Here is a 57671-nt window from a genome sequence, read left to right as displayed (position 1 = left end):
CAGCGGATGCATCAGCACGGCTGCATCGAACAGATCGCCGGCCTCGATCAGCACATTGGCGAGGATATTGGCGCCATTCGAAAAGCCGAGGCCGAGGACGGCGGAGGCTTCGTGCTCGGCGGCCAGGCCTTTGACATAGCTCGCCATCTTGGCTGTCGCCCGGGAAAGGTCGTCCATGTCGTAGACGCCTTCGCCGGTGCGCCGGAAGAATCGGGCGGCGCCATGCTCGGCGACATCGCCGCGCGGCGAAACGATGGTTGCCTCAGGCAGCAGCCGGCAGGCAAAGTCGAAGAACTGGTTTTCGTCGCCACCGGTCCCGTGAAAGACGAAGAAGATAGGCTTTCCCGGTGCACCGGCCCGCAGCCGGTGCACATATGTTGTATCCGTCATGACACTCTCCAGGATTAGGCTTCCAAGGGCTCGAGATGCTCTTCCAGCAGCGCGCGCAGATGGGCGTGCTGGTGCGGCAGTTTCAGCGCCTCGCCGAGATGGGCCGTGTCCTCGTCACGATCGAAGCCCGGTTCGTTCGTTGCAATCTCGAACAGGACGCCACCCGGCGTGCGGAAATAGATCGCCCAGAAATAGTCGCGGTCGATCACCGGCGTCACCTGATGGCCGGTGTCCATCAGCAACTTGCGGACCTCCAGCTGCTTCTCGCGGTTTTCGACCGAGAAAGCGACATGATGGACCGAGCCGGCACCCGGCAGCGATCGGCTGATGTTCGGCATGGTTTCGAGGTCGATGAAATCGGCGCCATTGCCACCCGGAATGACCAGCCGCTTGACGCCCTCATGGGTGTCGGCGACCTGATAGCCCATGTAGCGCAGCAACTCGTCCGTTGCGCCGTCGTCGCGAAGACGCATGGAGACCGAATGGAAACCCCTGATGGCATGATCGGCATCGACGCCGCCCTGGAGCCAAGGCTGACGGATATCGTCACGGACCTCGACCAGCGCCAGGCCATCTCCATCCGGACCGGCGAAGTGCAGACGCTTCTGGCCGAAGGACTCATCCGCCTTCAGGCCGCTGACGCCCTGAGTTGCCAGGCGGTCGCTCCAGTAGCCGATGGAGCCTTCCGGAACCGAGAACACCGTCGTCCCCACCTCACCCGTGCCGGGACGGCCACGGGCCATCTTCGGAAAGGGGAAATAGGTCATGACCGAACCGGGCGCGCCAACCTCGTCACCATAATAGAGATGGTAGACGTCTGGCGCGTCGAAATTGACGGTCTTCTTGACGCGGCGCAGGCCCAGCGTCTTGGTGAAGAACTGATTGTTCGTGCGGGCATCTTCAGCCATCGACGTAACGTGGTGAAGACCCTTGATCTGATTGAGCATCTCAAACCCCTTGTGTCGGCCCCAACAGCGGGGCGTTTCTCATGGAGTGAAGATGATCTCTGTCGGCGCGTTCGGGTAGCCCCATGGATCCAAACGGATTGTCTTCAAATAGTGAACGACAGCTTCGACGTGTTCAACAGAGCAAACCACCTGCAGAGGCGAGAATGGAACTTGCGACGACTTCTCCTCCTGATGGAGGTCAGGAAGTGACAAGCTCCAGTTCCCCCAGACTGCACGTCTGTTCGGCATCCTTGTCGCAACAGATGTCTGACAGCGCCTTTACCATTTGTGCAACGCGCGGGCAGGTCAGGGAATAGCGTACGCTCTTGCCGCAACGCCGGCTACGAATGATGTTATTGTCCCTGAGGATAATGAGATGCCGTGAAACGCCCACAGGCGTCTCTCGAAGCTCCTGCATCAATTCACCGACCGAACACTCCCCCTCGATCAGCAAAAACAGGATATGCATCCGCTGCCGGTTTGCCAAAACCGCCAGGAAATCGGACTTTATGACTGCTGCCCTCCCCTGATCGTCACTGGATGTCGCGGAATCGTCGCATGCGACCGCTGATGTCAAAGCCCCTCCTTAGACCCCGCCCCCGAGATCAATATCTTACTCCTGCCCCACCCCACCAAAGCGCGCAGTAATAACGATATAAATGCATTTCTAATATAAGAAGAATATTGTTCTTGTAAATTAAAAGATTGAATTGTGAATATTAGACCGCAAATCAATACTAAAAATTCTGAGAGATAGTATCAAGCGCATTCAGGATGACAACAACATTGATCGATTTTGCGGCGTAGTAGATATTCTGTGCCTTGCGGTTGGTTGTGACCACCCGACCACGCCTCAGTTTTGCCAGATGCATCGAAGTCGCATTTTCGCTGAGTCCGACATGCGTCGCCAACTGGCCCACGGATCGTTCCTCCTCCATGAGGAGCTTCAAAATCGACAATCTCGCAGGATTTGCCATCATAGCCAGTAACGAAGCCTGATCGCGCAGTAGTTTCTCCTGTTGCTCCACACCCATCTCAGCCCCCTAAAGATAAGTCCCCGTTCCATGTGCCCCCGATGACGCAAAAAAGGTCCAGCTGGGATGCCGGACCTTTTCCGTTTGGATCGGAGGTCAACCGATCGCGTCAGATATCCAGTGGCAACGCGCCACCAGACACCCTAGTCTGGCCGAAGCCAGACATCTGTTAGAAGTTGCGCTGAAAGCGCAGGACGCCGGCCCAGACGCTTTTATCGACGTTGTCGTAGTTGACGTAGGTGATTTCAGGCTGGATCTTGAAGCCTTTGACCGGGAAGTAGGCAAGGTTGGTCGTTGCTTCGAAGGTCTTGTTGTCGGCATAAGCCAACTGCAGGTTCCAGCTCAGCTTGTCGTTGAACTTTGCAGAGCCACCGCCCCAGACAGCCCAGTCGCCCGTGCTTCCGAAAGCGTCGCCATTGGCATACTTGTTGGTCGTGTCGCCATCCGTGTTCCATGCCCCCATCACGAAGGCGCTGAACGTGCCGAAGTCTGCGTCGAGGCGTACCTTGACGGCACCCTCTTCAGCGATCGAGTCGTAACCGCCGGCAACCTTGACGGAGAATGCGCCGGCTTTGTAACCGAGAGCGACAACACCATCCGGAGCGTAGTGATCAAAGGCAGCGCTGGAGAAGGAGTCTTCCAGCGAGAGCACGCCGGTGAAGCCTGTTCCGCTGTCGAACGAGTAGGTGACCTGGTTCAACTCGTAAGGTCCGTCGCCGATCACGTCGTCGTTGATGACGTTGCCCGCGTAGCCCATGAATTCGTTGTACTGCGAATCCTGACGACCGATGAGGAAGCCACCGAGCGAGATGTAGGCGATCAGCGGGGAGGCATCGGAGTTGGCGCCTTCGGAGTGGTTGAAGCGCAGCGTGATTGCAGTCTTCAGAGGACCGTATTCGGTGTCCGTCGCCGTGTTGAAGTAGAGTTCTGCGCGGCTAAGGTTCTTCGTGCCGAAAGGCGTAAAAGGACCGTAGGCGTCGTGCCAGTAGGTGTCGTTACGAACCATGCCGCCGATCTTCAGGCAGGTCTCGCTGCCCGGGATGTAGAAATAGCCAGCGCCGTATGCGTCGCAGATGCGAACATATTCCAGCGGTTCCGGCTCAGCAGCAACAATGGCGTCGGCTGCATGTGCGCCCGAGACTACAGCAAGCGCTGCAGCAGATCCGAGAAGAAGAGTTTTGATAGTCATAAAAGCTCCCGATATGTTATCTCGGCACAATTCTTCGCTTGCGCAATTCTTGCACAATACCCAAAAGCACCAATGTGTTGAGACCCCGTAAGATCAAAATCGAAGTAGAGTCTCCTCGACTTCTGCTTAGAATATCCGTGAGAGACGATTATATGACAAACTTTATTTGTATTTATTGGACTGAAATACACATCGAATACGGGTATATGTTGCAGCCATGTAACTTGTAAGAAAAATAAATATATTTGTTATTCTAATATAGTAGCAATATTAATCAGCAATACTTCTTATAATTACAACAATAGTTTGCCTGACTCCATTGTTTACTGATATTCGTCAATTTTTATTATCTCGCTGGGCTCGCATTGTCCTTCCACGGGCCATCGTCGGCACCGGCCAGCCTAAGAATCAAGGTCCGCCAGCGAGAACTCACGGGCAGGCCAAGCGGCGTCAGCTGGGATCGAGCTGCTATTCCGTGACAGGATTTTCCGGAAGCGCCCAGTCGATGGGTGCGCGACCGTGTTGCTCGAGATAGGCATTGGCTTTGGAGAAAGGTCGCGAGCCGAGAAAGCCGTTATGAGCCGAGAGTGGCGATGGATGCACGGATTTCAGCACCAGATGACGGGATGCATCGATGAAGGCCCCCTTCTTCTGCGCATAGGCTCCCCACAGCATGAAGACAACATGCTCGCATTGGTCGTTGACGATACGGATCACCGCGTCGGAAAACCGCTCCCAACCCTGACCCTGGTGAGAAGCGGCCCGGGATTCTTCGACCGTCAGCACGCTGTTTAAAAGCAGCACTCCCTGCCGCGCCCAGCTCTCGAGAAAACCGTGGCGCGCCGGCGGGATGCCGAGATCGGCCTGCAGTTCCTTATAGATATTGACCAGAGAGGGCGGCGTCCGGACACCCGGCCGGACGCTGAAGCAGAGGCCATGGGCCTGCCCCTGTCCATGATAGGGATCCTGCCCCAGGATGACCACCTTGACGGCTGAAACCGGCGTCAAGTCGAGAGCACGGAAATACTCTGGCCCCTTTGGAAATATCACCTTGCCGCTTTGCTTTTCGGCAAGCAAAAATGCCTTGAGCTTTTCCATGTAGGGGCTGGAGAACTCCGCCGATAGCGCGTTCTTCCAGCTCTCCTCCAGTTTCACCCCGGTTACCGGCATCGATTGCTCCTCGTTTCGGGGCAACCGTGATCGAAAATCGGACGCCAAGTCAAGGAAAGCGTTTCCGTCATCCACCCGTCGCCACTTTATCAGGCTTTGACGCGCAGCATCCCCGGGTCGTAGAGCGGCTTCAGTGACACCGCACACGGCACGCGCTCCATCCCCACATCGAGCTCGTAGCGTCCGGAGAGAACGAAATCCTCGCTGACCCCAGAGGGATGGCGGACATAGCCGTAGCCGATGGGCTTGTCGATCGTGTAGCCAAAGCCACCGCTCGACAGCCAACCGACGCGCTCTCCGTTGCGGTAGATCGTCTCCCGGCCGAGCAGCACCGTCTCGCGGTCCTCCGGAACGAAGCAGGCCAGCAGTTTCTTGACGCCCGACTGCCGCTGCGCCTCGATTGCGGCGCGACCGCGAAAATCGCTGTTGCGTTTCACCGCCCAGCCGAGCCCCGCCTCGATCGGCGTATGATCCGGACCGATGTCGGCGCCCCAGGCGCGATACCCCTTCTCGAGCCGGCAGCTCTCGATGGCGCGATAGCCGGCGTTCGCCAGATGATGGGCGATGCCGGCCGCCATCAGTGCATCATAGACCGCGCCCGCGTTTTCGACCGGAACATGCAGCTCGAAGCCGAGCTCGCCGACATAGGTGATGCGCAACGCCCGCACCGGCGCACCGGCAATGCCGATGGTCCGCACTTTGCCGAAGGGGAAGGCCGCATTGGAGACATCGGCGCGGGTGACTTCCTCGAGCACCGCACGGGATTTCGGCCCCATCAGTGACAGCACGGAATAGGAAGACGTGACGTCCACCAGCTCGGCATGCATCCCGTCCGGTATGTTGCGGCTGATCCAGTCGAAGTCATGGGTGGCAAAGCCGGTACCGGTGGTGATGTAATACTCGTCCTCGGCAATGCGCGCAGCGGTCAGATCGCATTCGATGCCGCCCCTGTCGTTCAGCATCTGGGTGTAGATCAGCGACCCCACCGGCTTGGCGACGTCGTTCGAGGCGATCCACCCCAGCGCCGCCTCCGCATCTCGCCCCTTGAGCACGAACTTCGCGAAGGACGTCTGGTCGAAGATCACGGCCGCTTCGCGCACCGCCCTGTGCTCGCGGCCGACAGCGTCGAACCAGTTCTGCCGGCCATAGCTGTAGATGTCGCGCGGCTCCTCGCCGGCAAACAGGTCGGCAAACCAGTTCGGACGCTCCCATCCGAGCTTCTCCCCGAAGCAGGCGCCATGCGCCTTCAGCCGGTCGTAGAGCGGCGACTTGCGGCACGGCCGGCCGCTCGCATGTTCCTCGAGCGGCCAGGCCATGGTGTAGTGCTTGCTATAGGCCTCCAGGGTCCGGCTGCGCACCCAGTCCGTGTCGAAATGCGGCCTGCCGAAGCGGCGGATATCGACCGGCCAGAGATCGTAGGGCGGCTCTCCCTTCGAGACCCATTCGGCGAGCGCCATCCCGGCACCACCGGCCGACGCGATGCCGAAGGCATTGAACCCGGCACCCACGAAGAAATTCCTGAGCTCGGGCGCCTCGCCGAGGATGAAGTTCCCATCCGGCGTAAAGCTTTCGGGGCCGTTCAACAGCTGCTTGATACCGGCCGTCTCCAGTGCTGGTACCCGCGCCAGAGCCTGCTCCATCATCGGACCGAAATGATCGAAATCGGAATCGAGCAGCGAGAAATGAAAATCCTTCGGAATGCCATCGACCGCCCAGGCGATCGGGTTGGGCTCGTAGCCGCCCATGACCAGACCGCCGACCTCTTCCTTATAATAGGTCAACCGGTCCGGATCGCGGAGCGTCGGCAGGTTCGAGGGGACGCCGAAGGATTCGGTGATGATATATTGGTGTTGCACCGAAACGAGCGGCACGGTGACGCCGAAGCGGGCGGCGAAATCGCGGGTCCACTGGCCGGCGCAGACGACGACGCGCTCGCATTCGATCCGGCCACGATCGGTGATCACCGCGCGGATGCGTCCCTTGTCGATCTCGATGTCGACGACTTCAGTATCTTCGAAGATACTGGCCCCGGCCATGCGCGCGCCGCGCGCCAGCGCCTGGGTGATATCGGATGGGTTGGCCTGACCGTCGGTGGGAAGGTAGGCCGCGCCGATCAGGTCGTCGACCTGCATCAACGGCCACAGCGACTGGGCTTCCGCCGGCGTCAGCAGCTGCATGTCGAGGCCGAAGGACTGCGCGGTTGTCGCCTGCCGCTTGACTTCGGTCCAGCGCTCCTCGTTGCAGGCAAGGCGCAGGCCGCCGTTCATCTTCCAGCCGGTGGCAAGCCCCGTTTCCGCCTCCAGCCGCTTATAGAGATCGACGGAATAGCCGAGCAGCTGGGTGATGTTGGCATTGGAGCGCAGTTGCCCCACCAGACCGGCGGCGTGAAAAGTCGTGCCCGAGGTCAGCTTCTTGCGCTCGAGCAGCACCGTATCGGTCCAGCCGAGCTTAGCCAGATGATAGGCTGTCGAGCAGCCGATGATGCCGCCACCGATGACGACGGCTTTCGCTGTCCTGGGCATTTCCTTCATTGGTTATCCCCGGTCTGGAACAGATCATAGGCACGCTCGAAGCGGGCAAGGTTGTCGGCCGTGTAGGCTGCGTAGTCGAAGTCTATCGTGGAGTGGATTTCGGACACCATGCTCCAGAGTGTCTCGCGCAACAACGAGGCGCATTTCATCGCCTCATAGCGCCGCTTCAAACCGCGCTCGCCGGCGCCGGCATGATAGACATCCAGCATCGTGGCCTCCTGTTCGGCCGTAAATCCATTGTTGGAAGCAAGCCCGCCGAGGTCGAAGAGCGGCGTGTTGAAGCCTGCATAGTCCCAGTCGATCAGCCAGAGACGCTGCCCGTCGTCGAGAAAGTTGCTGGCCAAAAGGTCGTTATGGCAGAAAACGATGTCGAACGGTCCGGCCGCCTGCTCGAGCCTATGCACCTTGTCGAGCAACCCGCCCAGCAGGTGCGCATGGCGACTGCCGGAATCCCGCAGCGTCGCCACATAGTCGGCGGCGATGTGGAAGGACCAGAACATCCCGGCCGGGCCGCGCAGGTGGAGCCCGACAGTGCGATGCGCCTGCCGCACCAGTTGCACGACGCGTTCCAGCATTTCGCCCTGGCCGATAGCCTTTACCGACAGCGGTCGTGCATCGATGTAGTCGAGCACGAGCACACCCGGCCGGTGGTGGACCACAGCCGGCGACAGCCCGGCCGCATGGGCAGCGCAACTGGCGGCCAGCTCGTTCGACCGGCTGATGTGGTGGACAGGGATATCCGAGCCAAGCCGAACGACGTAGCGTCGCGCGCTGTCTTTCACCAAATAGTTGCGATTGGTAATGCCGCCGGTGAGAGCCGAGATCTCGATCGGCCCATCCCAGATACCCAATGCCTGAATACGATCGTCAGGAGCGTCAGTGATGCAATTTCTCCTGCATTGCCTAATTCGTAGAAGCGAAATTTCGCCACTATTTGCAACCTGTCAAGGAGAATAAGGCGGAGACGCCGCCGCCTCGGCCTCCGCCCGCTGCCGCCGCGCCTTCACTGGGCGTCGGCCGCGGCGTCCCGGCACATGCGCTCCAGCATGGTCGAGGCATTGCTGGCGTGCCGCTCCTTGTGTCGCAGCAATCGGAAGCTGCGCGCCGGCAGGTCGAAAGCGGCTTTCACCAGCACGCCCTGCTGCAGATAAAGCCCCGCTGCCGCGCTGGAAATTGCAGCCGCGCAGGTCCCTGCCCGAACAGCCGACAGCACTGCCTCGTTTGAAGGAAAGGTCAGGGCGATCCGCAGCGATTGCGGGGAAATGCCGAAGCCGAGCAGCGCTGTCTCGAAGGCGGAGCGCGTGCCCGAGCCCTGTTCACGCATGACCCAGAGGCTGTCGGTAGCGAGCTGTTCGGCGGTGAGCGCCCGGCCGTCCGCCCAGGGATGGTCGGGCGAGACAACCACCGACAGCGCATCCCGCGCGACGACAGCGGAAGACAAGGCCGGAGCATCGACTTCGCCTTCGACCAGACCGAGCTCCGCCTGCCCCTCCATCACAGCATCGGCGACGGTGCGGGTGTTGCCGATCGTGAGCGTCAGCTCGATACCCGGATAGGCCTCGTGAAAGCGCATCATCACAGGTGGCAGCCAGTAGCTGGAGATCGTCTGGCTTGCGTAGAGGCTGAGATGGCCGCGCTGGAGACCGCCCAGTTCCGACAGCATCAGTTCGGCGGCGCGAACGCGCGCCAGGGTGGTCCGCGCCTCGCCGAGAAACACCCGCCCCACGACTGTGAGCTCAATCCGCCGCCCGACGCGATGAAACAGCTCGACACCATAGAAAGCTTCGAGATTCTTGATCGCCGCACTGACCGCGGAGGGCGTAAGACCGATGGCCTGCGCGGCCCGCGTCAGATGCTCGCGCTCGGCGACCGCGACAAAGATGGCCAGTTGTTCGAAAGTCATCGGATCCGTTCATTCGATTTTACTGAACAGAACATGCCATATTATTCGATGGAAGTCGACGTAAGCGCGTGGGAAATTAGCGGCACCAAACAAGGATTTTCCCGATGCCTACCGCTTCCCACATTCGCCACATCCTGCCAGGCCTGGCTCTCTGCCTGACCGTTGCGCTTGGCGCCATGGCGACGGAGCGGCTTGAGGTATTCCTGTTGGGCGGTCGCTGGATCGAAGGTCTCATACTGGCGATCGGCTTCGGCATAGCGGTGCGGACCTTGTTTCCCACTGTGCGGTTCCTGCGCGAAGGGATCGATTTCAGCGCGCGCACGTTGCTTGAGATCGCCATCGTGCTTCTCGGCGCCTCGATTAGCCTGTCGAGTATTCGCGGTGCGGGCCTTGGGTTGATCGGCGGCATTGCCGGGATAGTGCTGCTGTCGATCGGCATCAGCTACGCAATCGGCCGGGTATTCGGGCTGCCCCGCAGACTGGCGACCCTGATCGCCTGTGGCAATTCCATCTGCGGCAACTCCGCTATCGTTGCCGTTGCACCCGTCATCGAGGCCGACGCCGAGGAGATCACCGCCGCGCTTGCTTTCACCGCCGTGCTCGGCGTGGTCGTGGTCTTTCTGATGCCGCTGCTGTTCGTAACGTCAGGCATGAGCGCCTCGCAATACGGTGTGTTCGCCGGCTTGACGGTTTATGCCGTACCCCAGGTGCTGGCTGCAACGGCACCGGCAGGCTTGCTCGCCGTCCAGACCGGTACGCTGGTCAAGCTGGTGCGCGTGCTGATGCTCGGCCCGGTCATTGTCCTCATCGGCTGGCTTCTCAAGGCCGAAAAGGATGATTTGCAGGCACACCATCACTCGATCGTGCCGTGGTTCATCATTGGCTTCATCCTGATGATGGGACTGCGCTCCTTCGGCCTTATCCCGGAAGCAGCCCTTGTGCCGATGACCATGACCTCCAACATGCTGACGCTGGTCGCCATGGCAGCCCTCGGCCTGTCGGTCGATGTGCGGGTTGTCGGCCACGCCGGTGGAAGGGTGATCGCAGTCGCCAGCCTGTCGCTGCTTTCCCTTAGCGCAATCAGCTATGCCTTGATCCTAGCGCTGCAGATCCCCTGAACGCAACGGTTCGGCACGGAGCTCCGCTTGAACGCCCGACAACAGGCCGAAAATCTCGGCGGCAGGGCTTGGATAGCCGAGCGCATAGCCCTGCAGGGCATCGCAGCCGATTTCCGTCAAGAGCTGGGCATGCTCCGCTGACTCGACGCCCTCGGCGATGACCTCGACGTTCAGCGTCTTGGCGATGTCGACGATCGAGGCCACCAGTCGCCGTTGCTCCTCGGAATGTGTGATGGCCGTGATCAGCTGACGGTCGATCTTGAGCCGTTTCGGCCGCAGTCGCACAAGTCCCAGCAAAGACGCATGTCCGGAGCCGAAGTCATCGATCTCGATCTCGATACCAAGCTTTGTAATCGCCTCGACATTTTGCTGGAAGCTGTCGTTGCAGTCGTCGAGGAAAATCGTTTCGACCAGTTCGAAGGCAAGGGCGTCGGGCGGAATGGTCAGCAGATTCAGCGCCTCCAGGAGGTTGGGATCGCCGAGCCGCCCGGCCGACACGTTGACGGCAATGCGTGGCGGCGAGATCCCGGCAGCCTGCCATTCCTTATGGTCTGCCAACGCGCGATCAAGAATGGCCGCATCCACCGCCGCCGTCAGTCCGGATTCATCGGCAATCTTCAGGAAGGCCGCCGGCGACAGCACTCCGCGCACAGGATGGTTCCAGCGTGCCAGAGCTTCCAAACCGAAGATCCGCCCGGTATGGGCATCGATCTGCACCTGGTAGTAGGGGATAATCTCGCCACGCGGCAGTGCCCGCTTCAGATCTTCGGCCAGCTGCCGTTGACCGAGCATCTCCGCCTGCAGCGCCACGGTAAAGAATTCGACCCTGTTGCGTCCAAGTTTCTTCGCTTGGTAGAGCGCCAGATCCGATTCAGCGAGAAGGTTGCCGGCTGTCCCGCTCGCGTTCCAGGCCGCCCCGATGGATGCCGTCGTCTGGATCATCTCCGACCCGAAAGGCACCGGTTCACGCAGCAGCCGCAAGGTATTTGCGCAGAGAGCCCGCAGCGTCTCGGGATCCGGGACGTCGGCCAGAAGGACGACGAACTCGTCGCCGCCGGTGCGGGCAACCATGCCGAATGGCGGAATGGCGCCGATCAGCCGAGAAGCCGTAGCCTTGAGCATGGCATCGCCGGCCGCATGGCCCATCTTGTCGTTGATCTCCTTGAACCGGTCGATATCGATATGCATGGCCGCGAGGCTTCGGACGGAGGCATCGCCGGAAAAGGCAGTAAGTTGAAGGTCGCAATAGCGCCTGTTCGGCAGGCCGGTGAGATAGTCATGGTTGGCTGCGTGCTCGACCAGCTTCTGGCTGCGCTCGAGAGCGACGGCCCGCGCCTCGGCCACGGATTTCTGGTAGGCAAGTTCGCGACTGAGGAGCACGTCGGTGGTCACGTCCCATTCCGCACCGATGACAGACGGAGCGCCATCCGGACCTTCGAAGAAATGCGCCCTGGAGCGGATATAGCGCGTCTCGCCGCTCGGCAGGATGACGCGAAATTCCGAGCTGTAGTGACCGCGGGCGGCGACCGCCGCTTCGAATTCCGACTGCGCCCTTTCGCGATCGTCAGGATGGAGCGCATGCAGCCACACGTCGCCCGTCACCCGTCGATCGACGCGACCCGTGGCATAGAGCCTGTGCATCGAGCGGTCCCAGACCAGATGGCCGTCGCGAAGATCGTGCTCCCATACGCCAATTTGCGACGCCTCAAGCGCAAGCTCCAGTCTCCTGACCAGATCCTGGAACTCGAGTTCGGTTCGACCCGCATTGACCGTTGGTTCTGAAATTGTAGCTCCTCCCGATGAGCTCCGAAGCTGTCGGAATTTTCAGCCGCTGATCATGGATTCGGTCAGACGGCTTCATAATCCAAGCACGTGTCCGGCTTCACAAACCTTCGCAATCTCCCCCAGGATTGCGTGACATCGAGTAAATATCGCGATCTTCTAAAACGACAAGGGGCGGACCCCTGCGGGTCCGCCCATCCATCTATCCGGGGAGGTCAAGCGCCGGACAGTCAGACCTATTCGGCCGCGATCCGCACCGGCTCGAGGTGTTGGTCGTCATGCACCTCATGCTGCTTGAGCGGCCGGCTGCCCGACATCTTGCGGATCAGCACGTAGAAGACGGGCGTCATGAAGATGCCGAAGAAGGTCACCCCGAGCATCCCCGAAAACACCGCCACACCCATGGCCGCGCGCATTTCCGCGCCCGCACCGGTCGAGGTGATGAGCGGCACGACGCCCATGATGAAGGCCATCGACGTCATCAGGATCGGCCGCAGCCGCAACCGGCTGGACTCGATTGCCGCCTGGACAGGCGTCCTGCCGGCAAACTCCAGTTCGCGGGCAAACTCGACGATCAGAATGGCGTTCTTCGCCGACAGCCCCACCAGCACCATCAGCCCGATCTGGGTGAAGATGTTGTTGTCACCCCCCGTCAGCCAGACGCCGGTCAGCGCTGCCAGGACACCCATCGGCACGATCATGACGATCGCCAGCGGCAGCGCCAGGCTTTCATACTGGGCCGCCAGCACCAGGTAGACCAGCAGCAGCGCCAGCGGAAAGATGATCAGACCCGAATTGCCGGCGATGATCTGCTGGTAGGTGAGATCGGTCCACTCGTAGCCGACGCCTTTCGGCAGCGTTTCCTTGGCGATCCGCTCGATCGCCGCCTGGGCTTGTCCGGACGAATAGCCGGGAGCAGGGCCGCCATTGATGTCGGCGGCCAGGAAGCCGTTGTAGCGTGTGGTGCGCTCCGGACCGGCCGTGGGATTGACGTTGAGCAGCGCCGACAGCGGGATCATCTGGCCGGTAGCGTTGCGCACCTTCAACTGGCCGATGTCGCTGGCATGGGCACGGAACTGCGCATCGGCCTGCACCCGGACGCTGTAGGTGCGGCCAAACGCGTTGAAGTCGTTGACGTAGAGCGAGCCCAGGTAGACCTGCAACGTTTCAAAGACATCGGTCACCGAGACGCCCAGCTGCTCGGCCTTGGCACGATCGAGATCGGCGTAGAGCTGCGGCACGTTGATCTGGAAGCTCGTATAGACGCCTGCCAGCTCCGGAGCCTGATAGGCCTTGGCGATGAACGCCTTGGCGGTTTCATCCAGCGCCTGGTAGCCAAGCCCCGCCTTGTCCTCAAGCTGCAGCTTGAAGCCGCCGGTCGTGCCGAGACCCTGGACGGGTGGCGGCGGGAACATGGCGATGAAGGCTTCCTGGATGCCAGCATATTTCTGGTTCAGCTGCATGGCGATGGCACCGCCGGAGAGATCAGGCGTTGCCCGCTCCTCGAAGGGCTTGAGCTTGACGAAGACCACACCGGCGTTCGACGAGTTGGTAAAGCCGTTGATCGACAGGCCCGGGAAGGCAATCGCATGCTCGACACCTGGCTGCGCCATGGCGATGTCGCTCATCTTCTTGATGATGTCTTCGGTCCGGTCGAGCGTCGCCCCGTCAGGCAGCTGCGCGAAACCGACGAGATACTGCTTGTCCTGCTGCGGAATGAAGCCGCCCGGAACTGCCTGGAACAGGAAGTAGGTGGCGCCGATCAGCGCCATATAGACGACCATGACCAGGCTCTTGACCGACAGGATGCCACCGACACCCTTGCCGTAGACGTCCGAGCCGCGGCGGAAGACACGGTTGAAGCCACGGAAGAACCAGCCGAACACGGAGTCCATGCCCCGCGTCAGCCAATCCTTCGGCGCATCGTGATGACGCAGCAGCAGCGATGCGAGGGCCGGCGACAACGTCAGCGAGTTGAAAGCCGAGATCACCGTCGAGATGGCGATGGTCAGCGCAAACTGCCGATAGAACTGACCGGACAGGCCGGAAATGAAGGCCAGCGGCACGAATACCGCCACCAGCACCAACGCAATGGCAATGATCGGCCCGGACACTTCGCTCATCGCGCGATAGGTGGCGTCGCGCGGCGACAGGCCGTTCTCGATGTTGCGCTCGACATTCTCGACGACGACGATGGCATCGTCGACCACGATGCCGATCGCCAGCACCAGGCCGAACAGGCTGAGGGCGTTGATCGAGAAGCCGAACATATACATCACGGCAAATGTACCGATGATGGAAACAGGCACCGCCACCAGCGGGATGATCGAGGCGCGCCAGGTCTGCAGGAACAGGATGACGACGACAACGACCAGCGCGATGGCTTCGAGCAGCGTGTGGACGACCTTGTCGATTGAGGTGCGCACGAATTCCGTCGTGTCGTAGACGATCTCGTATTTCACGCCGTCAGGCATGGCCTGCTGCAACTCGTCCATCGTCTTGTGGACCTCGTCCGAAATGGCAATGGCGTTGGAGCCCGGCGCCTGGAAAACCGGCACGGCAACCGCCAGCTTGCCGTCAAGCAGCGAGCGGAGCGAATATTCGGAGGCGCCGAGCTCGACGCGTGCGACGTCGCGCAGCCTCGTAATCTCGCCGTTGGCGCCGCTCTTCAGGATGATGGCGCCGAATTCCTCCGGCGTCGAAAGCCGTCCCTGCGCATTGACATTGAGCTGCACGTCGAGACCGGGAATGCTCGGGGACGCGCCGATGATACCGGCGGCGGCCTGGACGTTCTGCGCCCGGATGGCGTTGGCGATATCGCCCGCCGTCAGGTTGCGCTCGGCAGCCTTCTGCGGATCGACCCAGACGCGCATCGAATAGTCGCCAGCGCCGAACACCTGCACCTGACCGACGCCCTGGATGCGCGCCAGCGTATCCTTGACGTTCAGCACCGCATAATTGCGCAGGTAGGTCGTGTCGTAGCGGCCGTCAGGCGAAACCAGATTGACGACCATCATCAGATCCGGCGAGCTCTTCACCGTGGTGATGCCGAGATCGCGGACGTTCTGCGGCAGCCGAGGTTCGGCCTGGCTGACACGGTTCTGGACCAGCTGCTGCGCCTTGTCCGGGTCGGTGCCGAGCTTAAAGGTCACCGTCAGGGTCAACAGACCGTCCGATGTCGCCTGGCTGTTCATGTAGAGCATGCCTTCGACGCCGTTGATCTGTTCCTCGATCGGCGTTGCCACAGTCTCGGAAATGACCTTCGGGTTGGCGCCCGGATATTGCGCGGTGACGACGATCGACGGCGGCACGACTTCCGGATACTCGGAAATCGGCAGCAGCCCCATGCCGATCAGGCCTGCGACCAGAATGATAATCGACAACACGCCGGCAAACACCGGCCGGTCGACGAAAAAGCGAGAGATGTTCATGGCTTTGCCCTCTCCAGGGAAACGATGGACGCACTGTCCGAAACCGAGCGGCGCGAACGCCGCCGGTCATAGAATCTGTGGGTGGTCAATCGGGAGTCCCCCTCCCGATCGCATTGCTGCCTATTTCGCGGCGGCGACATTCTGCTCGGGCTGCGGATCGACCAGCGCGCCCGGACGGATGCGCTGGAGGCCGTTGACGACGATACGGTCGCCAGTCGCAAGACCTTCCTCGACGATGCGCTGGCCGTCATTGAGATCGCCGAGCTTGATCTGGCGATAGGCCACCGTGTTGTCTGCCCCGACGACGAAGACGAACTTCTTGTCCTGGTCGGTGCCGACGGCGCGGTCGCTGATGACGATCTTGTTTTCCGATTTCGGCTGGCCCATGCGGACCCGCACGAACTGGCCCGGAATAAGCTTGCCGCCGGGATTGGCAAACACGGCGCGAACGCCGACCGTGCCGCTGGCCGCATCGACCTCATTCTCAATCAGTTGCAGCTTGCCGGTGATCGGCGTCCCGTTGTCGCGGATGGTGCCGATCTGCACAGGGATCTGGTCGACCGGCGGTGTCACGCCATCATTGGCCGGAAGTTGTGCGAGGGCCGCCGTGACGACCTGCTCGTCGGCATTGAAGCTCGCATAGACCGGGTCGACCGAAACCAGCGTCGTCAGTGCCGGTGAGGCAGAGCCGGCAGCAACGAGATTGCCGGCAGTGACGGCGATCTTGCCGACGCGACCGGCGATCGGAGCGCGGACCTGCGTGTAATCGAGGTTGAGCTGCGCCGTCTGCAGAGCCGCCTGGGCTGCCTGCATATCGGCCTGCGCCTGGGCATAGCTGCTCGACCGGCCGTCCAGGTCGCTCTGCGAGATCGTCTTGTTGTCGGACAGGCGACGTCCTCGATCGAGCTCGAGCTTCGCCAGATCGACCTTGGCGGATGCCGCCTGAACCTGCGCCTTGGCCTGGGCAACCGCCGCTTCGTATGGCGCCGGATCGATGGTCACCAGCAGATCGCCAGGCTTGACCAGCGCGCCTTCATGAAAATTCACCGACAGGATGGCACCGGCAACGCGCGGCTGGATCGACACCCGGTTCACCGCCTCGAGCCGTCCGGAAAACTCCTGCCAAGCCGTCACATCCGCCGCCTTGACGGTAGAAACCGTAACCGGCACCGCAGGCGGTGCGGCGGCCTTCGCCGGTTCGCTGGCAATGGCGCCGTTTGGCATGTCGAAATACAAAACCGCTCCGGAAACGGACGCAGCAAGGCCTATGCCGGCGCCCCAAAGGGCCCAGCGCTTTTTGTTGGCTGTCATTGTATTCTCTCCTTTTCAGTCCCGGCTTGGGATCCAGGACTGCAAATTATTCAGGTCCCGCCTCAGCCAGGTCGAGCACGCACGTCGTCTACGAAACTCTTGAACCGCGCGCAGATTTCCGTCTGCCAGGTGGGTTCATCGTCCGACTGTCCGCCATATAGTCTGGCCCAGCCCATCCCGGCGGGAAGGATATGCTGGTGTACGGGCACGCCTGCCTTGGTAAGCAGGCTCGAATATTCCAGGCTCTCGTCACGCAGCGGATCGTCTTCCGCCGTCAACAGCAAGGTCGGCGCCACGCCGGCGAGCCGCGAACAGAAGCGCGGTGCCGCATAAGGGTGGCACACGCCGCCGAGGAAACCGAGATAGCGATTCCAGCCCTCGGACCAGCGCTCCCGCATCCCATTCCGATCGGCGCACTGGAACGACTTCGTTCCCATGAACGGATCAAGTAGCGGCGAGATCAGCACCTGGCCATCCAGCTTGCCCGGCATCTGGTCTCGTGCCTTCAAAGCGACACCGGCGGCAAGATTGCCGCCCGATTCCTCGCCGGCCACCAGAAGCAGCGACTTCTTGCCACCCAGCTCACGCTTGCGCGCCAGATATTCCAGAACGCCGTAGGCATATTCGAGCGACTGCGGAAATCCGTTGTCGGTCGGACCGCTGCAGTCGGCATCGACGACGATGGCGCCGGCATCGGCAAGACACTCCGCGACCGGACGGGCGACATTGACCGCCTTGTCGAGGAAAGCGCCACCATGCAGATACAGCACGACCGGCGCCGTCTTGTTATCCAGCGTGTCGCAAAACACGCGCACTGACACGGGGCCACTGGCCACGCCTTCCAGCACGACTTCCTTAAACGGGGCACGCATCGAGGGGCTCCCAACTGAGGGGTGCGACCAACCAGAGGCCACCTTCCCGCTCATCACTTGACACCAACATATTGTTATTCCGTTTTACAGATAAGTCCCCTATATTCGATCAGACTGTTCGAGATCACGAACAATCGACCTCCTTCTAACGGGACGAAGGGAATCATACACGATGGACCAGCTATCAGCGATGCGCGCTTTCGCACGCGTGGTCGAAACCGGCAATTTTACCCGTGCCGCCGCCACCCTGTCGATGCCCAAGGCCACGGTGACGACGCTGATCCAGGCGCTCGAACAGCATCTGCGCACCAAATTGCTCAACCGCACGACCCGTCGCGTCATGGTGACGACCGACGGCGCGCTCTACTACGAGCGGGCCATCCAGATCCTGTCCGAGATCGAAGAACTCGACGGCAGCGTCAGCAATTCGCAAAGCCTGCCCAGCGGTCGTCTGCGCGTCGAAATGGCCGGCGCCTTCGCCGACGCGATCGTCTTTCCCGCCCTCGCCGATTTTCACCAACGCTATCCCGACATCCAGATCGACATGGGCGTCGGCGATCGTCTGGTCGACTATCTCGCCGAAAATGTCGACTGCGCCTTGCGCGCCGGAACACCCAGCGACCAGTCGCTGATTGCCCGTCGTGTCGCCGAGATACCGGTCGTCACCTGTGCATCGCCGGCTTACATCGAGAAATTCGGCGCGCTTGAACATCCTCTCGACATCGAAAAAGGTCATTACGGCATCAACTATTTCCAGGCCCAGACTGGCAAGACGATGCCCTTCCATTTCAGCCGTGACGACGAAACCCACGAGATCGTGCCCCGCTATATTCTTTCCACCAACGATGCCCGAAGCTTTGTCACCGCCGCACTGAATGGCCTCGGCATCGTGCAGGCACCCGCCTTCATGGTTCGCGAGCCTTTGGCGGAAGGCAAGCTCGTACCGATGCTGAAGGACTGGCGCCGACCACCCCTGCCCCTGCACATCGTCTATCCACCGAACAGGCACCTCAGCAACAAGGTCCGCGTCTTCGTCGACTGGCTGGCAAGGCTGCTGGTCACATCAGGCGTTGGTGATCACTAGGCCCGACCGCAACTGTTTGACCCGCCAACCCTTCCTCCCATCCCAAACCGAGCCCATCGTTCACTCAACGGGAGCCCCCATGGCTGAAACCAATTCCACCGCGCCTGCGGTACCACTGACATTGGCCGCAGCCCTTGCCCCTGTCGCAACCGTCCTCATTTGGTCCGGAAATGTCGTGGTCACGGAAGCGGCCTCGGGCGTGATCGCGCCGGGATCGATAGCATTCTATCGCTGGCTGATCGCCTTCCTCGTGTTGCTGCCCTTCGTCGCCAGGGCCGCCTGGAAGCATAGGGCCGTCGCGGCCCGCCATGGACTGCAGCTTGCAATCCTGGGCGCACTCGGGATGGTGGTCTATCAAAGCCTCGCCTACGAGGCTGCCAAGACCACCTCGGCTGTCAACATGGGCGTCATGTTGGCGCTGATGCCGCTGATGTCGGCGCTTCTCGCCAGCCTGTTTGCTGCAGAGCGCCTCTCATTCAGCCGCGTGGCAGGTGGCCTCGTTTCCCTGGGAGGGTTGCTGTGGCTGACGTCGCACGGCCAGCCCGCGACGCTGCTGACCGGCGGCTTTCACCTTGGCGACGGGTTGATGCTCATCGCCATCGCCGCCAATTCGCTCTACGGCGTGTTGCTGCGACGCTGGATTATTCCGCTCTCCATGTGGCTGCAACTGTTCTGGCAGATCGCCGCCGCAACGCTGCTGCTGGTGCCAGTCTGGCTGATGGGCACCATCTCGCCGATCACGATGAACAACCTGCCGCTGATCCTTTACGCGGCCATCCCGACATCGCTGGTCGCGCCGCTCTGCTGGATGACCGCAATAAGGCAGCTCGGCGCTGCCCGCACCGCGCTATTCATCAACCTCCTGCCGGTCGTCGTCGCCGTTCTCGCCTGGGCCATCCTCAAGGAACAGCTGCACGCCTACCATGCCATCGGCGGCGGCCTTGCCCTCCTCGGTGTCGGCATCGGATTGCGGCAACGCAAATCAACAGAACTGCGGTAGAGCCCGTCGTCGCGAGAAAGATTTAGCCACCGACACAATCCTGAGATGTTTTTTTCGCTCTGACCAATGAAAGCCGCTATAGATGCGAGCGTCAGCAGCGAAAGCAGCAGGCGCCGTGGCCAGCGGCGCATTGAGGAAGATGGGCCTCCTCGACCCCAGGCGTGGGCCTCGCTGTTGAACTGGAGGTGACCTATGTGGTTTTTCCCACTTAGCTTCACGCTTGTTCTAAGAAAAACCCGCACGAACTGGTCAGTGACCGTGCGGGTCCAATTCTTGTAACAGGAAAGGTGGATGAAGTTTGCGCTTTATCCACCACTCCAAACTAAGTCAAAGCGGCCACATTTGCAAGTGCAGCGTCGCTCCAGGGTTGCAAGCACACCCGTTCAATCGCGGATCAAACCCAGAATTTAGTTGAACTATAAAATATCCCGTGATCCAATGATCCCTGATGGCAGAGAGGGACCCCGCCTCTGCGCAGATTTCATTCGGCAACCCCGCGAGATACCTATGAGCATTGCAGCCTCGAGCCCGACATTCACCGGTGAAAACGGCTTCCCCGTAGAGGAATTGCGCGGCATGTTTCCGGCGCTGCATAAGGCCGGCGACTTCATCTTCCTCGACAACGCTGGCGGTGCGCAGGTGCCGCAGGTGGTTGTCGACGCGGTGGCAAACCATCTGATCGACTTTAACGTCCAGCGCATGGCGAAGTACCAGCACAGCCAGGGCGTCGACCGCAACCTCGATGAGGCCCGCGAGACCGTCGGCCTGCTGGTGAACGCCTATCGCCCGGAGGAGATTTCCTTCGGGCTCAACGCAACCTCGTTCATCCGCCTCGTCAGCCTCGGCATTGCCAAGATGCTGCAGACGCGCAACGAGATCGTCGTCACCGACATGGACCACGACGCCAACATCGCCACCTGGACGGCGCTCGAGGCAGACGGCGCCAAGATCGTCTGGTGGCATATGCGCGAGGATGGCACCCTGCACACCGAGGACCTGCAACCTCTTCTGTCCGAGCGCACCCGCCTTGTCGCCTGCACCGTCACCGCCCATTCGATCGGCACCATCGTCGACGTCAAGACGGTCGGCGAGCTCGCCCATGCCGCCGGCGCGGAAGTCTTCCTTGACTGCGTGCATTACGGGCCGCACGGGTTGATCGACGTGCAGGACTGGAACTGCGACTATCTCGTCTGCTCCGGCTACAAGAATTTCTCGCCGCACATGGGGTTCCTCTGGGGTCGCTACGACGCGCTGGTAAAGCTGCCGACCTTCAAGGAGGATTTCATTCCCGATATGCCGCCCTACAAGATCGAGGTCGGCACTTTTGCCTATGAAAACGTCGCCGGCATGAATGCCGCCGTCAAATACCTGGAGCGGTTGGGCCAGCGCTTCCTTCCCGCAGGCGAGCACCCCCGCCGCGCCGCCATATCAGCCGCCATGGGCGCCATCCGCCATTATGAGACGACGCTTTCGCGTGAACTGCTGCAGATCCTGAAACGCCACGGCGCCGTCATCTACGGTATTTCGGACGAGAGCATGGTCGAAGGCCGCGTCCCCACCATCTGCTTCAACATCCCCGGCCTGGCGCCCCAGCAGATCGCCAGGGAGATGGGCGAGGCCGGAATTGGCCTGCGCGACGGCCACATGTTTGCCCCCCGCCTGATGAAGCGCCTCGGCCTGACCATGGAACAGGGGGCGCTCAGGATTTCGATGGTGCACTACAACACGCTCGAAGAAGCAGCCCGCTTCGATCAGGCGCTCGGCCAGATCATCGCCCGCCTGAGGGTGGATTAAGTCCGATACCCGGCCCTCGCCAGGATCGGCAGTACCTGGTCGCAGAAATAGGGTAGCTCATCCGTGTAGTTGACGAAGGACAGGGCGATGCCGGCATAGCCTTTTTCGCTGATTTCGATCATCTGCGCGGCAATGCTTTCGGGTGTCCCGATCAGTGGAAAGCTACCCGCACCGCCGGCGAAACGCTGACGATAGCGGTCATAGGCGGCAGCGTCGTGCGACTGCGAAAACGCCTTCTTGCCGGCCATATGGTCATCGACCGCTTCGTGGTCGGCAAGGGTGACGGCATAGCGTGTATAATAGTCCTCCGCCTCCTGCCGGCTTTCCCGGCAGACGACATGGCAGACCGTGTAGACGCCGACGTCGCGGCCGGTTCCGGCTGTCCGCTTCCGGATGTCGGCGACGGGGTCGCCGGCATCCGCCATCTCGGTAAAGGTGGTGAAGAGATAGTCGCAATGGGCGGCGGCAAAATCGCGGCCGGGACCACCGAAGGCAGCATTCATGGTCACCGGACGCGGGCTTTGCAGGCTGGCGGGACGGCTGACCACATCCTTGAGCGTGTAGTATTCGCCGTCGAAGTCGAACGGCTGGGCCAAGCCATAGGCGCGCTCGACGATATCGAGCCACTCGGCCGCCTGGTCATAACCTTTCTCGACAAGCGGCGCCCCGAACATCCCGAATTCCTTGGGGTTCCAGCCACAGACGATATTGAGGCCCGCCCGGCCGCCGCTGACATGATCGACCGTCGCCAACGATTTCGCGGCGTAGAGTGGATGCACCAGAGGCACATGGACTGTCATGAACAGACCGATCCGCTCGGTTGAGGCCGCCAGCGCCGCCGCCCAGGTAAAGGTCTCGAACGACCATTCGCGCACCCGGTTACGGCCGCCGAAGCCGCGCCAGCGGGCGATCGGCAGCAGGAACTCCAGGCCGGCCCGGTCGGCGATTTGCGCTGCCGTCAGATTGTCGGCCCAACTGGCCGTCCAACGCTCCGGCACATCGGTGATCGCCAGGCCGCCATCCGCATTGGTGGAAAAGACGCCGAGCTTCAGCCTGTTCGACCCCTTGAGCGGATGTTGCTTGATCATGAAATCCCCCTCGTCTCACCCGCAGGCTACGACCTCCCTATAATATTTCAACCCTAAAATAGATTCCCGCTTCGCAGCCCCATCGTTTCGGTTTATCGATGACGACAAGATTGCCGATGCCTCAGGAGCCGTCATGTCCAGTTTTCGCCAGCGCTGCCTCGACCGCGCTCCGCTCATCGGCACGTTTTCGGCCATTCCCCATCCTGTTGCCATCGAGGTCGTGGCCATGGCCGGCGTGGATTTTCTTTGCATCGACTGGGAGCATTCCCAGATCAGCCGCGAACGGATCGAGGATCTGATCCGTGCCGCCGATGTCCACCGCGTGCCGGCGATTGTCCGGGTCCCCGGCCATGCGCCGGAATCGATCGCTGCCGTCCTCGATGCCGGCGCAGCAGGCGTGCTGGTGCCGCGCGTCTCGACCGCCGCACAAGCGCAAGCGGCTGTCATGGCGACGCGCTACCCACCGATAGGGGAGCGCGGGGTCGGCCCCGGACGGGCTGCGGCCTATGGATACCGCATCCCGGATTATCTGGCGAAAGCCAACGCGCAACTGGTTCTCGCCATCCAGGTGGAGACGGCTGAAGGCCTTGCCAATATCGGCGAAATTGCTGCCGTCGAGGGCGTCGACGTCATCTTCATCGGCCCCGGCGACCTCTCCGTCTCCATCGACGCCCTTGGCCCGGAGGGCAAGGAAAAGCTGGACGGCGCCATCCGCACCATTACGCAAACCGCGCTCGCCGCAGGCAGATGCGTCGGGATTTTCCGCCCCTCCACGTCAGACATCGCCACTTGGTTTGCCTCGGGCATCAGCTTCTATCTGCTGGCCAGCGACACGATGTTCCTCGGCGCCGCCATGGCCGAAAACGCCGTTGCGGCCCGCAATCTCTGCAACGGGCAACGCTGAACTTTTAGTCGATTATATTCAATGACATGCAGCATGAATTTGTCCTTCTTCGAGAGATCGAAGACCGAGACTTTTTAAGCTTCAACTTTTTTCCTTGAAATGCCTCTCGATTTGGATAACCATTCCAGACAGAGGGGTGATCCGAGCTGTTTTGCACCTGTACGCATGGATGTCTTGGCGCCTGATTTCGAGGAGATATCGTGCCTTTACCAACTTCGACCGTAGCCGAAAGCAACCTTAATGCCTTTAACGGCATCCGTGCGCAGATCCGCGATCTGCACACCGAAAACATCGCGGAACTCGCGATGCGCGCACGTGAACTCGGCGATGTGATACCGCTCTGGTATGGCGAAGGCGACATGGTGACGCCGGCCTTCATCCGCGATGCCGCCAAGCAGGCGCTCGATGACGGCGCGACCTTCTACATTCCCAACATGCGCGGCTCCGCACCGCTTAACGAAGCTCTGTCGGCCTATCAGTCGCGGCTCCATGATCGCGACATCCCGATCCAGCGCACGACCATCGCGCCGGGCGGAATGCAGGCCCTCTACCTTGCCCTGGAACTGTTGGTCGATGTCGGCAGCAATGTCGTCTATGTCGCGCCGCAATGGCCGAACATCCACAATGCCATCCACCTGATCGGCGGCGAGCCGCGCCCGGTTCCGCTCGATTTCGACACCGACTGGCATCTCGATCTCGACAAGCTGTTTGCCCGCTGCGATGCCCGCACCCGCGCCATCTGCCTGTCCACCCCGTCCAATCCGACCGGCTGGACAGCTTCGCGTGACGAGATGAAGGCGCTGCTCGATTTCAGCCGTCGCACCGGCATCTGGATCATTTCCGACGAGGTTTACGCGCGGCTCTATTTCGACGGGATCGTCGCCCCGTCGATCCTCCAGGTCGCAGAAGACGGCGATCGCGTCATTTCCGTCAACAGCTTCTCCAAGGCCTGGGCCATGACCGGCTGGCGCATCGGCTGGCTGACCCATCCCTCAGGCGTCGCCGACCAATTGGCGGCAATGACCCAGTACATCAACAGCGGCACGGCGGCGATGATACAGGCCGGCGCGCTGGCCGCGGTGCGCGATGGCGAGCCGCTGGTCGAGGATGTCAGGCAGAAGATCAAGGCCGGCCTCGATCTCGCCTATCACAGGCTTCCGGAGATCCCGGGTATCATCCTGCCGACCAAACCGCGCGGCGGCATGTATGCCTTTTTCGCGCTGGAAGGCGAAAGCGATGCGCGCGCCGCCTGCACCCGCATCCTCGAGACGTCGCACGTCGGCCTGGCACCGGGCTACCTGTTCGGTGACAGCTCGCGGGCCTTCCTGCGCATGTGCATCTTCCGCGACATCGAGCAGATCCGCACCGCGCTCGACCGCATGGTCGGCGCCATGAAATGACGGCCTGCCCAGAAGGGCAGCCCGGCAATACCCCGCGGGCCAACGATGCCCACGGGTCCATAACCAGAGGGAGACAGACATGAATTTTACGCGTCGTAATCTATTGGTCCTGGCGGCCGCAGTCGGCATGGCCGGCGGAGCATCTTTCGCCCATGCGGCCGACACCCTGAACGTCGGCTCCTATCCGAGCAACCCGCCCTTCGAATACAAGACCGACAAGGGCACCTTCGAGGGCTTCGAAGTCGACATCGTCACCGAAGCGGCCAAGCGCGCCGGCATGACACCCGAAATCGCCGATTACGGTTTTCAAGCCTTGTTCGCCGGCACTTCGTCCAAGCGCATCGACGTCGCCATCTCGTCGATCACCATCACTCCGGAGCGGCTGAAGTCGCAGTCCTTCACCCAGCCCTATTATGATTCCGACATGGGCGTCGCTGCCAAGTCCGACAGCACGATCAAGAGCATCGCCGATCTCAAGGGCAAGACCATCGGCGTTCTGTCCGGCTCGACCGGCGCCAAATGGGTGGACGAAAACAAGGCGGCCGACGGCTTTGCCGACGTCAAGGGCTATAACGCGCAGCAGGAGATGTTCCTCGACCTCGGCGCCGGCCGCATCGACGCCGTCGTCAGCGATGTCCCCGGCATGGAATATCTGTTCGTCAAGATGAAGGGCTTTGCCGTCAAGGAGCGCATCAAGACCGGCGAGCAGTACGGCCTGATGATGACCAAGGACTCGCCGCTGCTCGGCAAGATCAACGATGCCCTGACCGCCATGAAGAAGGACGGCACCACCCAGGCGATCCACAAGAAGTGGTTCGGCAGCGATGCGCCGGCCGGATCCTCGACCGTTACCGAAAAGCCGATCCCGAAGGCCTGAGCGAACAATCCCGATCATCATCCATGCCGGTCGATCCGCGGCCGGCATGGATGTGCCTGACTGAACGCAAGACAGACCGGTGAAACCCATGTCGCTCGTCGAGACCTTTTTCAACTCCGACGTCCTGATGTCGGCCATTCCCGCCCTGCTGCGCGGCCTCTGGAATACCATCCTGCTCGGGATGATGAGCATCCTCATCGGCGTACCGCTCGGCCTTATCATCAGCCTCGTCCGCCTCTACGCGCCAAAACCGTTCCGGCTTCTCGCCGTCGGCTACATCGACATTTTGCGCGCGACGCCTGTCCTCGTGGTGCTGATCCTGATCTACTATGCCCTGCCCTTCCTCGGCATCAGGCTGTCGTCCTGGGCATCGGCCGTCATCGCCTTCTCGATCGTCATGGCCGCCTATTCGGCAGAGGTCTTCCGCTCCGGCATCGAAAGTGTCTCCCGGGGCCAGTTCGAGGCAGCCGCAGCGCTCGGCCTGCCCTTCATCGTCACTCTCTACAAAGTGGTTCTGCCCCAGGCCGTCCGCATCGTCATCCCGCCGATGACCAGCAATTGCGTGTCGATGTTCAAGGATACGTCGCTGGCCTCGACCGTAGCCCTGCCAGAACTCCTGAAGGAAGCGCAGGACGCCCAGGCGCTCTACGCCAACCCCTCGCCGCTGATCGGCGCGGCTCTCGTTTATATCATCCTGCTCTGGCCGATGGTGCGGCTTGTCAGCATGCTGGAAAAGCGCTTCAAGAACGAAAAGGCGCATTGAGATCGGCAGTTTCAGTCTGAACCTCCGCCCGCTTTTCCTCTGGCAAGGCAGGGTGAGGAAAGCATAGGTGGGAGTTTCGGCTAGCGGAGGTGCACTGCCAACCTTGGGTCCACACGACACGAAATCCTCAGGATGACCCGGTTTCTCGGTGATAGGGTTGGCCGTGCTGGCATTGCTGGCTAGGTATCCCCCACACTAGTGGTGAGACGGCGAAATGAAAGCCCATGTCCACTTCTCACCACCAAGAGAACTAGGGACATGGTGAAGCCCGCTATGCCGATCCCACCAATGACGTCGGCCATGTAGTGATTGGAGACAATTGCCGCTGAAAAACCCATTAAGAGATTGAGCGCAAGTGCTGGATATCGGATCGGCTTGACCCCCCATGCAGCCCAGGCACATAGGACGGCACTCGCGGCGTGAACCGATGGAAAGGTAACGATCCCTTTCATCCGATCCAGATTAAAGACGAAGCTGGGATCTCCCCGAACTCCGACAAGCTGATCCATGAAGACAGTTGGTGTTCCGGGGTCGAGGTTCCTTAGGGTTACGGGATCGAAATTATAGAATGAATAAGTCCCTACGGCAGGATACCAGATCGAAATAAACCCACTGATAAAGCAGATCACTGCGAACATTATCGTCATCTGGTAGGCACGGGCGGCATTGCCTGAGAAGCTTAATATGATGGGCAGCAGCAGCAGTTGGAAACCGAAGCTGTAATAGGCATAGACAAGGCATTTCGACAGCAAAGCATTGCTATCGATCCACGGGATCACACGCTGCCAGTGCCACCCCAGCGCCCGGTCCATGGCCGCAAGTTGAAGGTCGGCCCAGGGCATGTTCAGATGCGCAGCTGAATAGATCGACAGCGCTTCGGGAAGGACAAGGAGAACGCCGAGAAAATGCGTTTCTACGGTCGCTCTGAGTTTCAGAGCGCCAAATCTGGTACAAAGATAGCTGGCAGCCAAGACGCTGATGACCTGCAGCAAGCCAGGTATTGCCAGCCCGGCGAGATCAGTTTTCATGCCAAGTAGAAGGGGTAAAGGGAGAGCGATCGCGTAGGCCCAGATGACGAGGCCAAATAGCGCAATCCTCGCACGAAGAACATTATCCATATCCACTCCAATACGCTTGGAGAAACTGCCGCAGAGACGTTAAAAACCGGTAATTGCACGACTGGAAGCCAGGCGTTTTTTTTCGAGATAGACTACGCTTTTCGCGATAAGATCAGCCGGCAGATGGCTGGAACGCGTATCGGCGCGGTGCTGCCGGATCCTGAAGCGCATTTTCCAGGCAAGGCTTAAGGCCAGACACCCAATGACGACGATCGCTAAGCCGCACGCGGGCGTTCAGTTCTCTCCGCGGATATGTTAGGCAAGCCGCGCGGCATTGCTCTTGCCGTGATGGTCGATTCTACGTGAAACGGAGCCCAGATGATCGAGAGCGAAACCCGGCAGGCGGATTGGCGGCGCGCGAACCCTGCAAAATACGAGGCCCATCTGGCCGTCCAAAGAGCTCTCAAATCAGGTCATCTGGAAAAGCAGGCCTGCGAAGTCTGCGGCGTCGGGGATGTCGATGCCCATCACGACCACTACGAGAACGCGTTGCATGTACGCTGGCTCTGCCGCCAGCATCACACGCGCCTCCACCATTATGGCGAGGACATGTTTCCGGTGGGCGCGGCGGCCGATCTGCAGGCGCCCCGCGCGGTGGCGGATGGAACCGGGTACGACGGCAGTTAGCCAGACGAGGCTCATCGAGCCAGCCCGACATCCCTGCTCACCCGACAGCCCTGCTCAATCGAAATCGTTACCCGAAAGGTGGTTGCTGACGGAGGCCTTGACCTTGCCGATATCGGTCCAGAGCTCCGCGACGATGGCCGGATCGACATCGGCCAGCATGTCGCGCAGCCAGCCCTCATGGGCGGCCGCCATCGCGCTAAACAGCGTCTTGCCCTTCGGCGTCAGCTTGGCGACGGTGACGCGACGGTCGCCATGGGGCGTCTCGCGCAACACCATGCCGTCGATCTCGAGACGTTCGACAAGCCCCGTGACGTTGCCGTTGGTCACCATCGTCCGCTTGGAGAGTTCGCCCAGCCGCAGCCCATCGCTCTCGCGGTAGAGCTGCGCCATCAGGTCGAACTGCGGCAGCGTCGCCCCGAACTCGGCACGCAATCGGCGCCGCACTTCCTGCGATATGAGTTTCGTGGTCGACAGCATGCGCAGCCAGAGGCGCAGTTCCTGCTTCTTGCCATCCTGGGCGCCGTGGGCGATCGCCTCCAGATCGACAATTTCGCTTTCTGCTTCGGCCATGATCCTCGCTCGAATTCCTGGACCGCAATCCCTGATACCCTGGAATACGGAGCGACATTTGAAATGTCAAAGGTTTCGGACCCGGCCGCCTGCGACGGCAGTGGATAGACTATTTAGTCAGCATCCGGGCAAGCAGGAAGCCGGAGCCCGCCCCCGTTCCCGCCCCGGGCCAGGTGGACGCGCCGCACATGTAGAGAGACTTGACCGGCGTCTTGTAGCGCGAATAGCCGGCGACCGGACGGAACAGAAAGTTCTGATCGAGATGGTGGCTGCCCGAGAGACTGTCGCCACCGATGAGATTGGGGTTTCCCCGCTCCAGATCCAGCGGCGACACCACCGATCGTCCGAGGATCTTGCCCCGCAGGCCCGGCGCATAGGTCTCGATGATATCGATGACACGCTCGGCATAGGCCTCCTTGGCCGCATCCCAGTCACGCGCTGTGATCTCTCCGGCGGCATCGCCGACGATCTCAGCTGGAAGCACGCGCACCTGCACCCAGAGCACATGCTGTCCGGCCGGCGCCCGCAATGGATCGATGGCCGTCGGCTGGCCGACGACCAGGGCCGGCTCGACCGGCAGCAGGCCGCCAGCCGCTTCCGCATAGACCTTTGACATCATCTCGAGATCGGGCGCGATATGCACATAGGCAAAGCTCTTCAGCGCCTCGCCGGCGGTCCAATCCGGCAGGCTGTCCAGGGCCAGGTGGATCATCATCGCCCCGGGCCCAGCCCGGAACCGACTGACTTTCCGGTCGAAATCCTGGCGCTTCGGATCGGCGTCGAGGAGTTTTCCGAACAGGTTTTTCGGATTGACGTTGGCAATGACCGCTTGGCTCGCCTCCAGCCGGCGGCCATCGGCAAGCAGCACGCCAGTTGCCCTGCCGCCGGAGACCAGCACCTTGTCGACCGCCGTTCCCAGCAGAATCTCGCCGCCCCTCGCGATCAGCATGGCGCTCATCGCCTTGATGATCGTATCGGCGCCTCCCTGGCCGATGACCATGCCGAATGCCTGGTTGGCCATCGACTCCAGATAGGGAAACAGCGCACCACCGGCGACATCGGGAGCGAAATCGAGATGCAGGCCCCAGGCTGCCATCATCGCCTTCAGCTTTGCATGGCGGAAACGGGCATCGAGAAAATCGCGAGGCGAGGCGAGCAGCATGCGCGCCGTGTCGTAGAGCCAGCCGCTGCCCTTCTCGCGCCAGGCTTTCCACACGACCCTGGCCGACGCAAGAGACGGCATGGGTGCCCCCAGCAGACCGAAGATATGCGGCGCATCGGAGCCGAACTCGGACAGCATCGCCCGCCAGGCCGCCGCGTCCTCGGGCGACAGCGCGGCAATGGCACCTGCGGTCTTGTCGAGATCTGTGCTGACGCCGAGATAGCTGCCGTCGCGAAAGACACTGGCAAAACAATCGGCAGCCGGCACGAAGCCGAGACCGTGGGAAAGGAGCTCCTCCCGATACTGCGCGAGAAAAGCGGAACCGGCGAACATCGAGAGGTTCATGGCGCAGAGATCGTGCCGGAATCCCGGCAATGTCACCTCTTCGGTCCTGACCGCGCCACCGGCCGTGGCATTGCCTTCGACAACGGCGACCTTCCAGCCTTTTGCCGCCAAATGCACTGCCGCCGCAAGGCCATTGTGCCCGGCTCCCACCACCACCGCATCGTAAGCCATGACCCGCCTCTCGTTCCCTTGTGTTTATATGGCATATGCATACATTTTGGTGCGACAGCATCAAGGGCGTTGCTCGGACAATGACGTTTTTCAGCGTTCTCGCCGTTGCATTTCGTTTATCGAGATCTTCGCAGATCGCCTCATTCATAGGCTTTCTGCAGCATTTATCGATGTCCCGGCAAAGCCGTGGAATTCAGACCTGACTGGCCCGGACAGATGCTTGCAATATCATATGGCCTGGCATAGGCTCCTCTCATCCAACCGTCAGCCTCGGATCAAGAAGGGCAGCTTAAGCCCCGTCCAGCGAGGCTAGGCTTTCGTTCAAGGGGAACATGGAATGACGTCGAACGCTCTCGCCAATCTCGCCACCGCCCTGATCTCGGGCTCCATCAAAGTCGTCGATCTGACGGCTACGCTCGGCCCCGACACGCCGGTTCTTTATCTTCCGCCGCAGTTTGGCAAGAACACCCCGCAGGTCAAGGTTCACACGATCTCGCAGTATAACGAGGACGGACCGTTCTGGGCGTGGAACTGGCTGGAACTCGGCGAGCACACCGGCACGCATTTTGACGCGCCGAGCCACTGGATCACCGGCAAGGATAATCCGCAGAACACCACCGACACCATTCCGACCCAGAATTTCGTGGCGCCGGTCAATGTCATCGACCGCTCCAAGGAAGCTGCGGCTAATCCGGATTACCTCCTGACGGTCGACAGCATCAAGGAATGGGAAGCCGAGCACGGCGACATAGAGGCCGGCACCTGGGTCTTGCTGCGCACCGACTGGTACAAGCGCAACGGCTCGACCGAAACCTTCCTCAACGCCGACGAGAACGGCCCCCATTCGCCGGGACCGACCGCCGAAGCGATCGAATATCTGCTGACCAAGGGCATCATCGGCTGGGGCCAGGAAACCATCGGCACAGACGCCGGTTCGGCCGGCGGCATGAACCCGCCCTTCCCGGCCCATAATCTGATGCACAAGAACAACCGCTACGGCCTGGCCAGCCTCTGCCAGCTCGACCAGTTGCCGCCGAAGGGCGCAATCCTCATCGCCGCCCCGCTGAAGATCGTGTCCGGTACCGGCTCCCCCGTCCGAGCCCTGGCGCTCATCGCGCAGTAGGCCGCGCATGCCCTCCGGCGCTCCCTCTCTCCGCCACCGGCAAGCCACCTGGCCCGGGAGAGCGTTTGCCGAAGGGCACCGGGCGCTTTCGAGCCCTGCTGCGGTCAAAGGACCGGCGGAAGCATCATCGCCGCCGCCGCCCTACGCCCCCGCCCGAACGATAGCCCTAGCCATCGCGCCACCCACCTTCCTCCCTCATTCCTGTGCTTGTCACAGGAATCCACCCACGGCGCGTCCGCGCCGTCAAGGGATGTCGCCGAGCCCGTCATATACCCTCCCGGCCCCGACGAGCGGGCCCCACCCTCCGACAACAAACCTTTGCGGGGCACCGGCATGAGCACCTATGACTACATCATCGTCGGCAGCGGTATCAACGCGCTGGTCGCGGCGGCGATGCTGGGGAAAAAGGGGCGCAAGGTCCTGGTCCTCGAGCGCAACGAGCGCATCGGCGGCTGCCTGCGCAGCGAGGAAATCACCGAGCCCGGCTTTGTCCACGATGTCATGGCAACGACGATGGTGCTGTTCCTCACCTCGCCCGCCTATGGCGCGTTGGGCAAGGATTTGGAAGCCCGCGGCCTGGAGTTCGCCCATGCCGACCTGCCGACCGGCGTGTTGCGACCGGACGGGTCCCATGTGATCTTCTCCAAGGACCGCGAGCGTAATATAGCCACGTTCGAAGCCTCGGCGGCGGGTGATGGAAAGGCTTTTTCAGCCGAAATGGACAGGCTGGGCGCCGATGCGCCCTTCCTGTTTTCGCTGCTCGGCGGCGCGCTCTGGTCGAGCACCATCCTGAAGACCGTCTCCCGCCAGGCCTGGGGACGCGGACTGCGCAACCTGGCGGGCTGGTTCGGAAACGCGCTCGCACCCGCCCGTGGCTATCTCCAGTCCGCCTATGGCTCGGACCTGACCCGCGCGCTCTGGGCACCTTGGGTGCTGCATTGCGGCCTCAGCCCGGAAGATGCCTATTCCGCCGAGATGCTGAAGGTCATCGGTTTCGCCATAGAGCTTGCCGGTTGCCCGGTCGCCGAGGGCGGTGCCGGCACCCTGCTGACGGCTTTCGAAAGGCTGATCGTCGATCAGGGCGGCACCATCCGCACAAGCGCCGATGTCGAACACATCATTCCGGCATCCGGCTCGGCCTCAGGCCAGGCCGTTGGCGGCGTTCGGCTGACCTCGGGCGAAACACTCCACGCTGCCGGCGGCGTGATCTGCTCGACGACACCCAACCAGCTCTACGGGCGACTGATGGATGCCTGGCCCCAACCGCTGCCGGCGCAGATCGAAAAGGACGTCGCCCAGTATCGGTACGGCAAGGGCAACATGCAGATCCACTACGCGCTATCGGCCCCGCCTCGCTGGAAAGCCAATTCCGAACTCGGCAGGGTGGCGTTGCTCCACCTGACACCCGGCCTCGACGGCGTATCACGCGCCTGCAACGAGTGCGAACGCGGGCTTCTGCCGGCAGACCCCACGGTCTGCGTCGGCCAACCCGTCTCCTTCGACCCGAGCCGCGCGCCGGAGGGAAAGTCGATCCTCTGGCTGCAACTGCCGGAAGCCCCGCGGGTGCTGAAGGGCGACGCCGCCGGCGAGATCGAGACGCCAGCCGACGGCCGTTGGACCGAGACCGTGCGCGAACAATATGCCGACCGCATCGAGGCGCTGCTGGCCAGCCACATCGAGAACTTTGCCGATATCAAACTTGCGCGCCGCGCCTATTCGCCGGCCGATCTCGAGACGATGAACATGAACCTTGTCGGTGGCGATCCCTATGGCGGCCATTGCGGGCTGGATCAGTTTTTTCTCTGGCGGCCCTTCAAGTCTTCGGTTAATCACCGCACCCATATCAAGGGCCTGTACCACATCGGTGCGTCGTCCCACCCGGGCCCTGGCCTCGGCGGCGGTTCGGGTTTCCTGCTCGCATCCTCGCTGAAATAACAGGAATACGAGGAGGCTTGTCTTCATGGAAGAACGGTTTTCAGGCGTCGTACTGAGGCGCAAGGACGATGGCTACGATGCCCGTCCGACCTTGGGCGAGATCGGCCTCAACCATTTCGCCCCCTATCTGATGAACCGCCTGATGTCCCGCTGGAACGCCAACATGGCCGACGAGCTGAAGGAACTCGACATCTCGACCACCAAGATGCGGGCGCTGGCCGTCCTCAGCGTCTCGACCTCGGTCACCATCAACGAGCTGTCGATCTTCGCCGTCACCGAGCAGTCGACGATGAGCCGGACGCTGGATTCGCTGGAGGCCCAGGGCTACATCCGCCGTCAACCGCGCCCAGAGGACATGCGCATCCGCGATGTCTCGATCACCGAGGAAGGCCGCGCCGCCTTCGAAAAGCTCTGGCCGACCATGTACGATCTGTTGCTGCAGATGTTCGACGGCGTCGAGGAAGCCGAATACCGCGCCTTCATCGGAACGCTGCACAAGGTGCTGCATAATATCCGCAGGCACGAAATCTGAAGTTCACGCAGCGACACCCACAATACGCCCTGTCGCAAGGACAGGGCGCAATGGATCTGGATCAGTCGGCCGCGTGAAGCTGCGGCCTTTACTGGGTCTGGGTGATGGCGGCGGGCGTGGTACTGGCGGGCGCCACCGGCGCATTGGATTTGCCGACGGAATACATCACCCCGACAAAGACCACGCAAGCAACGATCGTGATTGCTGCCAGCTTGGCAATAGACGCGATGCTGGTCCGCTCGCTACCGAATCCCAGTTCTTCTGAAGTCATCGTAAAAAAACTCCTCCTGTTGATGCAGCCGCTTCTCCTCTTCGTCTGCATCGATACAGGCTAACACAGCTTCGACCGGGTTGCAGCCTTTTATGCGCGCAACGTTTGCGGCAGTGCAACATAAGCGTTTTCGGGCTGAATCAGCTTTAGTTCACAAGCCGGCCATGGCTGGCTAGCCACGACGACGGAGCAGTTGGATAGGATAAGGCAGGCGTTTCACATCTGCCTGCCAGCCGGCGAACAGGCATAGGATACTTGCCGCAACTGCCTCACTGAAGCCGTTGCCTGTCTCAAGCACTTCCAACGGACAAACACTCCAGTCGTAAATCTAGCAGCGGCCGTAAAGCCCCGCCTCCCTCATTGCTGTGCTTGTCACAGCAATCCAGCCACAGCGCGTCTGCGCCGTGAGAGACATTATCGCCCAAGGACTTGGCGGCTGGATACCTGTGACGCGCACAGGAATGAGGATGGGGCTGCTCTTGCGCCTGCAGCTTGACTTGAGCCGCCCGGCCCCGGCTCGGCCTAGCTTGCCCTGGAGTTAGATGGCTTCCCCCAATGTGTTCAAGCCCCTCGGCCTACAGTGTCGCCACCGTCTTCAAGGCCCCATCGAGCGCGATACCGCTTTCATCCAGCAGCGCTGCCTGGCGCAGGCGATTCATCCAGGCGGCGCCGTCGTCGCGGTGGCGGAGCAGCGGCAGCGCCGACATCACGCGGTCGAATTTGGAGAGGCCGCGGGCGTGGGTGTCGGAATAGCCCTTGACCAGGCGGCGGTTATTGATGACCTCGACGGCTAGATCGTAGTTTGACGACAGCAGGCGGCCGGCCTCGGCAAGCCAGGCCTCGCGATGCGCCATCTCGCGCGCGTGCCGCAGGTTGCCGCGGCGCGTGCCGCGCAAGGCCGAGACGACATAGAGACCGAGGAACCAGAACAGCGTGCCGGTCTTGACACGGCGGCCCTTGTTGACGACGCGATCCAGCCGCGCAAACAGCCTTGGCCGGTTCTCGATCCAGAGCCCGAGACGCTTCGGCAATGTGCCGCAGATCTCCTCCATGCGCGGATGCATGTATTCGGTCATGTAGACGATCTGGTCCGCCTTGGCGCCGACCTCCGTGCGGACGCGATCGAAGCGCGAGGCCCGCACCTTCAGGTCGGCAACGCGGATGACATCGTCATAGGCCATCGCGATCGCCACGTATTTGGCGGCCTGGACGGTGAAGGCAAAGCCCTTGTCCGCGCCGCCGTGCTTGCGGTCGAGCGCATGGAGGGCGGCAACGCGGGTCAAATACTCGTCGCCATAGGCCGGATCCTGAAAGTCGGTCAGCTTCTTTGCGCCGGCATAGAGCAGCGGATGCGCCTGTTCGGGAAATTCCGCGCGGATGCGATGGACGATCTTGTCGAGCGCGGGATGACCTGCCGTTTCCGGCAGAACGTCAAAATGCTTGTGCGGCGTGGCCGACACGACGTCGTTGGTCTTGGCGGTAGCGCGCTCGAAGGCGGCGTTGAAAGCCTTGAGGCTGGGCTCGATGCCCTTGCCGCCGCCGCGAATGGTGGCCTCGAACATCTCCTTGGCGAAGGGGAGCACGCCGGCAGCCGCCAGCGCGCCGAACATCGACGACGAGATGACGCTGCCGTTCTTGGCCGCCAGCGTTTCCATGTCGAAGGCGATGATCCGTTTGGCAGCGAAGTCCGTGGCGTCGACGACAACCTCGGGATTGCCGATGCCATCGCCCGGCTTTTCCTTCTCGCCGACGGCAAGCGCGCGGTGGGTCGAGGCGATCAGCGTCGTGCGATCGGGCGTCACCAGGCCGCGCAGCACCGAGCGGCCGGCTTCCATCAGTTCGGCGGCGAGCACGATATCGACATCGCCCGGCGTCGGCATCAGCGCGAAAATCGGATGACGGCCATCGCGGGCCGGCAGCAGCTCGAGGTAATAGATGGTGGCGCCGGTGCGCTGGGCGACGCCGGGGACGGAGGTCGTCTGCGCCATCCAGCCCTGGCTTTCGGCGAGGCCAACGATCCAGTCGGCCAGCACTCCGCCGCCCTGCCCGCCCATGGCGAGAATGGCGATGGAAATCGGCTTGTCGGTCGACAGGCGGGTGGCGCCGATGGCGGTCGCGGCAATCTGCTCGTTCATGGCGATCCCCTCAATCTGCAAACACGATGCGGCGAGCCTTTTGGCGCGCCTGCAGCCAGCCGATGACCGCACCGCGCATTCGCGCGGCAAAGCGGTCCCAGCCGGTGGGATTGTGGATGATATCGGCGCGGTAGAACGACGGACAGAGGATGGCGGCCTCCGCCACCTCGCCGCAATTGCCGCAGCCGACGCAGCTGTTGTCGATGGCAGCGACCGGATCGTCCTTCAGCGGATCGTCGGTGTGCTTGACCGACAGCGACGGACAGCCGGAAAGGCGGATGCAGGCGTGATCGCCGGTGCAGACATCCTCATCGACGCCGAACCGCTCCTTGACCATGCGCTTGCCGTCCTTGACCGCCTTGTTGAAGAGCGGCTTGATGCGGCGCTGCTTGTTGAGCATGCATTCCGACGAGGCCACGATGATCTTCGGGCCGGGCTCCTTGGTCGTCAGCGCCTCGCGAAACGTGTCGCGCATCTTGGCGACATCGTAGGTCCGGTCGATCTGGCGGACCCAGGTGGCGCCGATGCCCTTCACGGCATTGACGATCGAGTTGTTGGTCTTGCGCCGTGGATTGTCGGCGCGCGACGACAGGATATCCTGGCCGCCAGTGGCTGCCGAATAGAAATTATCGACGACGAGAATGACGCCGTCCTGCTTGTTGAACACGGCGTTGCCGACCGAGGTGGCAAGCCCATTGTGCCAGAAGCCGCCATCGCCCATGACCGAGATCGAGCGCTTGTCCGCCTCGACATTGAACGCCGAGGCCGAGGCGGGTCCGAGACCATAGCCCATCGTCGTGCCGCCGATGTTGAAGGGCGGCAGGATCGAGAACAGGTGGCAGCCGATATCGGCGGCGACATGATGCTCGCCGAGTTCCTGTTCCACCAGCTTCATCGCCGCAAAGATCGGCCGCTCCGGACAGCCGATGCAGAAACCGGCAGGCCTCGGCGGCACGACTTCGGCCAGCGCCTTGACCTTGGGATCGTTGAGAACGGGCGACGGATCGGGCAGCGGCGGCTGGTTGCCGAGCAGCACGCGGGCATGGGTCTCGAGGAACAGCTTGATGCCCTTCATCAGCACCTGCGTCGTGTACTCGCCGCCCATCGGCAAGGTATCCTTGCCGGCGATGCGGGTCTGGATATCACGGCGGCGCAGGATGGTGTTGAGCGACTGCTCGATATACTCCGGCGCCCCCTCCTCGATCATCAGCACGGCCTTCTTGCTCGCGCAGAATTCCGCCAGCTGGTCGTCGATCAGCGGATAGGCGACGTTGAGCACATACATCGGCACCGAACAGTTGCCGTAGACATCGGCCAGGCCCAACTGCTGCAGCGAGCGCATCACCCCGTTGTACATGCCGCCCAACAGAATGAGGCCGACATCGCCCTCGCTGGGACCGAAATATTCGTTGAGCTTGCGGCTCTTGATGAATTCGACGGCGGCCGGCCAGCGCTGTTCGAGCTTCTGCTTCTCGTGAACGAATGTGGCTGGCGGCAGCACGATGCGGTTGACGTCGCGGATCGGATTTTCCAGCGCCTGGCGCAGCGTGTATTCCGGCCGCTTGTTGTTTTTCGCCTCGAACTGGCCGTGAACATGGCAGCTGCGGATGCCGACCTGCAGCATGACAGGCGTGTTGGAGGCCTCGGAAAGCTCGAAGCCGGTTTCCACGGCAGCGACGATCGACGGCAGGTTGGGGCGCGGATTGAGCAGCCACATCTGCGACTTCATCGCATAGGCATGGCTGCGCTCCTGCATGATCGACGATCCCTCGCCGTAGTCCTCGCCGATAATGATCAGCGCCCCGCCGGTCACGCCGCCTGACGACAGGTTGGACAGCGCATCCGAGGCGACATTGGTGCCGGCCGTCGACTTCCAGGTGACCGCCCCGCGCACCGGATACATGACGGAGGCGGACAGCATCGCAGCCGCCGCCGCCTCGGAGGCGGACGTCTCGAAGTGAATACCGAGGTCTTCCATGACATCCTTGGCATCGGCCAGAACGTCCATCAGATGCGAGATCGGCGAGCCCTGGTAGCCGCCGACATAGGAGACGCCGGATTGCAGCAGGGCCTTGGTAATCGCGAGAATGCCTTCGCCACGGAAGGTATCGCCTTCCCCCAGCTTCAGATCCTCGACTTCGCGGGCAAAAGACCGTTCAGCCATCTTAGTTCCCTTTCGCCCTTTTCAGGCGTTTTCTTTAATCATTTGCAAAAGCATATTTTGCGCTTCGTCTGACTGTCAATCAACAAATGTCTTTTCCTCGATCACAATGCATGTCTCCGATTGGAGCCGAGCAAAGCACAGGCAGGCTCAGCCACTTAAATATGCAAACGCATACGATCTACTCATCTTGAGTAAACGATGATTGCGACCACCAGCCGGCCGACGAGACTGGCTCAGCAATTTTTTTACAACGCCAGAGAATCCGCTTGCGGTTTCAAAAGGATATTTTAAGATTAAAACATTCCGACAATAATTCACCAGCGGCGGGCCGGCCACATGCCTTCTTGCCACTGAACAGGGGAACGGAGTGAACATGGACAAGCTGACACGGCGCCAGGCGTTGAGCCTTGGTGCGGCGACTTTCATCACGGGCATTCTCGCCGGCCGGACGGTCGTCGAGGCGGCCGACGCCAACACGCTGACGATCGCCTTTAACGTCAATCTGCCGGCCTTCGATCCGACCACCGGACCGTCCGCCGTCAACCCGACGATCCAGGCGATCTACCGCTCGATCTTCGACCAGTTCGTCGGCCAGGGCCCGGACTTGAAGTTCCAGCCGGGGCTTCTCACCAAGTGGGGCTGGAACGACGACAAGACCAAGGTCTGGATGGATGTCCGCGAGGGCGTCACCTGGCATGACGGCTCGAAATTCACCCCCGAAGACGTCGTCTGGTCACTCGACCGCGCCGGCGACCAGAAGGGCGGCAATCCGATCTCGTTCATCTGGTCGACCGCCACCAACTACAAGATCGAAGGCAACCGCATCACCGGCGACGTCGTGCGCTACGAGCCCACCTATTTCATGTGGATGGCGTTCTTGACCGGCTATGTCCTGCCGAAGAACTACTACACCAAGGTCGGCGCCGAGGGCTTCGAGAAGAAGCCGATCGGGACCGGCCCCTATATGGTCGATGCCTACGAGGGCAATTCTTTCCTGCGCCTGAAGGCCAATCCGAACTATTTCGGCGGCAAGCCGGCCTTCGAGACGGTCATCTACAAGTTCGTGCCGGATACAACCAGCCGCGTCGCCGAAATCGAATCCGGCTCGTCTGACGTCACGCTTGAAGTCCCCTATGAGGATTTCGACCGTCTCAAGAAGAAGAAGGGCCTCGACGGCGTCGCCACGCCGGTTTCCGACATCGGTATGATCTTCATTTCCAATGTCGGCCCGATGCTCGACAAGAATGTCCGCCTCGCCGCCAACATGGCGATCGACAAGGAAGCCATCATCAAGCGTCTGCTGCGCGGCTACGGCAAGCCGCTGTCGACGCTCGAAGCGCCGGAGTACTCGGCCTACGATGCCTCGATCAAGACGGCCTACGATCCCGAAGGCGCCAAGAAGCTGCTGGCGGCCAGCGGCTTTTCGCCGGCAAAACCGGTGAAGTTCGCCATCAAGACGACCCGCGGCTTCAAGCCGAAGGATTACGAGATGATCCAGGCGATCGTCGGCATGTGGCGCAAGGTCGGCATCGAGGCGGAGATCGAGGTCTACGAGATCGCCAAGCACTACGAACTGCGCGCCGCGCATCAGTTGGGCCCTGCCGCCTTCTACAACTGGGGCAACGCCATCGGCGACCCCACCACCTCGACCGGCTTTGCGATGTACAGCAAGTCGCCCCATTCGGGCTGGAAGACGGACGATGTCGACAACCTGATCAACCCGCTCTGGGGCGAAAAGGACGAGGCCAAGCGCATCGCCGGCTGGAAGGCGGTCGACAAGTATATTGCCGAAGACGGATACGTCATCCCGCTGCTGCAATATGCCCAGCCGATCCTCTACAAGTCGAGCGTCAAGGTCACCCCGAACGTCTCGGGTGCCTTGCAGGCTGCGATGGTGAGCAAGGCCTGAGCGCAAGCCGCGACCTAATCTCCCCCCTTGTGGGGGAGATGTCAGCAAAGCTGACAGAGGGGGGCGGCCGCCACGCACTTCGAACCTGCCGCATCGCCCCCCTCTGCCCTGTCGGGCATCTCCCCCACAAGGGGGGAGATCGCTGGAGCCGCATTGCCGCGTCAAGCGGTTGGAAATCCGTAACCCATGATAGCCGTCACCATCCTTAACCGTCTGATCATGGCCGCTGTGACATTGATCGGCGTGGCGCTGATCGTTTTCGTGCTTTTGCGCGTCGTGCCGGGCGATCCGATCGCCATGATGATCTCGCCGGGGGCGACGCCCGCCGACATCGCGGCCATGCGCGCCCATTATGGCCTCGATGCGAGCCTGCCGGTGCAGTTCGGCCTGTGGCTGAAGGCGGTCTCGGTCGGCGATTTCGGTACCTCGATCTCGCTGAAGCGCGACGTCCTCGGCCTGCTCGGCGACCGGCTGCCGGCGACCCTCGAGCTCGCCTTCGCCGCGCTGGTGCTGGCCGTATTTCTCGGCGGCATCGTCGCCATCATCGGCACGCTGGCACGCCGGACTATCCTCGAACCGGTCATCGACAGCCTCAACGGTCTCTTCCTCGCCGTCCCCGATTTTGTCTGGGCGCTGGCCCTTGTGCTCGTCCTCGGCGTCGCCTTTCCGCTGTTCCCGCTGTCGGGCCGGATCGATCCCGGCATCGAGACGGAATTCCACACGCCCTTCTACCTGATCGAGAGCCTGGTGACACTGCACTTTGCCATCTTCGCCGATGTCGCCGCCCATATGGTGATGCCGGTGCTGGCCCTCGGCCTGCCGCTCGCCGCCGTCGTGGCGCGCGTGCTGAAGGCAACCCTGTCGGAGGCGATGCTGCAGGATTACATCCTGCTCGCCCGGCTGAAAGGCATGTCCAACCTCAGGCTGGTGCTGCAGGAGGCCCTGCGCAACGCCGTCGGCCCGACCATTGCGCTGACCGGCGTGCAGTTCACCTTCCTCATCGGCGGCACCGTCATCGTCGAGCGCATCTTCGCCTATCCCGGCATCGGCAACATGGCGATCGACGCCGTCATCAACCGCGACCTGCCGCTGATCCAGGGCCTCGTCCTCGTCTTCGGCCTGCTGTTCATCATCATCAACCTGCTGGTCGACGCGCTCGTCGCCGCCTTCAATCCGAGGCTGGCTCATGGCTGAGATCACCGCGACAAACGCCTCCGTAACACCCGCGCGCGGATCGAGACGCTGGCGAGCGCTCCTGCGCGAACCGAAAGTGCTCATGGGCGGCGGCTTCATCCTATTGCTGATCATCCTTGCCGTCTTCGCGCCCTTCATTGCCCCGAAGGACCCACTCGAGCAGGACTTGATGTCCGGCACGCTGCCGCCCTCCTGGATGGACGGCGGCGACCAGAACTTTCTCCTCGGAACCGACGACCTCGGGCGCGACGTCCTCTCGCGGATGATCTACGGCACCCGCATCGCGCTGACCGTCGCCTTTGTCGCCGCCAGCCTCTCGGCGCTGATCGGGACGCTGCTCGGCCTCATTGCCGGCTGGTATGGCGGCTGGGCGGATCGCATCATCTCGCGGCTGGTCGACATCTGGATGGCTTTTCCGCCGGTTTTGCTGTCGATCCTGCTGGTCGCCGTCTTCGGCTCCGGCGTCCATTCGGTCATCGCCGCCATCGTCATCATCGACTGGACGCGCTTCTCCCGCGTCGTTCGCTCGGAAACCCAGGCGCAGGCGCAGATGGACTACGTCACCGCCGCCCGCACCATCGGCTTCTCGAAGCAGCATATCCTGTTCAGCGAGATCCTGCCGAATGTCGCGCCGGTTCTGATCGCCCTTGTCAGCCTCGAGATGGGCATCGCCGTCATCGTCGAGGCGATCCTATCCTTCGTCGGGCTTTCGGTTTCGTCGGACACACCGACCTGGGGCGGCATGATCGCGGAGGGACGGCAGATCATCCATGACGGCTGGTGGGTGCTGGTGGCGCCGCTGGCGGCCCTCTTCGCCACCGTGCTTGCCTTCAACCAGCTCGGCGATGGCCTGCGCCGTGCCCTCGACCCGGTGATGCGCCGATGACCCAGCCGCTGCTTTCCATTTCCGGCCTCAGCGCCGTCTCCGACCGCGACGGCGGTGCGCCGATCCTGCGCGATGTCTCGCTAACGCTCGGGCGCGGAGAGGTCCGCGGCCTCGTCGGCGAGAGCGGTGCCGGCAAATCGACCATCGCCAAGGCGCTGCTGGGCATCCTGCCGCGAACCGTGCGCGTGACCGGCGGCTTCGTCAATTTCGAGGGCCGCGACCTGCTGCGGCTGCCGCAGAAGGCGTTGCGCGACATCATGGGCAGCGAGATCTCGCTGATCCCGCAGGACCCGCAAACGGCGCTCAACCCCGGCCGCCGCATCGAGGCGCAGCTGACGGACGGCCTGCGGCTGAAACGCGGCCTGTCGTCGAGGGAGGCTCGAGCGCGGGCTCTGACGCTCCTCGAGGAAGTCCATATCCGCGATCCCGAGCGGGTCCTGCGCTGCTATCCGCACGAACTCTCCGGCGGCATGCGCCAGCGCGTGCTGATCGCCTCCGCCTTTGCGCTGGAGCCGAAACTCGTCGTCGCCGACGAGCCGACGACGGCGCTTGACGTCACCGTGCAGAAGCAGATCCTGCGGCTGATCCGCGGCCTGCAGGAGGCGCACGGCACCGCCGTCATCTTCGTCACCCACGACCTCGGCGTCGTCGCCCAGATCTGCGACAGCGTCACGCTGCTTTACGCCGGCAAGGTCATCGAGGAGGGCCGCACGTCAGACGTCCTCTCGAACCCCCGCCACATCTATACAAAGGCGCTCCTCGCCGCCGGCCCCCGCTACGACCGCCCGGATGCCGGCCTGACACCGGTGCCCTCGGATGTCTTCGACGAGTTGCGCCACGAGATCCGCCTGCACGACGGGAGCCGCCCCCATGTCTGAGCCCCTTCTCATGGCCACCGGCCTCGAAGTCACTTACGGCGGACGGCGCACACTCGCCGGCCAGCGGGTTGACGGCGTCAAGGTGCTGTATGGCGTCGATGTCGCGATCCGGCGTGGGGAAACGATCGGCATCGTCGGCGAGAGCGGCTCCGGCAAGACGACGCTCGGCCGCGCCCTGCTGCGCCTCGTCGACACCTCGGCCGGCGAGATCCGCTTCGACGGCACCGATATCACCCATCTGCCTGATGCCCGCATGAGACCCTTGCGCCGACGCATGCAGATGATCTTCCAGGACCCGATGGCATCGCTCAATCCGCGCCACACGATCCGCCGTATCCTGGTGGAGCCGCTGCTGCTGCATGGCGTCGCAAGCAACCGTCAGCATGCGGAACAGAAGGTGGCGGCCATCCTCGAGCGGGTGACGCTGCCGCAAGCCTGCCTCGACCGCAATCCGCACGAACTCTCCGGTGGCCAGCGCCAGCGCATCGGCATCGCCCGGGCGGCCCTGCTGGAGCCGGATTTCGTGCTGGCAGACGAGGTCGTGTCGGGTCTCGACGTGTCGACCCAGGCGCAGGTTCTCAACCTGCTGAAGGGCCTGTCGAGAGACCTCGGCCTGTCGATGGCTTTCATCAGCCACGATCTCTCCGTCATCCGCGCCATCTGCGACCGCGTCTATGTGATGCGGCAGGGACGCGTCGTCGAGGAAGGTCCCTGCGAGCGCGTCTTTTCGGCGCCCGCCTCCCCATATACGCGCACGCTGCTCGACGCCATTCCGCTCCCCGAGGTCGACCCGGACTGGTTGTGGCGCGTCAGCGAAAACGAGGACGCGGCCTGAGCCAAGGCCGAGGTCCGGATAGCTTGCCCCATCTGAAAGATACGCACCGGAGCCGCGGGCCTCCGGGGCGGAGGAAGACTATTGCCTTCCGATGACGCCCGCCAAACAAGGGAACGCAGAGATGAAAAAGCATATCACTGCCTGCGCATTTGCCATCACCACCGCCCTTCTCGGCGCCACCGGCGCCTCAGCCGACGGTATTCCCGGCATGCGCGGCCATGACCATACCGGCATCACCGTGCCCGACATGAAGCAGGCGCTGGATTTCTTCGTCGGCGTCGTCGGCTGCGAGAAGGCCATGTCATTCGGCCCGATCTCCGACGACAAGGGCACCTTGATGACCGACCTCGTCGGCGTCGACGCCAGGGCGAAGATCGACCAGGTGACGCTGGTGCGCTGCGGCTACGGCTCCAACATCGAGATCTTCCAGTACGAAGCGCCCGACCAGCGCGATCTCAAGGCCCGCAACAGCGATATCGGCGCCTTCCACATCGCCCTCTACGTCGACGACGTCGGCGTCGCGAAGACCTATCTCGACAGCAAGGGCGTCGCCACCCGCATGGGTCCCGTGCCGATGAACGACGGACCGATCGCCGGCCAGACGATCCTGTACTTCCAGGCGCCCTGGGGCCTGCAGCTCGAAGCCATCAGCTATCCGAAGGGCATGGCCTACGAGAAGGATTCGAAGGTCATCCTGTGGTCGCCGAAAGATCCGGCAAAATAGAGTGGTTGGCTGTCTTACGACCGCGAATAGGCAGCTCAGCGCTTCCGTGCAAGTCAGCCCCTCAAGGGGCTGACCGTCGGTGCGTCGCCGCCGTGCGCGCAACCTGCTCATATATGCCGGTGAGAAATTCGAGCGTGCGTGTTGCATCCTCGAGCTTGTGCGGGAAATTTGGCATTGAGCGAATTGCCGAGATCAGCAATTCGGCACGCAGGTCAGCGTAGCGGTCGGTGACTTTGTGACCCGTTTCGGTCACGCGGTAGGTAACACCTGAGCGGCCGCTTCCCTCACGAACCACAAGGCCAGCGCCGATCAACTTGCGCAGGCTGTACTGGATATTGGGGATGTCTTCGCGGTTGGCCAGGCGTGCGATGTCCTTGATGGTCTTCGGCCGGTCGTTCATGCGGATGATATGCAACATGGCGTTCTCTGGACCGCTCGCCGCCACGTCGACGACTGAAGACAGGCATTCCGCCTGCCAGCGGCCAAACGCCTCGAACGCTCTCATCAGAGCGTACTCAATTTCGGCGACATCCACTTCCACGGCGTCGCGGGCCAGATGCCAACGACGATCGAGAGTTTCGGCGGCCGGAGCGGGGTGATCCTTGCGGCTGGTCATGGTGGCTTCGTCTCCTGGTACCAAACCCTAGCGGCACGAAGCAGACACGTCCACGCCCAAACGGATGGTTGACAGCGCCAAGACTTAAGATAGACTTTCTATCATAAAGTCTAATAAAAAATCCAGAGGTGAACCATGACGCAAACGACCAACACAATGTTCGATCCAACGCAATTCATTCTCGGCACTTTCGCTTCCAATTGTTCCAGTGGCATGTCCGTGACCAAGGTGCCGGAACGCTGGGTCAACTCGTGGGACAACAATCTCAAGCTCGCCAAATTGCTGGATGATGCGGGGATAGAGTTCATGCTCCCCATTGCCCGTTGGATCGGCTACGGCGGCGAGACAAATTTTCACGGTGGCGTACTCGAGACGATAACATGGGCTACCGGCCTGTTGACGCAGACCAAAAACCTGAATGTCTTTGCAACGATCCACACGGCGGCAAACCATCCGGTGGTCGTCGCCAAGCAGATCGCCACCATCGATCAGATCAGCCGCGGCCGCGTCGGTCTCAATATCGTCGCCGGCTGGAACCAGCCGGAATACGAAGCGCTCGGCCTAGATCTCCCCACGGCCCATGAGGACAGATACGGCTACGCCGAGGAATGGTTCGGCATCGTCAAGGCCCTCTGGAGCCGGACAGAAGCATTCGACTGGGAAACTGCGCATTTTCATCTCAAGCAGGCACTGGCTGACCCCCGACCTGCTGGACGAATCCCTATCCTCAACGCCGCCGGCTCGGATCAGGGTCGCGAATTTGCCATTGGCAATGCCGACTTCCTGTTCACGCCGGCGATCGACCTCAAGCGCTCGACGGAGGAAATAGCTGCGCTCAAGACACAGGCCGCAGCGGCCGGACGCTCGATCGGCGTCCTGACCTTCGCGCACGTTGTCTGCAGGCCGACGGAGCAGGAGGCGCGCGACTACCTGCAATATTATGCCCAGGACAATGCTGACTGGGCTGCCGTCGACAACCTCGTTCGCCTGCAATTCGCGCATGCCCAATCGTTTCCCCACGATCTCCTGGCGCTCATTCGCGATCGCTTCGCCGCTGGCCATGGTGGTTTTCCTCTGATCGGTACGCCGGAGCAGGTTGCAGACGGACTGATCGCCATGCACGCAGCCGGCTTCAATGGAACGACGCTTTCGTTCGTCGATTACGCGGCAGAGTTTCCCTATTTCCGCGATACAGTCTTGCCCATTCTCGAAGCCAAGGGCATTCGGCGCCCTGCAGCAACAAACGCTAACATGTGAGCAAGCACCGCAGGTGGTCGTCCGCTCGCCACCTTTCGCAAGACCGGCGTCAGAACGGCAGACACCCGCTCAACAACCGGGGGACCAAGCCGCAAACGGCTTAGTCCCCCTAAGCAAATTTGGCGGTACCGGAGACCGGCACCTGCAGCCCGGCACAAATCCCTAATTTTTCGCTTGACGGTCAGCAGTCCGACTATATATTTTAAACTTAAAATATCGCACCCGATCGATGCGGAATATAAGAGGGTTACGGACATGAAGATCGTTTGCATCGGCGGTGGCCCGGCCGGGCTCTACTTCGGGCTCCTGATGAAGAAGCTGCATCCCGGCCATGACATCCAGGTCGTCGAGCGCAACAAGCCCTACGACACCTTCGGCTGGGGCGTGGTGTTTTCCGACGCGACGATGGAATCGATGAAGGTCTGGGATCCGGAGAGCGCCGCCGAAATCCAGGATGCCTTCAACCATTGGGACGATATCGAGGTCTGGTTCAAGGGCACCAAGCAGCGTACCTCTGGCCACGGCTTCGTCGGTATCGGCCGCAAGAAGCTGTTGAACATTCTGCAGCGGCGTTGCGAAGCCCTCGGCGTCGAGCTGATCTTCGAAACGGAAGCGACCTCCGATCTCGACTATCCCGATGCCGATCTCGTCATCGGCTCGGACGGCCTGAATTCCAAGATCCGCAACCACTACCCCGACATCTTCCAGCCCGACATGATTACCCGGCCGAACCGCTACATCTGGCTCGGCACCAACAAGCTCTTCGATGCCTTCACCTTCGATTTCCGCAAGACCGACCACGGCTGGTTCCAGGCGCATATCTACAAGTTCGACGAGAACACATCGACCTTCATCATCGAGACGACGGAAGAGGCTTATCGCGCCCACGGCCTCGACACCATGGAGCAGCAAGCCTCGATCGACTTCTGCCAGGACCTGTTTGCGGAAGCGCTGGATGGCGCGCCGCTGATGACCAATGCCCGCCACATGCGCGGCAGCGCCTGGCTGAATTTCAACCGGCTGATCTGCGGCAAGTGGAGCCATTTCAACGGCAACTCCCATGTGGTGCTGATGGGCGATGCCGCCCACACGGCCCATTTCGCCATCGGCTCCGGCACCAAGCTGGCGATCGACGACGCCATCGAGCTTGCCCGCCAGTTCGAGATCCACGAACACCGCACTGACAAGATCCCGGCCGTTCTTCATACCTATGAAGAGATCCGCCGCGTCGACGTCGCCCGCATCCAGAATGCCGCTCGCAACGCCATGGAATGGTTTGAGGTGGTAGGCACCCGCTATGCCGACACGCTGGAGCCGGAGCAGTTCATGTATTCCATGCTGACGCGCTCACAGCGCATCAGCCACGAGAACCTGCGCCTGCGCGACAAGAACTGGCTGGAAGGGTTCGAGCGCTGGTTCGCGGAGAAATCCGGCCTTACCGTCGGCAACGGCCGCTGCCTGCCGCCGATGTTCACGCCCTTTACGCTGCGCGATGTGACCCTGCCGAACCGAATCGTGGTATCGCCGATGGCGATGTATTCGGCGAAAGACGGGTTGATCAACGACTTCCACATGGTTCATCTCGGCGCCCGCGCGCTCGGCGGCGCCGGCCTGATCTTCGCCGAAATGACCTGCGTCTCCCCGGATGCGCGCATCACCCCCGGCTGCCTCGGCCTCTGGAACGAGGAGCAGGCGGCCGGCTGGAAGCGTGTCGTCGATTTCGTCCATGCCAATGGTGATGCCAAGGTTGGCATCCAGATCGGCCATGCCGGCCGCAAGGGCTCGACCAAGCTTGCCTGGGAGGGCATCGACCAGCCTCTCGACGACGGCAACTGGCCGCTGATCTCGGCCTCCGCCATCCCCTATCTGAAGCACAGCCAGGTACCGAAGGCGATGGACCGGGCCGACATGGACCGGGTCAAGGCCGACCACATCCGCTCAGTCGAACTCGCCGCCACGACGGGCGCCGACTGGCTGGAGCTGCACTGCGCCCACGGTTACCTGCTGTCGAGCTTCCTGTCGCCGCTCACCAACCAGCGCACCGATGAGTATGGCGGCAGCCACGAAAACCGCGCCCGCTACCCGCTGGAGATCTTTGCCGCCATCCGCGCCGTCTGGCCCGAGGGCAAGCCGATTTCCGTGCGTCTCTCCTGCAACGACTGGACCGACGGCGGCAACACCCCGGAGGACGCGGCGATCTTTGCGAAGATGTTCAAGGAGGCCGGCGCCGACCTGATCGACTGCTCGTCGGGCCAGGTGTCGAAGGCGGAGAAGCCGGTCTATGGCCGGCTATTCCAGACGCCGTTTTCCGACAAGATCCGCAACGAGATCGGCATTCCGACGATTGCCGTCGGCGCCATCTCCGAGGCCGACCACGCCAATTCGATCATCTCCGCCGGCCGCGCCGATCTCTGCGCCATCGCCCGGCCGCATCTGGCCGATGCGGCATGGTCGTTGCACGAAGCAGCCAAAATCGGCATCACCTCGATCCCGTGGCCGAAGCAGTACCAATCGGCCAAGTCGCAGTACGAGAACAACCTCGCCCGCGCGGTTCCCGCCGCGCCAGCCAAGTGAGAATTTGAGATGACCCAACCGGGCAGACTTGGCGGCCGCCATGCGCTCGTCACCGGAGCCGGCAGCGGCATTGGCGCGGCCGTCGCCCGCGCGCTCATCGCCGAGGGTGCCAACGTGACGCTGGCCGGGCGCCGGCGGGAACCGCTGGAAGCGCTGGCCGGTGAGTTCGGGCCGGCAGCCTTCGTCGCCGACGGCTTCGACGTGACGAGTGCAGACGCGATTGCCGCCGGCTTCGATGCGGCGAAAGCGGCGTTCGGCCCCGTCGACATCCTCATCAACAATGCCGGCGAAGCGCCGAGCGCACCGTTCGAGAAGACCAGCCTGGACATGTGGTCGCGGGTCATCGCTGTGGACCTGACCGGCGTGTTCCTGGTGACGCAGGCGGCAATGGCGGATTTGCGCGCCCACGGTGCCGGCGCTCGCATCATCAACATCGCCTCGACGGCGGGCCTCACAGGCTACGGCTATGTCTCGGCCTATACGGCCGCCAAGCACGGTGTCGTCGGCCTCACACGGTCGCTGGCGGTCGAACTCGCAAAGACCGGCATCACCGTCAATGCCGTCTGCCCCGGCTTCACCGATACGCCGATCATCGAGCGCTCGATCGAGACGATTGTCGCAAAGACCGGACGCACGCGCGACGAGGCTCTGGCCGAATTCACCAGATCCAATCCGCAGGGACGACTCGTAAGACCCGAGGAGGTGGCCGATACCGTCCTCTGGCTGGCGCTGCCGGGCAGTGCGTCGATCACAGGACAGGCAATCGCGGTTGCCGGTGGGGAGGTTTTGGCGGGATGAGCGAGCGCGACATGACGATGCAGGGCCATCTGCGCCCCTTCAAGGACTATCAGGCGAGGACTTTCCTGTGGGAGGTCAGCGACGACGGCCGCGTGGCCTTGCTGCGCCTCAACCGGCCGGAGCGCAAGAATCCCCTGACCTTCGAAAGCTATGCCGAACTCAGAGACCTCTTCCGCGATCTAGCCTACGCGTCCGATGTCAGAACCATTGTCATAGCGGGCGCGGGCGGCAACTTTTCCTCCGGCGGCGATGTGTTCGAGATCATCGAGCCGCTGACCCGCATGGCCATGCCCGAGCTTCTGGCCTTCACCCGCATGACCGGCGACCTCGTCAAGGCGATGCGCAAGTGCCCGCAGCAGATCGTCGCCGCCGTCGATGGCATCTGCGCCGGTGCCGGCGCCATCCTCGCCATGGCCTCGGACCTGCGCGTGGCGACGCCCGAAGCGAAGACCGCCTTCCTGTTCACCCGCGTCGGGCTCGCCGGTGCTGACATGGGCGCTTGCGGCATGCTTCCGCGCATCATCGGCCAGGGTCGCGCCGCCGAGTTGCTCTATACCGGCCGCTCGATGACCTCTGCCGAGGGCCATGCCTGGGGCTTCTACAACGCGCTGCACGAAAGCGGCGCCCTTGAGGCTGAGGCAACCAAGCTGGCGCGCTCGATCGCAGACGGCCCGTGGTTCGCCCACGGCATGACAAAGACGATGCTGAACCAGGAATGGGCGATGGGCATCGACGAGATGATCGATGCGGAAGCCCAGGCCCAGGCGATCTGCATGGCCACCCAGGATTTCCGCCGGGCCTTCGAGGCCTTCGCCGAAAAGCGCAGGCCGGAATTTGAGGGAAACTAGGCGATGCATCCGGCAACCACCCTGAAGGGACCGACCCGCGACCATCTCGACTGGCCGTTTTTCGACGCCGGTCATCGCCAATTCGCCGAACGGCTCGATGCCTTCACCGCGTCGGCACCGATGGCTGATATCGATCACGCCGATGTCGACGGTGCCTGCCGCAAGCTGGTGCGCGCCCTCGGCGATGCCGGCCTGCTGGAGGCGGCCGTCAGTGCACCCGGCGACGCCACGCCGATCGATTCCCGCCGTGTCTGCCTCGCCCGCGAGACGCTTGCCTGGCACGACGGGCTCGCCGATTTCGCCTTTGCGATGCAAGGCCTCGGCACGGGCGCCATCGGCCTTTCCGGCACCGACGACATCAGAGCAGCCGTGCTGCCGAAAGTGCGCGCCGGTGAGTGGCTTGCGGCCTTTGCGCTGTCGGAAAAGGACGCCGGCTCGGATGTCGCGGCGATGGCCTGCGCCGCCCGCCTCGAAGGCGATCACTATATTCTCGATGGCGAGAAGACCTGGATTTCCAATGGCGGCATTGCCGACGTCTACACCGTCTTTGCCCGCACCGGCGAAGCGCCGGGCACGCGCGGCATTTCGGCCTTCGTGGTCTTTGCCGACGATCCCGGATTTTCCGTCACGGAACGGATCGAGGTCATCGCCCCGCATCCGCTGGCAACGATCCGCTTCGAGGCCTGCCGCATCCCCGCATCCCGCCGCCTCGGCAGCCCGGGCGAGGGTTTCAAGATCGCCATGCGCACGCTCGACATCTTCCGCGCCTCGGTAGCGGCAGCAGCCCTCGGCTTTGCCCGCAGGGCGCTGGATGAAGCGCTCGTCCATGCCAAGGCCCGGCCGATGTTCGGCGGTGCTCTCGCCGACCTGCAGTTGACGCAGGCAGCGCTCGGCGATATGGCGACCGGGATCGACGCGGCCGCCCTTCTGACCTACCGTGCCGCGTGGCGCCGTGACGTGCAGCAGCTGTCCACGACCCGCGAGGCGGCGATGGCCAAAATGACTGCGACGGAGACGGCCCAATCGGTCATCGACCGCGCCGTGCAGCTGTTTGGCGGCCGTGGCGTGCGGACGGGCGAGATAACCGAAAAGCTTTACCGCGAAATTCGTGCGCTCCGCATCTATGAAGGTGCGACGGAAGTGCAGAAACTGATCGTCGCGCGTGAACTGCTGAAATCCAATTGATGGGAGACCAAACCAATGGCGCATAGCCGCGAAACTTTCGACTGGGCCGATCCTTTCCGTCTGCAGGACCAACTGACCGATGACGAGCGGATGGTCCACGACACCGCCCGCGCCTATGCTCAGGACAAGCTGGCGCTGCGCGTGCTGGAAGCCTTCCGCCATGAGAAGACCGATCCCGCGATCTTCCGCGAGATGGGCGAACTCGGCCTGCTCGGCCCGACCATCGCACCCGAATACGGCGGCTCGGGCCTCGGCTACGTCGCCTACGGGCTGATCGCCCGCGAGGTCGAGCGCGTCGACAGCGGCTACCGCTCGATGATGTCGGTGCAGTCGTCGCTGGTGATGGTGCCGATCGATGCCTTCGGCTCGGAAGCCCAGAAGCAGAAATACCTGCCAAAACTCGCCACCGGCGAATGGATCGGCTGCTTCGGCCTGACCGAACCGAACCACGGCTCGGATCCCGGCTCTATGGCCACCCGCGCCAAGAAGGTCGACGGCGGCTACCAGCTGACCGGTTCGAAGATCTGGATTTCCAATTCGCCGATAGCAGACGTCTTCGTCGTCTGGGGCAAGACGGAAGACGGCGTCATCCGCGGCTTCATCCTGGAAAAGGGCTGGAAGGGTCTGTCGGCACCGGCCATCCACGGCAAGGTCGGCCTGCGCGCCTCGATCACAGGCGAAATCGTCATGGACAACGTATTCGTGCCGGAAGAAAACCTGCTGCCCAACGTCACCGGCCTCAAGGGTCCGTTCACTTGCCTGAACTCCGCCCGCTACGGCATTGCCTGGGGCACGCTCGGTGCTGCCGAAGACTGCTACGCCAAGGCCCGTCAATACGTGCTCGACCGCCAGCAGTTCGGCCGGCCGCTCGCCGCCAACCAGCTGATCCAGAAGAAGCTCGCCGACATGGCAACCGACATCTCGCTCGGCCTGCAGGGCTGCCTGCGGCTCGGCCGGATGAAGGAGGAAGGTCATCCGCCGGTCGAGCTGACCTCGATCCTCAAGCGCAATTCCTGCGGCAAGGCGCTCGACATCGCCCGCAACGCCCGCGACATGCTCGGCGGCAACGGCATTTCCGACGAGTTCGGCGTCATCCGCCATCTGGTCAACCTCGAAGTGGTCAACACTTACGAGGGCACCCACGATATCCACGCCCTGATCCTCGGCCGTGCCATCACCGGCATCGCCGCCTTCGCGAACTGAGGTGGCCGTGGCTTTCAGGACAACCAGACCCCTGCGTTTCTGCGATTGCGATCCCTCCGGGATCGCTTTCTTCCCGTCCTACCTGAACATCCTCGTCGGTGTTCTGGAGGATTTTTTCGCAGGCCTCGGCTTTCCCTGGAAGACAATGATCGACGAGCGGCGGATCGGCGTGCCGACCGTCCGCCTCGACCTCACCTTTTCTGCCCCCGGCTTTCAGGGCGACGAACTGGAATTTGCCATTGAAGTCCGCCGGATCGGCCGCTCGTCGCTCGATCTCGAGCACCGGGTTTCAGCCAACGGCAAGCTGCTCTGGAGCGCCAACCATCGCGTCGTGGCAACGCAGCTCGACACACACCAATCGATTGCCTGGCCGGACGACATCCGCGCCGCGCTGGAACACCATCTGGAGAAGACCGATGCACACGATCCTGCAGCCTGAGGGCTGGGCCAAACCGATCGGATATGCCAACGGCGTCTCGGCCAGCGGTCGCACGGTCTTTGTCGGCGGCCAGGTCGGCTGGAACGCCCATTGCGAATTCGAGAGCGACGATTTCGTCGACCAGGTCCGCCAGACGCTGTCCAACATCGTAGCCATCCTCGCGGAAGGCGGCGCCGAGCCGCAGCACATCACGACGATGACCTGGTATTTCATCGACAAGGCGGAATATCTGTCCAACCTCAAGGGCGTCGGCCAGGCCTACCGCGATGTCATCGGCCGGCACTTCCCGGCCATGGCAGCCGTCCAGGTCGTCGGCCTCGTCGAGGACCGCGCCAAGATCGAGATCCAGGCAACCGCCGTCGTTCCGGAATAGGAGAGCGGCGATGCCGACACTCATCTTCTCGGCGAGCGTTTCGGGCGAAACGATCGATGGCGTACTGGTGGTTACCCTCGACAACCCGCCCGTCAACGCCCTGTCGAGCCACGTCCGCGCCGGCATCATGGCGGCTCTGGACCATGCGGCCGCGACCGCGATGATCAAGGGTATCGTCATCACCGGCGCCGGCCGCACCTTTATCGGCGGTGCGGATATTCGGGAGTTCGGCAAGCCCCCGGTCGAGCCCATCCTGCCTGACGTCATCAGCCACATCGAGGCCTTCGGAAAGCCAGTCGTCGCGGCCGTCAATGGCGCGGCGCTCGGCGGCGGCTGCGAAATCCTCCTCGCCTGCCACGGCCGTGTCGCCAACCCCGGTGCCAGCTTCGGCCTGCCGGAGGTCAAGCTCGGCCTCGTGCCCGGCGCCGGCGGCACGCAGCGCCTGCCACGGCTGATCGGCACGACGAACGCCCTCGACCTGATCGGCACCGGCCGTATCGCAAAGGCAGCAGAAGCGGCCGAGCTCGGCCTAGTCGACAGCATAGATGCCGACGAACGCGCGGCGGCCGTTGAGATGGTCCACACACTCGCGGGAACGCCTTTGCGCCGCACCGGCGAACTGACGGTTCAGCCCCAGGAAGCCGCAGTGATCGATCAGGTCGCCGCCAAGATTATTGCCAAATCTCGGGGCCAGACGGCACCCCGCGAAGCGCTGCGCCTGGTGCAGCTCGCCGCATCGAGCAGCCTTCCTGATGGTCTTGCCGAAGAGCGGGCAACCTTTCTCCGCTTGCGCGACTCCGACCAGTCGGCGGCTCTGCGCTACGTCTTCTTCGCCGAGCGTTCGGCCGGCAAGGTCGATGGACTTGAGGGCGTGCAGCCGCGGCGGATTGCCACCATCGGCATAGTCGGCACCGGCCTGATGGGCGCGGGCATTGCAGCGGCAACGCTTGGCGCCGGCTATCGGGTCGTCGGCCTGGAGCAGACGGAAGAGGCCGCTCTCAGCGGTCGCGCAAGGATCACCTCGCTTCTGGAAAAGGCGGTTGGGCTTGGCCGGCTGGATGCGGAAGGTCTTGCCGGCCAGCTGGGCCGCCTGACCGTCACCAGCGACAGTGATGCGCTGGCCGACGCCGATCTCGTCATCGAGGCAGTCTTCGACGACCTGGCGGTCAAGGCGGCGCTCTTTCAGCGCCTCGACGCCATCGTCCGCGAGGATACGATCCTTGCCACCAACACCAGCTATCTCGATCCCGATACCATCGCAGCCGCCACCCGCCATCCGAGCCGCGTCGTCGGGCTGCACTTCTTTTCGCCCGCCAACATCATGCGACTGGTGGAGGTGGTGAACTGTGCCGCGACCGCGCCCGATGCGCTGGCAACCGCGCTCGCCTTTGCCAAGCGGCTGGGCAAGCTGCCCGTCGTCTGCGGCGTCACCGAAGGCTTCATCGGCAACAGCGTCTTTTCGGCCTACCGCCGGGAGGCAGAGTTCATGCTCGAGGATGGCGCCCTGCCCCACGAGATCGATGCCGCCCTGGAAGCTTACGGCTTTCCGATGGGCCTGTTTGCCGTCTACGACATGGCCGGCCTTGAAATTGCCTGGGCCCGTCGCAAGCGCCAGGCGGCCAGCCGCGATCCCATTGCGCGTTACGTTGAGATAGCCGACAAGCTCTGCGAAGCCGGGCGCTTCGGTCAGAAGGCCGGACGCGGCTGGTATGACTACACCGGCGGCAAGCGCAGCGTCGATCCAGAGGTGACCGCGCTGATCGAGACCGTCCGGGCCGAGAAGGGCATTGAAAGCCGCAGCTTTTCATCTGACGAAATCGTCTCCCGGCTGGTGAAGGCCATGGCCGACGAAGGCAATGCGCTGCTCGAGCGCGGCATCGCCGCCCGATCGAGCGACATCGACTTGGTGATGATCAACGGCTACGGTTTCCCGTCTTACAGGGGTGGTCCGATGTTCCTCTCAGGCCGGCGATAAGCGTCAGGCCGGATGCATCAGCGTGAAAAGCTCCTGTGCCCGCTTGACGCCGCGAAGGGCGTATCGGCCGACCGAGACCAGATCGTTGCGCTGAGAGACCTGCGCGGCGGCCACGAAATTCGATGACATCAGGATATCGCGATCGACCGAGTGACACATCGAGGCGATGCGACTGACCTCGTTGACGGCAGGTCCGATGACGGTGAAATCCAACCGATCCTGGCTGCCGATATTGCCATAGAACACTTCGCCGATATGCAGGCCGAGATAGATTTCCGTGACCGGCCGTCCTTCGATCTGCCGCTGGGCGTTCAGATTGCGCAGGCGATGCCGCAGCAGCGATTCCGCCTTGAGTGCCGCCGCGCAGGCGTCGGCCTGATCGGGCGCCTTGAAGATCGCCAGCGTGCCATCGCCGATCAGCTTCAGCACATTGCCGCCCGCCTCGTGGATCGACGAGATGACGGCATCGGCATAGTCGTTGAGCATCGGAATGATCTCGTCAGGCTCGGCCGTGTCGGAAATGCGCGTGTAGTTGGCAAGATCGGAAAACCACAGAGCCGCCGAAATTCGCTCGGTCTTGCCCCGGGTGATCTTGCCGCCGAGCACATGCTGAGCCGCGTCCTCGCCGAGATAGACTTCGGCAATGGTGCGGGCGATACGGCCGAGCGCCGTGCACTTGATGGCGAGCGCGAGGGCCGGCACCAGCCGGCGGAGCGTGGCGATATCATCATCGCGAAAACCGTCCTTGTCGGCGGTGGCGAAATGGGCGAAAAAGCAGTCCATGTCGCCGATCGTCCCGGCTTTCTCGAAGGGATGGGCGAAGGCGATGAAATCCGTCACCCCAGCCTCCTTCAGCACGTCAAGTGTGTAGAAATCCGTCGGATCGCCGAAGCCAATGCTGCGCCGCACTTCCGGCACCCCATTGGCCTGCAGATAGTAGAAGGATGATCTCTGCCAGTTTTCCGCAGAAATTCCCTCATTCGTCGCGCCATATTCGAACACCGGCTCGATCACTTCGGTGCTGTCCCAGCGAAAGACACGGCCTTCATAGACCGGGTGGAGCGTGTCCATCAGCGCCATGCCGCGATTGAGCTGCATGCCGCTATGCCGGCAGGCTTCGCAGAAGCCGGTCAGCAATTCGATCTCCGTCGCCCCCTTGAGACCGCGCTGCGTCAGCCATGCGGCAATCTCGGCGATGTCATTGTCCTGCATGAAGTCCTGTCCTCGCAACTGCGA

General features: G+C 62.3%; 49 protein-coding genes (1 of these 49 only partly in view). 27 read left to right on the top strand and 22 right to left on the bottom strand.

The genetic code is table 11. The features are described 5' to 3' along the window. From VH564_RS17245 to VH564_RS17205, 9 genes are all read right to left on the bottom strand, one after another. A protein-coding gene (locus tag VH564_RS17245; protein ID WP_423341087.1) for an alpha/beta hydrolase crosses the window boundary here: on the bottom strand, window positions 1-390 show its 5' portion. It extends 222 nt beyond the left edge of the window; only the first 390 of its 612 coding nucleotides appear in the window; the start codon lies at window positions 388-390; its stop codon lies beyond the left edge, outside the window. Window positions 391-404: 14 nt separating this feature from the next. Next, window positions 405-1337 carry a VOC family protein gene (locus tag VH564_RS17240; RefSeq protein ID WP_423341086.1) on the bottom strand — a complete coding sequence of 311 codons (933 nt, stop codon included), beginning with the start codon at window positions 1335-1337 and terminating at the stop codon, window positions 405-407. A 199-nt stretch (window positions 1338-1536) separates the two neighbouring features. After that, a complete protein-coding gene (locus VH564_RS17235) occupies window positions 1537-1914 on the bottom strand; it encodes an ArsR/SmtB family transcription factor (protein ID WP_423341085.1) in 378 nt (125 codons plus the stop codon). A gap of 160 nt (window positions 1915-2074) precedes the next feature. Continuing rightward, window positions 2075-2371, bottom strand: a complete 297-nt coding sequence (locus VH564_RS17230) for an ArsR/SmtB family transcription factor (protein ID WP_423341084.1) — start codon at window positions 2369-2371, stop codon at window positions 2075-2077. 169 nt (window positions 2372-2540) lie between these two features. Next, complete coding sequence (locus tag VH564_RS17225; protein WP_423341083.1) at window positions 2541-3560, bottom strand: porin; 1020 nt, start codon at window positions 3558-3560, stop codon at window positions 2541-2543. A 468-nt stretch (window positions 3561-4028) separates the two neighbouring features. Then, on the bottom strand, window positions 4029-4730 hold the full coding sequence (ung, locus tag VH564_RS17220; protein ID WP_423341082.1) for a uracil-DNA glycosylase: 702 nt from the start codon (window positions 4728-4730) through the stop codon (window positions 4029-4031). A gap of 89 nt (window positions 4731-4819) precedes the next feature. Further along, the gene (locus VH564_RS17215) at window positions 4820-7261 is read right to left on the bottom strand and encodes a GcvT family protein (protein WP_423341081.1); all 2442 of its coding nucleotides are present in this window, start codon (window positions 7259-7261) and stop codon (window positions 4820-4822) included. Continuing rightward, window positions 7258-8145, bottom strand: a complete 888-nt coding sequence (locus VH564_RS17210; RefSeq protein ID WP_423341092.1) for a phosphotransferase — start codon at window positions 8143-8145, stop codon at window positions 7258-7260. Before VH564_RS17210 ends, VH564_RS17215 begins: the two co-directional genes overlap by 4 nt. Before the next feature lie 119 nt (window positions 8146-8264). Continuing rightward, window positions 8265-9164 carry a LysR family transcriptional regulator gene (locus VH564_RS17205; protein ID WP_423341080.1) on the bottom strand — a complete coding sequence of 300 codons (900 nt, stop codon included), beginning with the start codon at window positions 9162-9164 and terminating at the stop codon, window positions 8265-8267. A 104-nt stretch (window positions 9165-9268) separates the two neighbouring features. Between VH564_RS17205 and VH564_RS17200 the strand changes: the two genes are divergently transcribed. Next, window positions 9269-10282 (top strand): YeiH family protein, encoded by a 1014-nt coding sequence (locus tag VH564_RS17200; protein WP_423341079.1) that lies wholly within the window; start codon window positions 9269-9271, stop codon window positions 10280-10282. On the opposite strand, the gene VH564_RS17195 is transcribed toward VH564_RS17200, so the two are convergent. From VH564_RS17195 to VH564_RS17180, 4 genes are all read right to left on the bottom strand, one after another. Then, window positions 10262-11923 (bottom strand): putative bifunctional diguanylate cyclase/phosphodiesterase, encoded by a 1662-nt coding sequence (locus VH564_RS17195; protein ID WP_423341078.1) that lies wholly within the window; start codon window positions 11921-11923, stop codon window positions 10262-10264. The genes VH564_RS17200 and VH564_RS17195 overlap by 21 nt on opposite strands. A 377-nt stretch (window positions 11924-12300) precedes the next feature. After that, window positions 12301-15495 (bottom strand): efflux RND transporter permease subunit, encoded by a 3195-nt coding sequence (locus tag VH564_RS17190; RefSeq protein WP_423341077.1) that lies wholly within the window; start codon window positions 15493-15495, stop codon window positions 12301-12303. A 120-nt stretch (window positions 15496-15615) separates the two neighbouring features. Continuing rightward, a complete protein-coding gene (locus VH564_RS17185; protein ID WP_423341076.1) occupies window positions 15616-16806 on the bottom strand; it encodes an efflux RND transporter periplasmic adaptor subunit in 1191 nt (396 codons plus the stop codon). A gap of 62 nt (window positions 16807-16868) precedes the next feature. After that, window positions 16869-17678, bottom strand: a complete 810-nt coding sequence (locus tag VH564_RS17180; RefSeq protein WP_423341075.1) for an alpha/beta hydrolase fold domain-containing protein — start codon at window positions 17676-17678, stop codon at window positions 16869-16871. Between the two features lie 172 nt (window positions 17679-17850). Between VH564_RS17180 and VH564_RS17175 the strand changes: the two genes are divergently transcribed. The 3 genes from VH564_RS17175 (at window position 17851) to VH564_RS17165 (ending at window position 21556) form a co-directional block, all read left to right on the top strand. After that, window positions 17851-18762 carry a LysR substrate-binding domain-containing protein gene (locus VH564_RS17175; RefSeq protein WP_423341074.1) on the top strand — a complete coding sequence of 304 codons (912 nt, stop codon included), beginning with the start codon at window positions 17851-17853 and terminating at the stop codon, window positions 18760-18762. Between the two features lie 79 nt (window positions 18763-18841). Beyond that, a complete protein-coding gene (locus VH564_RS17170) occupies window positions 18842-19762 on the top strand; it encodes a DMT family transporter (RefSeq protein ID WP_423341073.1) in 921 nt (306 codons plus the stop codon). A gap of 507 nt (window positions 19763-20269) precedes the next feature. Further along, window positions 20270-21556, top strand: a complete 1287-nt coding sequence (locus tag VH564_RS17165; protein ID WP_423341072.1) for a cysteine desulfurase-like protein — start codon at window positions 20270-20272, stop codon at window positions 21554-21556. On the opposite strand, the gene VH564_RS17160 is transcribed toward VH564_RS17165, so the two are convergent. Continuing rightward, entirely contained in the window at window positions 21553-22644 is a 1092-nt protein-coding gene (locus tag VH564_RS17160; RefSeq protein ID WP_423341071.1) for an LLM class flavin-dependent oxidoreductase, read from the bottom strand. The two genes, VH564_RS17165 and VH564_RS17160, sit on opposite strands and share 4 nt — an antisense overlap. 133 nt (window positions 22645-22777) lie before the next feature. Here VH564_RS17160 and VH564_RS17155 point away from each other — a divergent pair, with 133 nt between their 5' ends. The 4 genes from VH564_RS17155 to VH564_RS17140 all read left to right on the top strand — a co-directional run bounded on the left by VH564_RS17155 (window position 22778) and on the right by VH564_RS17140 (window position 26588). Further along, complete coding sequence (locus tag VH564_RS17155; protein ID WP_423341070.1) at window positions 22778-23548, top strand: HpcH/HpaI aldolase family protein; 771 nt, start codon at window positions 22778-22780, stop codon at window positions 23546-23548. Between the two features lie 200 nt (window positions 23549-23748). Continuing rightward, a complete protein-coding gene (locus VH564_RS17150) occupies window positions 23749-24948 on the top strand; it encodes a pyridoxal phosphate-dependent aminotransferase (RefSeq protein ID WP_423341069.1) in 1200 nt (399 codons plus the stop codon). A 79-nt stretch (window positions 24949-25027) separates the two neighbouring features. Next, the gene (locus VH564_RS17145) at window positions 25028-25825 is read left to right on the top strand and encodes an ABC transporter substrate-binding protein (RefSeq protein ID WP_423341068.1); all 798 of its coding nucleotides are present in this window, start codon (window positions 25028-25030) and stop codon (window positions 25823-25825) included. 88 nt (window positions 25826-25913) lie between these two features. Next, a complete protein-coding gene (locus VH564_RS17140) occupies window positions 25914-26588 on the top strand; it encodes an amino acid ABC transporter permease (protein ID WP_423341067.1) in 675 nt (224 codons plus the stop codon). A 179-nt stretch (window positions 26589-26767) separates the two neighbouring features. Here the strand turns inward: VH564_RS17140 and VH564_RS17135 are convergent, their stop codons facing one another. Further along, on the bottom strand, window positions 26768-27706 hold the full coding sequence (locus tag VH564_RS17135) for a phosphatase PAP2 family protein (RefSeq protein ID WP_423341066.1): 939 nt from the start codon (window positions 27704-27706) through the stop codon (window positions 26768-26770). Window positions 27707-28024: 318 nt separating this feature from the next. On the opposite strand from VH564_RS17135, the gene VH564_RS17130 reads away from it, so the two are divergent. Then, window positions 28025-28333, top strand: coding sequence for a hypothetical protein (locus VH564_RS17130; RefSeq protein WP_423341065.1), 309 nt, complete (start codon window positions 28025-28027; stop codon window positions 28331-28333). A gap of 54 nt (window positions 28334-28387) precedes the next feature. On the opposite strand, the gene VH564_RS17125 is transcribed toward VH564_RS17130, so the two are convergent. Beyond that, complete coding sequence (locus VH564_RS17125; protein WP_423341064.1) at window positions 28388-28903, bottom strand: MarR family winged helix-turn-helix transcriptional regulator; 516 nt, start codon at window positions 28901-28903, stop codon at window positions 28388-28390. Between the two features lie 109 nt (window positions 28904-29012). Then, window positions 29013-30581 (bottom strand): phytoene desaturase family protein, encoded by a 1569-nt coding sequence (locus VH564_RS17120; protein ID WP_423341063.1) that lies wholly within the window; start codon window positions 30579-30581, stop codon window positions 29013-29015. 337 nt (window positions 30582-30918) lie between these two features. On the opposite strand from VH564_RS17120, the gene VH564_RS17115 reads away from it, so the two are divergent. The 3 genes from VH564_RS17115 (at window position 30919) to VH564_RS17105 (ending at window position 34171) form a co-directional block, all read left to right on the top strand. Next, window positions 30919-31704 carry a cyclase family protein gene (locus tag VH564_RS17115; protein WP_423341062.1) on the top strand — a complete coding sequence of 262 codons (786 nt, stop codon included), beginning with the start codon at window positions 30919-30921 and terminating at the stop codon, window positions 31702-31704. Between the two features lie 333 nt (window positions 31705-32037). Next, window positions 32038-33639 (top strand): phytoene desaturase family protein, encoded by a 1602-nt coding sequence (locus VH564_RS17110; RefSeq protein ID WP_423341061.1) that lies wholly within the window; start codon window positions 32038-32040, stop codon window positions 33637-33639. A 25-nt stretch (window positions 33640-33664) separates the two neighbouring features. Further along, the gene (locus VH564_RS17105) at window positions 33665-34171 is read left to right on the top strand and encodes a MarR family winged helix-turn-helix transcriptional regulator (protein ID WP_423341060.1); all 507 of its coding nucleotides are present in this window, start codon (window positions 33665-33667) and stop codon (window positions 34169-34171) included. 88 nt (window positions 34172-34259) lie between these two features. On the opposite strand, the gene VH564_RS17100 is transcribed toward VH564_RS17105, so the two are convergent. The 3 genes from VH564_RS17100 to VH564_RS17090 form a co-directional block, all read right to left on the bottom strand. Further along, complete coding sequence (locus VH564_RS17100; RefSeq protein ID WP_423341059.1) at window positions 34260-34442, bottom strand: hypothetical protein; 183 nt, start codon at window positions 34440-34442, stop codon at window positions 34260-34262. A gap of 575 nt (window positions 34443-35017) precedes the next feature. Further along, complete coding sequence (locus VH564_RS17095) at window positions 35018-36577, bottom strand: indolepyruvate oxidoreductase subunit beta family protein (protein WP_423341058.1); 1560 nt, start codon at window positions 36575-36577, stop codon at window positions 35018-35020. Window positions 36578-36587: 10 nt separating this feature from the next. Further along, window positions 36588-38741, bottom strand: coding sequence for a thiamine pyrophosphate-dependent enzyme (locus VH564_RS17090; protein WP_423341057.1), 2154 nt, complete (start codon window positions 38739-38741; stop codon window positions 36588-36590). 373 nt (window positions 38742-39114) lie between these two features. Between VH564_RS17090 and VH564_RS17085 the strand changes: the two genes are divergently transcribed. From VH564_RS17085 to VH564_RS17060, 6 genes are all read left to right on the top strand, one after another. Next, window positions 39115-40650 (top strand): ABC transporter substrate-binding protein, encoded by a 1536-nt coding sequence (locus VH564_RS17085; RefSeq protein ID WP_423341056.1) that lies wholly within the window; start codon window positions 39115-39117, stop codon window positions 40648-40650. A gap of 186 nt (window positions 40651-40836) precedes the next feature. Continuing rightward, complete coding sequence (locus VH564_RS17080) at window positions 40837-41844, top strand: ABC transporter permease (protein ID WP_423341055.1); 1008 nt, start codon at window positions 40837-40839, stop codon at window positions 41842-41844. Continuing rightward, on the top strand, window positions 41837-42730 hold the full coding sequence (locus tag VH564_RS17075; protein WP_423341054.1) for an ABC transporter permease: 894 nt from the start codon (window positions 41837-41839) through the stop codon (window positions 42728-42730). Before VH564_RS17080 ends, VH564_RS17075 begins: the two co-directional genes overlap by 8 nt. Further along, the gene (locus VH564_RS17070) at window positions 42727-43608 is read left to right on the top strand and encodes an ABC transporter ATP-binding protein (protein WP_423341053.1); all 882 of its coding nucleotides are present in this window, start codon (window positions 42727-42729) and stop codon (window positions 43606-43608) included. Before VH564_RS17075 ends, VH564_RS17070 begins: the two co-directional genes overlap by 4 nt. Continuing rightward, complete coding sequence (locus VH564_RS17065; protein ID WP_423341052.1) at window positions 43601-44443, top strand: ATP-binding cassette domain-containing protein; 843 nt, start codon at window positions 43601-43603, stop codon at window positions 44441-44443. The genes VH564_RS17070 and VH564_RS17065 overlap by 8 nt, the downstream gene beginning before the upstream one ends. A 121-nt stretch (window positions 44444-44564) precedes the next feature. Next, entirely contained in the window at window positions 44565-45167 is a 603-nt protein-coding gene (locus VH564_RS17060; RefSeq protein ID WP_423341051.1) for a VOC family protein, read from the top strand. Window positions 45168-45228: 61 nt separating this feature from the next. On the opposite strand, the gene VH564_RS17055 is transcribed toward VH564_RS17060, so the two are convergent. Beyond that, complete coding sequence (locus VH564_RS17055) at window positions 45229-45783, bottom strand: winged helix DNA-binding protein (protein ID WP_423341050.1); 555 nt, start codon at window positions 45781-45783, stop codon at window positions 45229-45231. Between the two features lie 135 nt (window positions 45784-45918). On the opposite strand from VH564_RS17055, the gene VH564_RS17050 reads away from it, so the two are divergent. The 9 genes from VH564_RS17050 (at window position 45919) to VH564_RS17010 (ending at window position 56435) form a co-directional block, all read left to right on the top strand. Continuing rightward, the gene (locus tag VH564_RS17050; RefSeq protein WP_423341049.1) at window positions 45919-47040 is read left to right on the top strand and encodes an LLM class flavin-dependent oxidoreductase; all 1122 of its coding nucleotides are present in this window, start codon (window positions 45919-45921) and stop codon (window positions 47038-47040) included. Window positions 47041-47295: 255 nt separating this feature from the next. Next, the gene (locus tag VH564_RS17045; RefSeq protein WP_423341048.1) at window positions 47296-49614 is read left to right on the top strand and encodes a bifunctional salicylyl-CoA 5-hydroxylase/oxidoreductase; all 2319 of its coding nucleotides are present in this window, start codon (window positions 47296-47298) and stop codon (window positions 49612-49614) included. Between the two features lie 9 nt (window positions 49615-49623). Continuing rightward, window positions 49624-50412, top strand: a complete 789-nt coding sequence (locus VH564_RS17040) for an SDR family NAD(P)-dependent oxidoreductase (protein WP_423341047.1) — start codon at window positions 49624-49626, stop codon at window positions 50410-50412. After that, window positions 50409-51260, top strand: coding sequence for an enoyl-CoA hydratase family protein (locus tag VH564_RS17035; protein WP_423341046.1), 852 nt, complete (start codon window positions 50409-50411; stop codon window positions 51258-51260). The genes VH564_RS17040 and VH564_RS17035 overlap by 4 nt, the downstream gene beginning before the upstream one ends. 3 nt (window positions 51261-51263) lie before the next feature. Then, on the top strand, window positions 51264-52445 hold the full coding sequence (locus VH564_RS17030; protein ID WP_423341045.1) for an acyl-CoA dehydrogenase family protein: 1182 nt from the start codon (window positions 51264-51266) through the stop codon (window positions 52443-52445). A 15-nt stretch (window positions 52446-52460) separates the two neighbouring features. Further along, a complete protein-coding gene (locus VH564_RS17025; protein ID WP_423341044.1) occupies window positions 52461-53648 on the top strand; it encodes an acyl-CoA dehydrogenase in 1188 nt (395 codons plus the stop codon). A gap of 7 nt (window positions 53649-53655) precedes the next feature. After that, window positions 53656-54087 carry an acyl-CoA thioesterase gene (locus VH564_RS17020; RefSeq protein WP_423341043.1) on the top strand — a complete coding sequence of 144 codons (432 nt, stop codon included), beginning with the start codon at window positions 53656-53658 and terminating at the stop codon, window positions 54085-54087. Continuing rightward, window positions 54065-54460, top strand: coding sequence for a RidA family protein (locus tag VH564_RS17015; RefSeq protein ID WP_423341042.1), 396 nt, complete (start codon window positions 54065-54067; stop codon window positions 54458-54460). Before VH564_RS17020 ends, VH564_RS17015 begins: the two co-directional genes overlap by 23 nt. Window positions 54461-54470: 10 nt before the next feature. Beyond that, window positions 54471-56435, top strand: coding sequence for a 3-hydroxyacyl-CoA dehydrogenase NAD-binding domain-containing protein (locus tag VH564_RS17010; protein WP_423341041.1), 1965 nt, complete (start codon window positions 54471-54473; stop codon window positions 56433-56435). Between the two features lie 3 nt (window positions 56436-56438). On the opposite strand, the gene VH564_RS17005 is transcribed toward VH564_RS17010, so the two are convergent. Continuing rightward, the gene (locus tag VH564_RS17005) at window positions 56439-57647 is read right to left on the bottom strand and encodes an adenylate/guanylate cyclase domain-containing protein (RefSeq protein ID WP_423341040.1); all 1209 of its coding nucleotides are present in this window, start codon (window positions 57645-57647) and stop codon (window positions 56439-56441) included. Window positions 57648-57671: the final 24 nt, after the last annotated feature.

The organism is Rhizobium sp. HT1-10 (assembly GCF_049472505.1).
Taxonomy (GTDB): domain Bacteria; phylum Pseudomonadota; class Alphaproteobacteria; order Rhizobiales; family Rhizobiaceae; genus Rhizobium.
The sequence above is the reverse complement of the archived record's forward strand: the minus strand, read 5'-3'. Positions and strand labels throughout refer to the sequence as shown.

Bases quoted from the DNA above. Each gene is read 5' to 3' on its own strand.
- VH564_RS17175 (WP_423341074.1), top strand. From the start codon at position 17,851: ATGGACCAGCTATCAGCGATGCGCGCTTTCGCACGCGTGGTCGAAACC.
- VH564_RS17070 (WP_423341053.1), top strand. From the start codon at position 42,727: ATGACCCAGCCGCTGCTTTCCATTTCCGGCCTCAGCGCCGTCTCCGAC.
- VH564_RS17110 (WP_423341061.1), top strand. From the start codon at position 32,038: ATGAGCACCTATGACTACATCATCGTCGGCAGCGGTATCAACGCGCTG.
- VH564_RS17055 (WP_423341050.1), bottom strand. From the start codon at position 45,783: ATGACCAGCCGCAAGGATCACCCCGCTCCGGCCGCCGAAACTCTCGAT.
- VH564_RS17195 (WP_423341078.1), bottom strand. From the start codon at position 11,923: ATGCACAGGCTCTATGCCACGGGTCGCGTCGATCGACGGGTGACGGGC.
- VH564_RS17190 (WP_423341077.1), bottom strand. From the start codon at position 15,495: ATGAACATCTCTCGCTTTTTCGTCGACCGGCCGGTGTTTGCCGGCGTG.
- VH564_RS17050 (WP_423341049.1), top strand. From the start codon at position 45,919: ATGACGCAAACGACCAACACAATGTTCGATCCAACGCAATTCATTCTC.
- VH564_RS17225 (WP_423341083.1), bottom strand. From the start codon at position 3,560: ATGACTATCAAAACTCTTCTTCTCGGATCTGCTGCAGCGCTTGCTGTA.
- VH564_RS17205 (WP_423341080.1), bottom strand. From the start codon at position 9,164: ATGACTTTCGAACAACTGGCCATCTTTGTCGCGGTCGCCGAGCGCGAG.
- VH564_RS17015 (WP_423341042.1), top strand. From the start codon at position 54,065: ATGCACACGATCCTGCAGCCTGAGGGCTGGGCCAAACCGATCGGATAT.
- VH564_RS17125 (WP_423341064.1), bottom strand. From the start codon at position 28,903: ATGGCCGAAGCAGAAAGCGAAATTGTCGATCTGGAGGCGATCGCCCAC.
- VH564_RS17160 (WP_423341071.1), bottom strand. From the start codon at position 22,644: ATGATCAAGCAACATCCGCTCAAGGGGTCGAACAGGCTGAAGCTCGGC.
- VH564_RS17155 (WP_423341070.1), top strand. From the start codon at position 22,778: ATGTCCAGTTTTCGCCAGCGCTGCCTCGACCGCGCTCCGCTCATCGGC.
- VH564_RS17095 (WP_423341058.1), bottom strand. From the start codon at position 36,577: ATGAACGAGCAGATTGCCGCGACCGCCATCGGCGCCACCCGCCTGTCG.
- VH564_RS17130 (WP_423341065.1), top strand. From the start codon at position 28,025: ATGATCGAGAGCGAAACCCGGCAGGCGGATTGGCGGCGCGCGAACCCT.
- VH564_RS17185 (WP_423341076.1), bottom strand. From the start codon at position 16,806: ATGACAGCCAACAAAAAGCGCTGGGCCCTTTGGGGCGCCGGCATAGGC.
- VH564_RS17025 (WP_423341044.1), top strand. From the start codon at position 52,461: ATGGCGCATAGCCGCGAAACTTTCGACTGGGCCGATCCTTTCCGTCTG.
- VH564_RS17215 (WP_423341081.1), bottom strand. From the start codon at position 7,261: ATGAAGGAAATGCCCAGGACAGCGAAAGCCGTCGTCATCGGTGGCGGC.
- VH564_RS17170 (WP_423341073.1), top strand. From the start codon at position 18,842: ATGGCTGAAACCAATTCCACCGCGCCTGCGGTACCACTGACATTGGCC.
- VH564_RS17060 (WP_423341051.1), top strand. From the start codon at position 44,565: ATGAAAAAGCATATCACTGCCTGCGCATTTGCCATCACCACCGCCCTT.
- VH564_RS17090 (WP_423341057.1), bottom strand. From the start codon at position 38,741: ATGGCTGAACGGTCTTTTGCCCGCGAAGTCGAGGATCTGAAGCTGGGG.
- VH564_RS17100 (WP_423341059.1), bottom strand. From the start codon at position 34,442: ATGACTTCAGAAGAACTGGGATTCGGTAGCGAGCGGACCAGCATCGCG.
- VH564_RS17080 (WP_423341055.1), top strand. From the start codon at position 40,837: ATGATAGCCGTCACCATCCTTAACCGTCTGATCATGGCCGCTGTGACA.
- VH564_RS17010 (WP_423341041.1), top strand. From the start codon at position 54,471: ATGCCGACACTCATCTTCTCGGCGAGCGTTTCGGGCGAAACGATCGAT.
- VH564_RS17035 (WP_423341046.1), top strand. From the start codon at position 50,409: ATGAGCGAGCGCGACATGACGATGCAGGGCCATCTGCGCCCCTTCAAG.
- VH564_RS17115 (WP_423341062.1), top strand. From the start codon at position 30,919: ATGACGTCGAACGCTCTCGCCAATCTCGCCACCGCCCTGATCTCGGGC.
- VH564_RS17180 (WP_423341075.1), bottom strand. From the start codon at position 17,678: ATGCGTGCCCCGTTTAAGGAAGTCGTGCTGGAAGGCGTGGCCAGTGGC.
- VH564_RS17085 (WP_423341056.1), top strand. From the start codon at position 39,115: ATGGACAAGCTGACACGGCGCCAGGCGTTGAGCCTTGGTGCGGCGACT.
- VH564_RS17075 (WP_423341054.1), top strand. From the start codon at position 41,837: ATGGCTGAGATCACCGCGACAAACGCCTCCGTAACACCCGCGCGCGGA.
- VH564_RS17230 (WP_423341084.1), bottom strand. From the start codon at position 2,371: ATGGGTGTGGAGCAACAGGAGAAACTACTGCGCGATCAGGCTTCGTTA.
- VH564_RS17105 (WP_423341060.1), top strand. From the start codon at position 33,665: ATGGAAGAACGGTTTTCAGGCGTCGTACTGAGGCGCAAGGACGATGGC.
- VH564_RS17005 (WP_423341040.1), bottom strand. From the start codon at position 57,647: ATGCAGGACAATGACATCGCCGAGATTGCCGCATGGCTGACGCAGCGC.
- VH564_RS17040 (WP_423341047.1), top strand. From the start codon at position 49,624: ATGACCCAACCGGGCAGACTTGGCGGCCGCCATGCGCTCGTCACCGGA.
- VH564_RS17200 (WP_423341079.1), top strand. From the start codon at position 9,269: ATGCCTACCGCTTCCCACATTCGCCACATCCTGCCAGGCCTGGCTCTC.
- VH564_RS17120 (WP_423341063.1), bottom strand. From the start codon at position 30,581: ATGGCTTACGATGCGGTGGTGGTGGGAGCCGGGCACAATGGCCTTGCG.
- VH564_RS17165 (WP_423341072.1), top strand. From the start codon at position 20,270: ATGAGCATTGCAGCCTCGAGCCCGACATTCACCGGTGAAAACGGCTTC.
- VH564_RS17065 (WP_423341052.1), top strand. From the start codon at position 43,601: ATGTCTGAGCCCCTTCTCATGGCCACCGGCCTCGAAGTCACTTACGGC.
- VH564_RS17140 (WP_423341067.1), top strand. From the start codon at position 25,914: ATGTCGCTCGTCGAGACCTTTTTCAACTCCGACGTCCTGATGTCGGCC.
- VH564_RS17135 (WP_423341066.1), bottom strand. From the start codon at position 27,706: ATGGATAATGTTCTTCGTGCGAGGATTGCGCTATTTGGCCTCGTCATC.
- VH564_RS17240 (WP_423341086.1), bottom strand. From the start codon at position 1,337: ATGCTCAATCAGATCAAGGGTCTTCACCACGTTACGTCGATGGCTGAA.
- ung (WP_423341082.1), bottom strand. From the start codon at position 4,730: ATGCCGGTAACCGGGGTGAAACTGGAGGAGAGCTGGAAGAACGCGCTA.
- VH564_RS17030 (WP_423341045.1), top strand. From the start codon at position 51,264: ATGCATCCGGCAACCACCCTGAAGGGACCGACCCGCGACCATCTCGAC.
- VH564_RS17045 (WP_423341048.1), top strand. From the start codon at position 47,296: ATGAAGATCGTTTGCATCGGCGGTGGCCCGGCCGGGCTCTACTTCGGG.
- VH564_RS17145 (WP_423341068.1), top strand. From the start codon at position 25,028: ATGAATTTTACGCGTCGTAATCTATTGGTCCTGGCGGCCGCAGTCGGC.